Origin of the sequence: Treponema sp. Marseille-Q3903 (genome assembly GCF_014334335.1) — a bacterium.
Lineage (GTDB): Bacteria > Spirochaetota > Spirochaetia > Treponematales > Treponemataceae > Treponema_D.
Genome location: NZ_JACSEU010000001.1, coordinates 1 through 56621 on the forward strand (window position 1 = coordinate 1; position 56621 = coordinate 56621).

The window sequence follows — 56621 nt, forward strand, 5'->3', positions numbered from 1 at the left end:
GTCTATAATTGCAAAAAATAAAATATTTATTATTTTTTTTAAGAATAATCCATTGAAAAGTATAAAAATTAAAAAACAAACAAATAAAATATTATAGAAAATAACCCCAATACTATGTCTATTTCCCCAAAAGATAGCAACTATCAAAAATAATAATGATTTAATAATATAACAAGATGTATCTACAGAATAATTGAATTTTATTAAATCTATAATTAATAATATTATTTCAACAGCAAAGAAAACAAAAAATGAATATATTGTAATATTACTTATTTTTTTCATTTTTATAACCTTTATTAGGAGAATTCCCAACCTTATCCATAAATTCTTTTACGTCGTTCCCAACAATTGTTGTCCCTGCCAACACAATTGCAGTAATCTCTTTAAAATTAGACTCTTTAGGAGGCTTAAAATCAGGTCCTCCAAAATCCCCAGGGTCTCCTACATCTTCAGGACATCCATTTGCTCCTTTGCCCAATGGACTTTGCTTCTTATTTCCTAAAGGAATAGGATTTCCTTTTTTATCACGTTCTTTTTTTCCCCTTTGAAAAAAGAGTTTTCATTTTTTCTTTTGTTTTCTGTATTTTTTCATTAATTTTTTCAGAAGCTTCCCCTATTGCTTCTTGATAAGACTCATTTTGGGTAACTGCAATAATAGTGCTGTAGTCACCACTGTTGCCCCGACCACAATAACAGCAGTCAATGAAACTGCTTCATATCCTCGCAGATCCACAAAGTTCACTGAATCACCATCGCAGTACACAAACCAGTTTGCCCCGTCACGGATGGGGTCTACTGTCGTGAACCTTGAGACAGCTGGGCTGTAGTCCCTGTAACCGTAGTTGTACAATCCTGTTGCCTTGTCAAACTGCTTCCCTAGATAGCCTAAGTCTTTTGCGCCACTCAAGTCACCTTGTCGTCTATTTAGAATAATTTAAAAATTATTCCATTTAGACAAGTGTCTTTATATTTTGTGCCCAGATAAACGTCTAATATTTCTATTTTATCCTGAATCCTTTCTAGTAAATCTAGTTTTTGCGGATTTGGGGTGTCGTCAAGCTCAAAGATCATTGGACTCTTTGAGGGATCTTCCACAAAAGTAATTTTCAGTTTTTTGATTCTTGAATTATAATTATACAAATATGGTTTTTCATAAGAAACATATCCGTTAAATAAGTATATGTATCTTCCGTTAGCTTCTAGCAATAAATATTCCCCAATTCCATAATCATCTTTTGCTTCTACCCACGGCGAATCAAGAAGCAAAGATGATACATTGTAACCATAATATGTCTGTAATTTCTCTTTCAATTCTGAAGATGCAATTACACTTTGAGGATTTATATAGTCAATGAATTCAAGTTCCTTAAAAGAACAGTATCCTGTAAAAAAAGGTTTTTTACAATTATCCATATAAAGAACTAACCATTCATCATTTTGAAGAGAAAGAAGCTTTTCTTCTTTTTTATCATTTTTTATTATAATCCAATCTAATTCATTTTTTCTTTCAGATTTATATTCATAACTATTTATACCTTCATGACCGAATGGATCACAATAATTAAATGTGATATTTTTTTCTGTAATATCAATCCATTCATCAATACTATTGGCATAGCTTTTTTTATCAAGCGAAAATAATAAATATCCAATCAAAGAAATAATTATCAGTAAATAAAATCGTTTCATAGTATATTTTCCTTATTTATTTTTTATCAAAATTTTTACCTTATCACCAGAAGTCCACTCTTTTTCTGATTTTCCATTTCCAAATTTTAATCCAATTCCTTCTAGCACATCTATCATTTCCTCATGGTCTTTTAGATTTTGAATTTGGCAAGCCAAACTTAATGGACGCCCTTTTAGTTTACCTTGTCCATATTTCTCTCTACTACCTAATGCTGTCATTGCGTTTGGATGAAATAAAACACCTTCTGATTGTTTAACCCCATTTCCTGTAATACTTATTGCTTTATTGTATGAATGACTTTTATTAATCAACGTTCCAGTATATTCTCCGATATCAATTGTCAGACCTTCATGTTTAGGGGAGCCATCGTTTAGAGATGGATTATCTTAAGGAAACAAAAGAAAAAAAACTGATTATTTCTTAAACTCCATTTTATAAGGATCAAAAATAAGTTTATCCATAACTACATCATCATAACCAATTTCAAGGATAAAAGATTGCATATCTCCATTAAATACAGGAATTCCAATATCCCAATTATTTTTTTGCTTATTATTGATTATAAGCTTATTTTTCTTTGTTTTAGTATCATATATATACCAATAAGGAACATCATGATTTTCTTTTTCCGTTATTTGATAAACTTCACAATAACATATAAATTGTCCATCATTTGAAACTGTAAACAACAATGAATTTAGTACCTTTGTAATTATACCTTTTTTAGGATTATATACAAATAATTCAGATGTCAAATTAGGAAATTCTTTATTAATAAAATGATTATCAATACTAAAATAAAAATCTCCATCATCACATAATTTATGATATCCAGAATAATATGCAATTTGGCAAATTAGTCTTTTGGATTTTTCATTGGAAGCAAATAAATGTAACTCAAATCCTTTTTTAGTACTTATTTTTTCGTACATAATTTTTTCATTTTTTTCTAATGGTTGCAAAATTATTTTTTCTTTTCCACCAATACTTAGAACTTCTTGCGCATCAATTGTAAATGATATAAAACATATTTGTAATAACAAAAGAACCTTTTTCATTTCAAGTCTCCTATTTATTCTTTTTATATGTATAAATTTTATTTATATCACTTGTTTCAATCCACATATTTCCATCATTAGCTAATACCCAAGAATCTCTTGGGCGATTAATTTTTTCAGTATCATGTACTGAAGAAGGTTCTATTTTTACATATGTCTCTCCATCAGCATGAGTTTCAATATCCTCAACACCAACCCAATGAAGATGTCCATCTGCATCGTACTTTACCTGCGCAGAAACATATTCTACAGTATCTGAATTACTAATTTCAGTAATTTCCTTTCCAAGATCACCTTGAACCTTTTTTATCCAATAATCATTGGGTAAACCTGTAATATTTGAAGCTCGTGCATAATTGAAGTTTTGTTGTGAATCAAACAAATATGTGTATTGATTAAAATAATCTGGAGTATAATCTTGTCCAGTAAGTGTTATAGAGGCCTCACAATAACCATCTAAATAGCATCCGTTTTCTTTTATGAACCCTATATTTCGATTTGGATTATTGATTTTACTTTGAGTAAGTTTTCTTTCAGGATTGCATGTTACCTGTTCTCCCCATTGCTCTTCTTGCATCACTATCTGAAATTCCATTTAAGCAAGTATAATTAATTTTTATCAAAAAAATTTTCATAAATACTATGTTTTGTTAATTTATATTGTTTTGTTGATTTTTTTATGAAGTCTTTGTAAATCTCATACCACTTTCCCTCATATTCAAATACACCTAGAATACTATTATTTACAAATTCATATATTGTAACATTCGGATAATAACCATCGTATGAATAAATACAATTATTACTCAAATCTATCTTCTTTATTGTATTGTTATCAAACTCAGTAGAATAAATAATACAATCATCTAACAATATCCCATCTGCAACCCATCTTGAACAATCATAAAAGCAGAAATTGGTAATTCGTGAATTAGAATATATAAAACAATTACGATAAGGTTCTTTTATGGAAATCCTTAAGGAAATCCTTAATGCAAAGGCATCTTTTGATAATAAAATTGAGCCTCTGTAATTTGTATCAGGATAATAAATATTTATAGAATCTAAAATTTTCTCTTTATTATCTTTTAATAATAAAATTTTATTATCATCAAATTTTTTATTTGATTTCTTTTGTCCTACAATTTCTATTTTTTTATTTCCAATCTGAGCAGAAAAAAATGTACTACATTTATTTTCTGGATATAGATTAGCCGTAATAGATATAATTAAAAAAATGAAAAAATATTTCATATTAACTCCCTATTTATTCTTAAAAATAGCCGTTGAATTATTTAATGGAGTTATTGAATTTTTTCCTAATTCTCCAAACCCAAGGAATGTTCCTACATATGAATCAAGTTCTGCTTGGTTTGGAATATTAACTACTTCAGTTTGATTTCCACCAGTATGTCCTTGTATTATCTTTATATTAGTAACATTTCCATTATTATCTCTTGTAACATCAGCCACAGTCGCTGTATGCCCTATCCAGCCAGTTCCACCATTTGCCCCTGGTCCTTGCCAGACAAGAACAGTACCAATCTCCACATTGCTATTATTAAAATCTTTATTAGAATAGAAAGTTATATTATTAGTTTGTGTAGAAAAGAAATCTCTTGATTGGATATTACCTATGTCTAAACCTATAGGGTTCCCATCATGAGTTAAATTCCTTGATAAATTTCCCAAAGAAGTTGCAGACGTTCCCTGTCCATATAAATATGTCATAGTGTCAGCACAATCATAATTATCTGGGATTCCCATTTCATTAGCATTATTTACATAATCTTGATATCCTCTTATTGTGTTCATATAGGCTTCTCGATCCTCCTGTGACATATTTCTCGGAGCCAGCCCCCACAAATCCACAAAGTTCACCGAATCACCATCGCAGTACACAAACCAGTTTGCCCCATCTCTGATTGGGTCTACTGTCGTGAACCTTGAGACATCTGGCTTGTAGTCTCGGTAACCGTAGTTGTACAATCCCGTTGCCTTGTCAAACTGCTTCCCTAGATAGCCTAAGTCTTTTGTGCCACTTAGGTCTCCTTGTACAAGTGAGCCGAATGCGTCGTAGGAGTATGTATCTGTCTCAAAGGCAGAATTGTCTGTAGTCGCTCTCACACTTCCTAGTAAGTCTGTCGTGAAATATGAGACATTTCCATCAGCGTTCTGGGCGGCGGCTACTCCGTTCACATTTATAAGCGTTCTCTCTCCAACGTAACGGCTGCTCACAGTTTTGTAGTTTCCTTCATCGATGTTGTAATATCTGTTCCCATCGTTTTTGTCGTCCTCAAGATAGCGGTAGCGGTCTCCTGTCGGGCGTCCTGTGCGGCTTATTCTAAGTCCTGTCTCATTGCTGTCTGTAAACATGCCGTTTGCAAACGTCGGGCTTTGTTTTATGATATCAAAAGTAAAGCCGTCGTAGATGCTTTTCATACAAGCCTCATCTCGGTCTTGAACTAGGATTCGCCTGCCGAATGCGTCGTATGCGTAACGGCTCTCTGATTGTGTTTTTTCCCTTTTATCTATAATCTGTGAACTGCAAAGCCTGTTCCGGCTGCTGTATGAATATTTTTCAAACTTCAGACCCGATTCCCTTGCCAGCATGTTTCCGTTCCTGTCATACATGTATTTTACACAAACTCTGCCGTTACTGCCACTGGAAACAAGCCTGTTTTCTTCATCATAGTTGTAATTGATTGTCCCATTTTTAGTGACAGACTTAATCCTGTTGCCGTTTCTGTCATACTCATAGCTTTCCTTTATGAAAAGCTGCATTGTAGTTATTTTATCTCCAAAACCAAACCCTGCATAGTTGAGGACTGCGGCTAACTTTCCTTTAGTGTCAGCGTCAAGAAACTTGTTTTCTGCCATATCTTCATTTACAGAAAGCATGTTCTCATCCGCTTCTGCCTTAAACTTATCGACCATCGCTTTTGTGTATGGATAATAGACTGCGGAAAGCTTGCCTTTTTTATTGTATTCGTACAAGGTTACAGCCCCATTCAGGTCTACTGTTCCAGTTCTCTTTCCATCCTCGGCATAGACGTAGCCTTCTGCCCAAGTTGTCTTTCCAAAAACATTTTGGCTTATAAAGACAACTCTTCCGGCATTATCATAGACTTTGTTCTGTGTGACTCCGCTTGAGAACTTTCGCTGCGTCTCTCGACCGTTATCATCATACTTTAAATCTATCATGCCCCTCTGCTTGTTCTCGCGCAATTTTATAATCTCATTGTTTTTGCCATATAAATACGTTGTCTCTTTCTTGTGTAAAATCACATTTACTTCAACATCTTAATACCTTAAATATTCTATACTCTCATCAGGATTTATTATGTAACAACAACCTGTATTTTCATCATATTTTGGCAATGCAAAATTTGTTACTTTACAATCTGAATTAATAAACAACTTTACAACAACAGGAGCATCTTGATGAAGATATAATACTACTTTATCTTTTTCTAATTTTATCCTCATCCCACTACAAATTTCATTAGTATAATTTTTATAATTTATTACCTGAGATTTTCGTCGTTGATTTTCAACTATAGTAAAAATAAAATTTTGACTTTCCCTATATTTAAAGTTTGTAACATAATAAACCTTCTTCCCATCATTTGATAATAAATATTCATTTACATCTACATCTATTAGTTCTTGTATTCCCTTTACGAAATCAAATAAGTATAAAAAATTTTTATTTTCTGGTCTGAATATATCATCATATTTTAAACATAAAAATATATTTGAATTCTATTACATTGAATATTATAAATTTCCATTTTATCATTGGAAATTAATAAATTTTCATTTTGATCATAAAAATTTATACGATTAATTAAAATTTTATTTCTTTCTGAAATTCTTGGATAATCTTTTTCATTGTAAGTTTTTGCATTTTTTTCATTATTTTCAACGGTATTAATGGTTTTTATGCTAACTTTATTTGCTCTAGGAAGTCTTTGTAAATTTTCGGAGAAAATATTTTCAATACAAAAAATACATAAAAGATAAAATAAAATTCTTCTTTTCATTTTGCTATACCTCATTATCAATCATCGAAATTATTTATTTTTATTCGAAGTATTCGAAATATTATAAACGATATAATCTGTACAGAGCTCTACAGGAACAACAATTCCAACATCATCAATATTTTTCCAACCTAATCCACCTCTATTATTTCCAGTTGTATCTGTTCCCATAACACTGTCATTATCCGAAGTCGCTGAAACTATATAATATTGGGTGCCATTATCATCTGTATAAACACCATTACATCCTACCCAATGAGAAGAAGTACTTGGCTGTGTCGCGGAACCACTATATTGTACCTTTATACCTATGTTGTAATGTTCTGCACTTGAATCATAATTATTATAGTCTTGTACAGTTAAAGGTTTTCTCATTGAACCCGAAGTACTTACATTTGATGGTAATGGATTATTCCAAATTAAGTCTCCTCTTTCTGTGAAATTGTTGCTATTTTGACAAATAGTTGTTGGAGAAATATTTTGATTCCCATTCGTATATGAAACATTTGTATCTAATGTGATAGCACATCCTCCTAGATTAATCGTAGTTCCATCACTATTTGGAATTTGAGTATTATTGCCTGTCATGTGATAATGAGATTTTATTGGATCAACTTTCAGCCCCCACAAATCCACAAAGTTCACCGAATCACCATCACAGTACACAAACCAGTTTGTCCCATCTTTGATTGGGTCTACTGTCGTGAACCTTGAGACCGCTGGGCTGTAGTCTCGGTAGCCGTAGTTGTACAATCCTGTTGCCTTGTCGAACTGCTTTCCTAGGTAGCCTAAGTCTTTTGCGCCGCTTAAGTCACCTTGTACAAGTGAGCCGAATGCGTCGTAGGTGTATGTACCCGTCTCAAAGGCAGAATTGTCTGTAGCCGCTCTCACACTTCCTAGTAAGTCTGTCGTGAAATATGAGATATTCCCATCAGCGTTCTGGGCAGCGGCTACTCCGTTTACATTTATAAGCGTTCTCTCCCCAACATAACGGCTGCTCACAGTTTTGTAGTTTCCTTCATCGATGTTGTAATATCTGTTTCCGTCGTTTTTGTCGTCCTCAAGATAGCGGTAGCGGTCTCCTGTCGGGCGTCCTGTGCGGCTTATTCTAAGCCCTGTCTCGTTACTGTCCGTAAAAAGTCCGTTTGCAAACGCCGGGCTTTGTTTTATGATATCAAAAGTAAAACCGTCGTAGATGCTTTTCATGCAAGCCTCATCTCGGTCTTGAACTAGGATTCGCCTGCCGAATGCGTCGTATGCGTAACGGCTCACCGATTGTGTCTTGTTTTCGCGGTCAATCACAACGCTCTCACAGAGCCTGTTTTGACTATTGTATGAATATTTTTCAGCCTTCAGACCCGATTCCCTTGCCAGCATGTTTCCGTTCCTGTCATACATGTATTTTACACAAACTCTGCCGTTACTGCCACTGGAAACAAGCCTGTTTTCTTCATCATAGTTGTAGTCTATCGCGCCATTTTTAGTCACCGTCTTGATTCTGTTGCCATTTTTGTCATACTCATAGCTTTCTTTTATAAACAACTGCATTGTAGTTATTCTATCTCCAAAACCAAAACCTGCATAGTTGAGGACTGTGGCTAACTTTCCTTTAGTGGCAACGTCAAGAAACTTGTTTTCTGCCATATCTTCATTTACAGAAAGCTTGTTCTCCTCCGACTCCGCCTTAAACTTATCGACCATTGCTGATGATTGCTTATTTTTCCTGAATATCGCTTCGGCACAGCTTTTTACATCAGTGTAAAAAGTTTGAGCAGAATGTACGTTATGTAGCGAAGCGGCCTGCGGTTTTTCATCTTGGAAGAATTGTATTTATAAACAAAAAAGCTCCTGACAATTATTTCTTTTCTGGAAGTTTGTTCCTTCGGTGAAAGCTTTTCATTCTAGAGCTTGCGTAGCGATTCCGTAGTTTTCTTCGAAAACTACGATGTTGCAATGAAAATTTATTTTCTCCTAATTAAAATAAACATAATTATACCATAAATAACTGCACAAATAAAACAAACTACTACAAAAGTTACATTTTCATGTTTCCAAAAAAAATCTATTTTAGAAAGAAAATAAGACAAAGCAAAAGCTATAAATCCAATAATTATAAATATAATAAAAATAGAAAACCCATTGATCTTTTTCATTTATTTTCTTGGACTGATGAACTTTGCTAGCTTCTTTTCCTAAATCTATAGATGTTGGAATTACACTTTCTCTTACAGCAGATTGCACGGATATCTTTGTCCCCCTTAACGATTCCAATTTTTATCTATTTTTATCCAAATAAATAATAATAGTGCATAAATTACAAAAAAAAGAATTACTAATAGATAATCATTTACTTTCTTTTCCATAGAAAAAAACTGTGCAAGTTTTATGCTTATTAAAATAGATAGTCCTGCTGATATCAAAACAAGAAATAAGTATATTAATGCAGAAGTTATCCTTTTCATGTTAGTTGTCTCCTATAATACTATTTTTTATAAATACTATTTTTTATATCAATTATAGTGGGAACAACATTTTCTCCAACAACCCCAGTTGTGCCTGCCCATTTCGGTTGATTAACTCTAAATTCTTTCATAGTTCCTGTAAGAAGATTTCCAACTTCGCCAGTTGCTGTTGTTCCTGATGCGATTATTCCCTGAGTAATCCCACTAAATAAAGCTGCAGATAAAGCACCTTGTCCCATAGTAGAAGCTATTTCTCCAAAAGATTCTGATTCCCCTTTTATTGCATGAGTCACAAAATCTTTAGCACCGGCATCAACCGCACCTGCCACGGTATTAATTGCCACAGTCTTTACTGCAATTTCACCTATAGCTTGAACTCCAGTTTTCAACCCAGCTGACGCTGCCGTAGTCACAGCTTTTGTAGTAGCATTTACAGCCAAACTTGATACACCGGATGTAGCAGCACCAATCAATGTTGATGTTCCAATAATTGCCAAAGAAGTTTTATCTGTAAAGGTATTTTTTACAGCATCTCCAAAACTTTGACCATTAATCATTCTTCCACCAATCTCTGTTGCAGCTGAAGATACGAAACCAACTGTCGCACCAATAATAACATTTACAAACCTTCCATCAGGATCCACAAAGTTTACAGAATCTCCATCACAGTACACAAACCAGTTTGTCCCATCTCTGATTGGGTCTACTGTCGTGAACCTTGCTACAGCTGGGCTGTAGTCCCTGTAGCCGTAATTGTACAATCCTGTTGCCTTGTCAAACTGCTTCCCCAGGTAGCCTAAGTCTTTTGCGCCACTCAAGTCACCTTGTACAAGTGAGCCGAATGCGTCGTATGCGTAACGGCTCTCTGATTGTGTCTTGTTTTCGCGGTCAATCACAACGCTCTCACAGAGCCTGTTTTGACTATTGTATGAATACGTCTCAGATTTCAAAGAAATTTCCTTTTATAACATTTTTTGATTTTTTCTAGTAACTTATTTAAAGAAAAATACAAAAATGGGGCAACGAAACTAAACAAAATTGCATAGAAATGCATTAGATTTCTTGATAAATAATTTGCCCACACTTTCCACAATTGCTCATATTAAGTCTCTCATGATATCCAATTATTTTTTTAGTACAAAGTCAAATATGCTGTTATTTTCTACAACTAAGGCAATATATATCATAATAAAAAGGATAATATATGACCGCCTATTTCTTTTTATATAAAAAAACTTTCGAAATATAAAAATGAACTTATAGTAAAAATAATACAAAATATATTTGGCTCAAGGAAGTTAAATCTCCAATTATTTAATATTATCACTGGATACAAAGCATACACCAAAAAGGCTAAGAAATATAAAAAAAACTAAAATAAGAAATGTTTTTTTTTCATTTTTACTCACACACTTTTGTAAAATCAATATCTCTCTCCAACCATTTTCTTTCTCTAAATAATATGATTAATCATTTTATTGTTTTTGAAAAATACCTAATTACATTCAATATAATAAATACCAGAGATAACAACATCGGAATATTTTGACCCCTCATATACTTCTAGTATTTCAAGTTGCACACTCCCATCATAATACTCTTCTTTGTTCGATAAAACTATTGTTTGAAAATTAGGAGTATCCTGTAATTCAAATTCTTTAGTATTATTGTCCCATGAAATTCTAATTTTTTTTGCACGAGAATTTTGTTCATAAAGATAAGGCTTATCAAAGCAAATAAAGCCGTTTGCAATCACTATTGTGTTATAGGTAATTAAAGAATTTGGTTCTAAATAAATTTCCTTTTTATCAGACCCCCCTCTTGTCGCCCATGGCATATTTGAAATCCATGTATATTTCGGAAGATATTTTAATTCTGTACCATTTTTAAGTTTTTCTAATAGAAATGAATCAGCTTTTATTACTTTAAAACCATGTAAACAGGGCATTGAATTGTATTTATTATAATCATCACAATAATTATAATATATTTCCCAATTCTTAAAATAATTATTTGAGGAATCTCTTGAGCAAACAAGCGTCAAAAAATCCAAATCTTTTATTGAACATGTAAGAAGAATATATTTATCATTGAGTTTTTCTCTATTTTCGAGCCAATTAAAATATTGGTTTTCAAAAATTTTTGAATTATAGTTTTCGTTTTTTATACCTTCTTTTCCATCCAAACAATTCACTGAATAAGAATCTTTGTTTATAATTATTGAACCATATTCAGAAGGATTGTTATAAACATAACCATATTTTATATTTTGTGAAAATAAAAAATCACATATAAAATAAATTAAAATAACAAATAATACTTTTTTCATAGGTTTCCTCCAGTACAATTATTTATTACAGCCATTTTTTTTACCATTAGATTTATAGTTTCCATTTTTATCATATTTACCATCTTTATGAAGTTCTTTATCTATGATTGTCGTTTTGATAGATTCTCCATCTTGAACACCCCAGTCTTTAAGTACCTCGAAGAACAATGTATTATCTTGTCCAGGCAGAATAACACATTGCTTACTATATGGATTATTATAATCTTCATTTGTATTTGGATTCGTATTTGAATGTTGTAAACCTCGACCTTCAGATAGACCATTTTCAGTATATCCATTAGAGTTATTTTTTTTATCGTCAATAGTTGTTGCATTTGTAATTATAGCAGCTTTACCACTTGCAACATTTGTTGTTGTCCCTATTTTTAAATCAAAAGCTGAACCAGTTTTTATGGTATCATTATATACAGATTGGACTTTATTACCGCTACCATCAAATAAATATTCGGCAGCTATCAAATAATAAGTTGAGAATAACATATAAAGTAAAAAAATTAGCATTTTTCTCATGACCCAAAACGCTCATTTTAGTTATTTTAAATTATGCTCTTCACAAAATTTTTTAGATATTTCTGTCCCGAATTTTGATGCATAAAATAGTTCTTTGTATTTTAAAAAATCAGCCCCTTTTCCTTTCGATTCTTTGATTGACTCAGAAATAATGAAGACTTCTGCAATTTTATAGAGAATTTCGATATATTTTTTTGACTGAAAAAAAACATATTCTGATTCTCGTATCCCAAGAAATTCAAAAACATAGGAGAAAAAGCTCTTATACACACGTATTTGATTCTTTGTACTATATCTATCGAAAGATATTCTACTATCTATATCAATACTCGGTAAAGCTTGCTTTATGTCCCTAGTTATTTGTATTTTCAGTCTATTATTATTCATCGTATAAAACCGTCCTGCTGTAACTGAATAATTGTCTGAAGAAGAACATATTGTGTCCCTCCACCTGCAGAATCTGCCCATGCTTCTACTTCCGAACTAACAACATTGGTTATTGGTTTTACTACTGTAAATTCTTGGTAGGTCGCAGGATTTGTCCATGGTGGTAGACTTAACTCTGAGGCTGTTGAAGTTGTATCAGTAACGAATGAACTTTTTGGTCCAATATCTCCATACCTTCCAACCTTAGTACCAACTTCAAGCGTTTTGGTTACTTCTGTATGTAACGCAGCACCATTATTTGGCGGATAATTAGGTTTACCATTTTGTTGTAACCAACTTTCCGATGTCTCTGGTAAAGCTGTTGATGTAGTTACAAAGGTACTTATAATGCTTGCACTTCCGTAGGCCGCTACTACATCATATACAATTTCACAAGCCGAATCCAACATTTGGATTGTGCCTAAAACGGGATGTCCATTCTTAAAATTTTGAACAGCCATCGCAGAATAATCTCTTCCAAAATCAAGATTGAAAGCATTTTCTGCAGTCGAAAAAATAGCAGTTTTATTTCCATCGCTTACACTCAATCCCCACAAATCCACAAAGTTCACCGAATCACCATCGCAGTACACAAACCAGTTTGTCCCATCTCTGATTGGGTCTACTGTCGTGAACCTTGCTACATCTGGCTTGTAGTCTCGGTAGCCGTAATTGTACAATCCCGTTGCCTTGTCAAACTGCTTTCCTAGGTACCCGCAGTCCGCAGCTCCGGACCTTCAACAGGAGAGCCGAATGCGTCGTATGCGTAGTGGCTCACCGACTGTGTCTTTTCCCTTTTATCTATAATCTGTGAACTGCAAAGCCTGTTCCGGCTGCTGTATGAATATTTTTCAGACTTCAGACCCGATTCCCTTGCCAGCATGTTTCCATTCCTGTCATACGTATATTTTACACAAACTCTGCCGTTGCTGCCACTGGAAACAAGCCTGTTTTCTTCATCATAGTTGTAGTCTATAGCGCCATTTTTAGTCACTGTTTTGATTCTGTTTCCGTTTTTGTCATACTCATAGCTTTCTTTTATAAACAACTGCATTGTAGTTATTTTATCTCCAAAACCAAACCCTGCATAGTTGAGGATTGCGGCTAACTTTCCTTTAGTGTCAGCGTCAAGAAACTTGTTTTCTGCCATATCTTCATTTACAGAAAGCATGTTCTCATCCGCTTCTGCCTTAAACTTATTGACCATTGCTGATGATTGCTTATTTTTCCTGAATATCGCTTCGGCACAGCTTTTTACATCCGTGTAAAAAGTTTGAACAGAATGTACGTTATGTGGCGAAGCGGCCTGCGGTTTTTCATCTTGGAAGAATTGTATTTATAAACAAAAAAGCTCCTGACAATTATTTCTTTTATGGAAGATTGTTCCTTCGGTGAAAGCTTTTCATTCTAGAGCTTGCGCAGCGATTCCGTAGTTTTCTTCGAAAACTACGGTGTTGCAATGAAAATTTATTTTCTCCTAATTAAAATAAATATAATTATACCATAAATAACTGCACAAATAAAACAAACTGCTACAAAAGTTACATTTTCATGCTTCAAAAAAAAATCTATTTTAACAAGAAAATAAGCCAAAGCAAAAGCTATAAATCCAATAATTATGAATATAATAAAAATAGAAAACCCATTAATTTTTTTCATTTATAAATCCAATTTTTACGTTTTTTTCAAATGGAATTAACTTGCTTAATGCAAAACTTGAAAAGCACTCCATAATCAACAAAATTAACATCGATACCTTTTTCATTATTTACCCCACAACATAACCACAATTATCTTTTTTTAATATATTCATATATCTTTAGTAATACAAAAACAGGTAAAGCATAAAACAAAAGCATAGAAATAATAGCAGCAATATCTCTATTATGCGTAATACGTTCAAAGAAAAACATCACATTCTTTGGAAATTTAGGATAACAGCTATTTATCATCAACAACATAAAAAAAGGCAAGGCACTAATAATAACTAGAAATAAATATTTAATGATTCTTTTTGACATTTATTGCTCCATTCGAGTTTATTGAAGTTTCTTGTACAAAATCGCTTGTTTCTTCCGATCGATTTAAGAATTCTTGTACAGAACCAATTGCCATTTCTTTAGTCAATGTATTCATTAATGAATCTCCAACAGTCGTTAACCCATTATTAGATCAAATTTCGAGTTTTAGATAAATTTACAAAAAAGGCATTCTCTGTAAAATTTGAATAACGACAAACAAAAATACGGAGGAATGCCATGACCGAAAACAGCCTGATTACATTATATTGCATAGAGGATGATTTTATCCATAGATTTCTTGAAACTTCTGCAGGAAAAAAGAATCTTGCCATGTATTATGGGAAACGTGCACCAAAACGCAGAATGCCGATAGCAGATGCCGTCATATTAAATCTCATCCGTTTTTTTGACCGTACCGGCGACTTGAAGACTTTTCAGCTCGTTCTTCGGTTTTAAATTGCAGGGTATCTGCACTCTGACGGTACATTAGTCTGGCTCTGCTTCCGTCCCCGCAATGAGCATGACAGCAAGACTTTTGTAGATATTACGGAAGGGCTTGAAGACATCTTCGTTACTGACGCAGACTATCTTCTGAAAGAGGATGACTTGAAGAAAATGTATGAGTCAGGCAGAAAAACTTGTACTGCAACCAGAAAGAACATGAACCGTCCTATGGCAAAGGAACAGTTTCAGATTCTTCTAAAACGCAATAGAATCGAAAATGTTTGGTCTGTTATGAAGATGAATTACAATCTGATTTATCACAGGGAAACAAGCGTAAGCGGAATGTTCAGACACTTCTTCTACAGTATATCTGCATTTTTATTTCATTTAGTTGAAGATGCAAAGCTATGGTTCTTACCTAATCTTGCTGCCGTTGAAAAACTTGAATTTTGACCTTTTAGTTATTTTAGTTAATTTTTAACTCTATGGTTTATTTAGATGCCACTAATAAGCTTATGTATAAAAATAGAGGAAAGGCATCATCTAAAAAGTCTGTTTCATCTAGAAAAAATGGTAAACTTGGAGGTAGACCTCCAAAAGAAATCTCTGATAAAAAAAAGAATACAGTATTTAGGAGATAAATCTCTTTTTGAAAATAGAGTTTTAACTGAAGAAGAAAGATCAGAACATGTTGAGTTATTAAAGGCTATTACAGCTTGGGAACATTCAAAAAAAATTAAAATCTGATAAGATTTTGAATAATTTGCTTGAAAACTCGTTTTGAAAAGTGTAATATCTTTATATGAACTCGCTTAAAAAAGTGTGTCTTTATAATAAAAACTCCATAAAAAAAATGTCTTAGGTGATTTGTATGTTTAGAAGAAAAATAATGTTAGAGCTAGAAAATTGGAAGAACTCTAGTGGAAAAAAGAAAGCTATCGCTATAAAAGGTCTTCGGCAGATTGGAAAAACTTATAGTGTTCGTGAATTTGCAAAAAAGAATTATAAAAATAGTATTTATGTAAATTTCAAAGAAAATGAAAGTGCAAAAAAAATTTTTGATTATGATTTGAATGTTAATAGAATTATTATAGATTTATCGGCTTTATTTCCTGATTCTCGATTTGAAGAAGGAAATACTGTAATAATATTTGATGAAATACAAGAATGTGCTAATGCTCGATCTAGTATCAAACCATTTTGTGAAGATGGTAGATTCGATATTATTGCTACAGGCTCTCTTCTTGGAATAAAAGGATATAATAAAAAGAAAGGGAAAGGTGTTCCAACTGGTTTTGAACGTGTTGTTTACATGAAACCTATGGATTTTGAAGAATTTCTATGGGCAAAAGGTATTAATGAAAATGTTATTGCTTATATTCGGGAATGCTACGAAACTAAAACTCCTGTAAGCGAAGCAACTCATCAAGCGATGCTTAGATATTTTAAGGAATATATTTGTGTTGGTGGATTACCTTATATTGTTGATAGATTTATTTCTACAAATGATATGAATGTTGTTTGGCAAGAGCAACATGATATTATCGAAGAATACAAAGATGATTTTGGTAAACATCTTGATGAAAATGAAAATGAAAAAATTGACATTTCTTTGCTTGGTAGAATAAATAGAGTTTTTGATTCAATCCCAGCTCAATTAGCAAAGGAAAATAAGAAATTTGTATTTTCTGCTTTGGAGAAAAAGGGACGCTCTGAAAAATATCTTCCTGCAATACAATGGTTGTGTGATTTTGGAATTATAAATCTTTGCTACAATCTTAATAATATTTCCGAACCACTTGAAGGAAACAAAATAGATAATATTTTTAAAATCTATATTCAAGATTCAGGACTTTTTATTTCAATGCTTGATAGAGATTGTGCTGCAAAAATTCTTTCTGGAGATTTAGGATTTTACAAAGGTGCTATTTTTGAAAATATTATCGCTGATAGTTTTTCAAAACAAGATAAAAAACTTTATTATTTTCATAAAGATTCAGGTCTTGAAATAGACTTTATTTCAAAAGTAAAAGATGAAATCTCGCTTATTGAAGTAAAATCAACAACAGGAAATACAAAATCTGCTAATACTGTTTTAAAAAATCCTCAATATGATGTGAATGTTTGTTATAAACTTTCAGAAAACAACGTTGGTGTTGCTGAAAATAAAATAACAATTCCATATTATATGGCTTTTCTTTTATAAGAAATTAGGTAAAAAGGTGATGAATGGACGATTTTTATTTTAAAGATAGTGTAAAAAACGATCTTGCAGGGAATTATGTTTGTTTACTTTCTTTTTTGGCTCTACATTGTTTACCAGAAACTATTATACAGCAAAGAAAATATCCTTATGAAAAATACGAAGATTTTTATTTTTCGAATGAAAATAATTTTCATGGAATAAGTCTAAGAACTTTTGGTAGTGGAGGTATGCATTATAGACCTGTTATAGCATACAAAAATAATGGCTGGGGTCCATTTTCTTGGCCATCCTTTAAGATTCTAGATTTAATAGATTGTGATGATAAAGAAAAAGGAATGTGGGAAACTTATGTACCTGTTCATCATTTAATGAATTGGAATATTGTTAAAAAATAGGGAACAGTAATGAATAGAAAAATATTATGTTTTGTATTGATATTAATTTCTTTCATTTTTATATCTTGTCCTAGTAATATTCCAACATGGATGGTAGAAAATGGTCAAGAAATTAAAAATTATCCTAGTTGGTCAACTTCATGCAATGCTTTTTCAGAATGGATGGATTGGCAAAGTGAAGATGGAAAAAGACTTCATAATTTGGTAGATGATTCAATTATTTCCGATGAATATGCAGGTAAGTTTAGAATAGGTCTCAGAGGACAAGAAATTATTATAGGATTTAACAATCAGAAAGGTAATTGTATCAAATTATATAATTGGTATGGAGAAGTTACTAGTTGGAATGATTCTGTCGTATTTGTAGACCAAGAGGAGCCTGACAATAAATTTGTTTATGACTGTTATTGTAGAAAACAAAAGGCAGAAAAAAATACAGAAAAAAACAAAGCAAAAGTAGAGATAACAAAAATTGATGAACAAACATTTAATTTTAAACAGACTGTTATTGATGATGTTATAATTGATTGTGAGTTCAAAAATTTAATATATTTTTGTGTTGATTTGGAACAAAATTTTCATACGAAACCAATAGAAATTCCTATAAAGTTTTGTGATTTTTTCCCTGTTGAATTTTTCTCAAAAGAAGAATCTTTTTTATATTTTTATCCTGTAGATGGTTCTAGTAATTATAAAAAAATTGCGTTTCATCCAAATACTCTATTTAAATATATTTATTGTCCAGAAGGTATATCCTTTAGAGAAATAAATGAAGATAAAACAAAAATTTCATTTAATTTATTAGATTCAGCTCAGAGTGATTATATAAATTATTTTGAAATTCAAGTTAATTCACAGGAAGATGTAAAAATTCTTTTTTATAAGGAAGAAAACGGAACTCCAATTCTTATTAATAAATTAGAAAAACCAGAAATTAAATTTGAATGGTTGTTAAATCCTGAGACAGGAGAAACAAAAATATATTAGGTCAAATTTCGAGTTTTAGATAAATTTACAAAAAAGGCATTCTCTGTAAAATTTGAATAACGACAAACAAAAATACGGAGGAATGCCATGACCGAAAACAGCCTGATTACATTATATTGCATAGTGGATGATTTTATCCATAGATTTCTTGAAACTTCTGCAGGAAAAAAGAATCTTGCCATGTAGTATGGGAAAGGTGCACCAAAACGCAGAATGCCGATAACAGATGCCGTCATATTAAATCTTATCAGGATTTTTGACCGTACCGGCGACTTGAAGACTTTTCATAAAAATGCAGAGAATCATTACAAGGTATATTTTCCGTCGCTTACAAACTATGAGAACTTTATGAAAGCGTCGAACAAATCGGCAGGATTTATAATTGCATTCGTGCAGTATCAGCTTTACCTCAACAGGATTCGCTGCACGGACAGTGTTTTCTATGTTGATTCAACCCCTGTTTCTCTGTATGTAAAAACCGCTATATTTCGTCCCATAAAGTTTCAAAAGGTGTCGCAAGCAGGGGAAAATCTACAAAAAGCTCGTTCTTCGGTTTTAAATTGCAGGGTATCTGCACTCTGACGGTACATTAGTCTGGCTCTGCTTCCGTCCCCGCAATGAGCATGACAGCAAGGCTTTTGTAGATATTACGGAAGGGTTTGAAGGCATCTTCGTTACAGACGCAGGCTATCTTCTGAAAGAGGATGACTTGAAGAAAATGTATGAGTCAGGCAGAAAAACTTGTACTGCAACCAGAAAGAACATGAACCGTCCTATGGCAAAGGAACAGTTTCAGCTTCTTCTAAAACGCAATAGAATCGAAAATGTTTGGTCTGTTATGAAGATGAATTACAATCTGATTTATCACAAGGCAAGAAGCGTAAGCGGAATGTTCAGACACTTCTTCTACAGTATATCTGCATTTTTATTTCATTTAGTTGAAGATGCAAAGCTATGGTTCTTACCTAATCTTGCTGCCGAAGCCTGTTTTACTTCATTATTCTCTGAACTTTCAAACTGAACTGCCATATCATAAATATCAAGGTACATGTCACATGGATACTGTGAGTAACTATAAGATTTGCTTTTAAAAAGTTTATTAAAAACAAAATCTCTGCCCGAAGATTCTGTTACTGTGCCTGAAAGGCTTTTTGAAAAACTTTCGAGAAAAATTTTATATTTATAATGGATTAATATACCATGGGATATTGGTAATACTTACCTGCGATGCCAGAATCCAGCCGGCATTCCAATTACCATCTGTTTTATAGTAACACCGGTAATACAGATTATCAGTTGATTTGAATAAAATTAATACTTCCTGTGCCTCTTTTAAGATATTTTTCTTTTCTGATGTATCTGGTCGTAAATAAATTTCCGCCGTTTCTTTTACAAATCCCCGGTTTTGGAACCATATGCATTCATCTAACCTTCCTTTATTAAAAATCGTATCAGGTGCATATACTAAACGAATCTCATTTCCATAAATCGAATTAAAAAATATATGATTATGGAAATATAATCCAAATCTGTCGCTAAAGTCCCTCTGATTATAATTTATATCTCCGCTTCTTATTGTTGAGCAGCTGGTATCTTCAAATATCAAAGGATTTTCATGTAATTTATCAATTTTTTCATACATTTCGTCAGAGAAATTATCCAGTACTATTTCAGAACCTCCCAGAACCCCTTTCATTCCAAAGCCGGAACAATCACTTTCCGGTATGAAAACCGGGATTTCATAGCGCCAGGTTTCAACATAAAAGTCTTTAAATATACCGGTCGGATTACCATAAGGAAGCTTTGCTTTATTGTTATGAATGGCAGCATATTCCCATTCGGCATTGGAAGGCAGTCTGTATTCTTTCCCTTTTTTTAGTGAATACCATTGAATAAACATTAATGATTCATACAAATTAAGAAGTGCACAGCTGTTATTCTCATTTAACTTATTATTGATAAATTCCGTCCAATAATTGTCTCTGTAAAATGAAAAAGGATAATCTGTCTGATGTATAAAGTTCTTTACTTCCTTTACGGTAATCTCATATTCAGAAATAAAGAATTCTGATAGCTTAATATCCTGTTCTTTGCAATAATATTTTTTTATTGTCGGGTTGTTTTTATAATAATCTTCATAATATATGAATTTATTATTTCCAATATTATATTTTTCTGTACTCGGAATTTTTATAAAATCAATTGCAAAAAATAAATATGAGAAATTCATAAGAAAAAGAATTTGTATAAGTTTTTTCATTTATTTTCCCTTTTTTGTCATTTCAGGCTTTGTTCAGGCTGTCTGTTCTCCGCCGGCTTGTCCGCTGCCATCTCTGCGGGGGGCGGAATTTATCCTGCAGATGCCCCCGTAACGCATCCAAGATAATTTACAATCCAAGTTCATATTCATTTGTATTATTTAAGCCAAATGCCCATAATGAATCATCATTTTTTATAACCATACTATGATAATTTGAAATATCAAAATCTTTTACATCATCCATTATCAAAACAGGAGTATCTCTTTTTTGTCTTGTGCCATCTCCTAGGCAGCCAAAATTACACCAACCACCTCCACATGAAAATAATTTATTATCATGTGTTAAAATTAACGAATGAAATTCCGTCCCTTTTGCTTTTTTTACATTATCCATTACATATCTTGGCTGGACTAGATACCCTTCTGTATCACCAATACCCAAAGCTCCATAACTGGAAAATCCAAAAGCAAATAACTGCCCGTTATTCTTAATATAAAAAAAATCGCTTATTTCTTTTATATCACTATCAATAAATGAAGCTTCCCCATTTTCAATTTTAACTAAATCATTTTTATTAGTAATTAAGAAAACGTAATCATTGACATAAATTTTAGAAATAGACTCTGCAATTTTTATAGGTTTTGGAATTACTTTTTCTTGAGATTTGCTTAACCGGCCCTGATAATTTGAGCCCATGCCCCACACTGTCCCGTCTTCTTTTAGATATATCAGGATATTGTTTTTTGAAATAACATCTAAAACATTATCATCTACTTTTTTAATTTTTTCAGAAAATGGATAGTATATATAATCCATACTATATTCTGAAATTTCAATATCTCTTAATTCAGCTCCATACATCCACAATGATTTATCTTTTGAAATAAAGGCGCAGACATAATCTTTTTCATAAAAGTAAGTTACATTTTTTGCGGTCTCTGCAAAAAATATATCTGAAAAATACATTGATTTTGAATCAGGATGTAATAATGTATCATTTTCCAACAGGATATTAATATTTGAAAATATTTTCTTTACGGAATCCTTTATTTTTATAAAAGAATTACATTCCGAACATTCACTCTTCATATATGGAAATGGCTGTGCATAAAGCCCTGTTGCCCATACTGATAAATCTTTTTTTAAAACTACAGAATAAACATCTGTCGCATAAACACTTTCAACATCGGTCAGTACACATTTTGGAAATAATTGATTTTCAGTTGTTCCATCTCCAAGTTGTAATGCAAATGAATTGAAAAAAAATAAATAAATGACAAAAAAAATAAAATTTCTTTTATCTTGTAATGATGACAACATTTGTACCTCCTATCGTTTGTTTTACGTCGTTATAATTCTGCTCAACAGCATTTGTGTGATTTCCTGCTTTTTGCTTATTAGTCTGTTGGTCTTTTGTTTGCGTTACAGCTATACAGCCGGGGAAATTCTTTGTTCAGGAGACTCGGCAGCAATCTTGAAGTTTTACAAAAACTTCAAGGCCTAAGAAGAACATTTTTTAATAAAACTTATTATACATTTTTCTAAATCATTCAAAAATAAAATATTTGCCTTATTTATTCCTTCTGAAACTTGTATAGTAATTGCAAACCTGCTTGGGATATGTTCTACATCAAATTTTGAATCATCCTCATTGTAATACCAAATTTTTATAATTGATTCTTTATAAACATTTCTTACAATATCTCGGATTTCTTCTTCGAAAACAGATATCTGTTCCTTTTTAAATTTAAGAATAGAATCTTTAAATAAGATTATTCCATGAATTTGAGCTAAAGTTGTATCTTTTTCATTCTGAAATATTAAATCAGACAAACAATACGAATAATCCGAGATATTTTTTTTCTGCCAGTAATCACAATAATATAGTTTTTTATCCATATCTTTAATCCACTTACTGAATAAACTGAATAGATGTTACGGCAGGAGCTGCAAATATATTCATTGGATTAACTACAATATACATCTTCTACTAAATATTCCTTTTTTAGCGTATCCAAAAGTCTGTCACCCATATTTGAAAGATCGGCTTTTCCTGCCCCGAGTAATAATCATGGTATGACATCTTTTACAGTATGTGTAAGTTTATTATTTCCGTAATTATAAGTACCTCTGACTTTTGGCTCTGTGACTAATTCATTCTTGCTATTATTCCAAATAATTTCAGCTTTACCCCCATTTAATTTATCTGTTTTTTTTCGACACATATTTACTTATCTCTGAACCAGCATCTAATTGATGAAAAGCAGCTTCAGAATCCGGTAAACGAACGTAGTTTTCATTATCTTTTGGATTAGCTACATTTTGTCCTATAATTGCAGAATTTGCAACATCTCGCTGCGGACCATTGTAATTTTCAAGTTGTTTTGCTTTTAAATAACCATTAACCAACAGCGACACAAATACCTCCCGTGAATTTAATTTTGTACACTAAGCTGTCTTATTGCTTAGTAATTAAAAAGCTTCCTATATGTCCATATTAATAAACCTTCCGGCAATGCTAAAATAAGTAGAAATAATATAAATCTTGAGAATTGAATGTTTTTTACCATTTTCAAGGTAATGCTATACAAATCAAATATAAAAGTATATCTTTTTGCTACATATAAAACAAAAACTCCATAACTAAGAATTAATAAATAGAATCCAATCTTTTTTATGATCTTAATCATTATCTCCTCATTTGTTTTTATTCTGTAATTGTAAATCGGATAAGATTTCTTGCCATACCCCAATAAATATACCTTTTGTCGCTTCATTCTTAGTAATATCCGTTAATCCTTTCTTTGATAGATACATTACTTTCGAAGCCTCGCTATCAGTCACATAAGCTTTATAAGTCACTTTTGCTCCGGTTGTTACCGTTGCCCCTGTTATAATTCCAGCAATGCCTGCGATAGCGGTATTCAGACCGACGCTTTCAGTCAATTTATTACCATGCATTGCATTATCCGCTACTGTGCCAACAGAGACTCCTGCCATATTAGCAGCTGCATTTAAAGCCGTATTTGCTACCTCATAAACTTTTATTACATCTCCTACAGCTTTTATTGAACTCATTCCACAAGTTATAGCTCCAGTAACTGCACCCCCCAAAAATGCAGCTCCGACGGATTTAACATCAACACTTCTAACGGCATCCCCAAAACTTTGATCATTAATCATATTGGAGGCCGTCTGTACTGCAAGATTAATCGCTGCTCCGGTAATACCACCGACAATCGCTCCTATTACAGCTTTACAAAGAACATAAGATAATTGTTCATTTTATAAAATCTTCCTCACACCACCGCATGTAACTATCTCATGACCTTAGTCCAAAGGAACAAAATAGTAAATGCCGGATATAACAATATCGGAATATCTTGAGCCTTCATAACTTGATAAGATTCTTATAGATATATCAGCATCATTTATTGTGTCTGGAAGTTTTATTAATTGAAAATTTCCAGTATCCTCCAGTTCTGCTTCGAAAGAAAAAGACTTTGTCTTAATTAAAATCTTTTTTGCCCTCGCATTCTGGGAGTACAGATATGGTTTTTCAGCATTAACAAATCCATTTACTATAACAAGATGATTTATTGGAAATATCTTATTATTATATTTTTTTACTCTTCCATTGATAATTTTTTTATCAGATTTTGAAGATATTGCCCATGGGGTCTGACTTAAATCAAAAAAACTGTTCGGCTTGTATTCAATTTTATTATTACCAGAATCAGTTTCAATTACATAATCATCAGGAGATTTTACTTCTATTCCACTCAGCGCTGGAGTTTCTTTGTATCCGTAAAGAAAAGTTTTATAAAATTGTTCAGCATCATTACTATATTTGTACTTATTGGAAGCAGATTTTTTTAAGAGTGTTAGAAAATATGTATTATAAAATTGTGTAAAAAGAACTGTATACTTTTGGGTATCTGTCTCAAAAAAGTACTGGCCGTTTTCCTTAAAAAAAATCCCTCTCTGCTGGTTATTGTCAACTTCCATGCTATATGGTTTTATAACAATTATCTTTTTATTTGTATTTGTAAATTCCTTTCCAAAAGGAACATCTTTAAAATCTGCCCAGAATTCATCGTTTGTTTTCCTGCTTAACACTTTATAAGAATTTTTCACCAGGTCAACATAGTAATCTTCATAACCTTCAATGCCGCTTATCACAAAACGAATATTATCATCTCCAATTTTTAAATACTCGGCTATATCGGGATCTACGTCAAGTTGTAAACAAATATTACGAGTAACTGCATTTTCCTTTAATCCAATTATTCTTAAATAACGTTGTTTATTTTTATATTCATTATAGCAATAAAATATTTCATTAGTTTCTTTATTCGTTTCAGAAAAAATTAATCTTTCACAATCTTTAAAATCAGACGGATATAATTCTTTTGGAGTTTGAGCAAATACACAATTGAATTAAATAATATTAAAACTATCGATATAACATGTCTTTTCATTTTTGCATCCATATTTTATTTATTTTTTACTATTAGTTTTGCATTACCATGATCGCTTTCTTCATTTTTACAATAAAAATCAATTAGTTGATTCATTAACAGTTCATCATGTATTCCTAGACAGCCGTCAGTATTTGTAGTTGAGGTTAAGTGAATTTGATAGCCTCCACCTTCTTTTGATGTACCATCAGGATACGGCTCTTGTTGATGAGCATTTGTTGTTATCCAAGTTTCACCATAACTTCCTTTGTTTGTAGGGTTCTTTTTTATTCCAGTTATTTTCCATTCTCCATCAGGCATTCTTTTAGGAGTATTCCCATAACTAGTGGTTCGGCTCGTATCGACATCAACAGAATTATCCCATGGTTTTACAGCTGTTGTAATTTTAGATTTTAATAAGTTATTATTATCACCTTTTATAAACATTACATCTTGAATTTTTCCATCAATCTTATAAACAACTTCTAGAGTTAAGCTATTTTTATTGAGAATTAATGTTAATTCCAGCCCCCACAAATCCACAAAGTTCACTGAATCTCCATCGCAGTACACAAACCAGTTTGCTCCATCTCTGATTGGGTCTACTGTCGTGAACCTTGAGACAGCTGGCTTGTAGTCTCGGTAACCGTAGTTGTACAATCCTGTTGCCTTGTCAAACTGCTTCCCTAGATAGCCGCAGTCCGCAGCTCCGGACAGGTCTCCCTGAACTGGTGAGCCGAATGCGTCGTAGGCGTAACGGCTCACCGACTGTATCTTGTTTTCGCGGTCAATCACAACGCTCTCACAGAGCCTGTTTTGACTATTGTATAAATACATCTCAGATTTCAAACTGGATTCTTTTGCCAGCATATTTCCATTCCTGTCATACGTGTATTTTACACAAACTCTGCCGTTACTGCCACTGGAAAAGGAGGGAGAAGTCTCTCCCCCCGCCTTTTACGACATTGATATATTCAAAGTCTATAAGCTGGCGCACTGCGTACTTTACTGCAGTCTGACTCTGGCCGGTTATTCCCTTATCTGACGCTGAGTCATGCTGATTTCAGTTACGGAAAGTTCCTGTTTTTCCGCCTCGCTTCTTGCAAGAGCTCTCATCTGCTCGTAAAGAATCTGCACTCCGGCCGGCAGTTCCCTCATCGTGCTTGAAAGGACTCCTTCGACCATGATTTTGTATGCAATGCTGTAATCTTCAAGGTCGCACCTTATAAAACTTATGCCGTCTTCAGTTTCTTCCTTTTTCTGATGCTGGCGGAGAAAGCACACGCGGGCGATTAAATCCATAAAGCGGTCGTGGTCACGTCTTGTACGCATGAGCTTTACCGGAAAGTTTAAGTATGGAGCAAAATCGTTTACGATGTTCACTTTACGAAGTAGTTTTTGAGCAGCCCTGTGGGTCTTTATGATTTTTCCTTTTCTTCATTTCCGGTTTTAAGTTTTGCCAGGGAATACTTGTACCTCTGATTTTCCTGAATTCGCCTTGTCTGCTCGGCACTTTCGTCCGTATTCACAACAAAACAGCGGCTTGCGTTTTCAGGGGTTATTGCATTGTTCGTTCCGCTCATTACGCTTGAAACAACAACAGGAGTTCGCACAACCTCGCTCTGCATTTTTCCGGTTTCCGGATCCTTTACCGTTACAAGACGGCTCAACTCTTTTCCCGAAAGCATTTCCCTTATCTGATATTCAATCGTATCTGAATGAACTGCTTCACCCAGAATCATGAACTTGTGCATAAGGTCATCTATGTAGTTCAAGGCCTGATCTGAAAGGCTTGTTACTGCAACTACTTCTTCAGGAGGCATCAGGCGGCGGACTATATCTACAAGGTAGCTTTTTCCGCTTGCAGACTGCGAGATAATAAGCACGATTATCGGGTCATCAAGCTTATGGCTTGATGCGCAGAGATATAGAAGAATATTGTTCAGTTCTTCTCCAACATAGCCCATCTTCTCATGTCGTCTGTAATCCTTCGGAAAAGATTTCTGTCGCGGAGAAGGCTTAAGCCATCGCTTTTTCCTATTCGGTAAGCTCCGTATTCTGCGAGTGGCTCTTAGCTAAAAGGCGTTCATCACGTTCTTTTTCTAAAAGCTCAAGGATTTTTATAAGGTCCATTTCAACGCGCTCGGGGCTTATTCCCCAGGTTCTGTAAAGCCCCTGTGCAAAGCCTGCGCGGCCGCGGCTTGCGTAAAGGTCTATTGAATCATAGTAGCTTACTTTGCCGTTTCCCGCCAGAATGTTCACGCGAAGACTTGTAACAAAAAGCGGCTTTACGCCTCCGATTCTGTAGCTTGTCCCGCCTGTTTCAAAGACTCTAAAAAGACCTTCTTTTCTTACAGTGATTTTTGCCCTTTTATCAGGAGTTTTTTCTTCTGCAGAACTTTCTTCTGAAACTGCAGAATCCTTTTTCTGACTGCCTGACGGCGGTTCTGTTTCTTTTTCTTCTGTTTTTGAAACGACCGGAAAGTTTTCTTCCTCAACATTGTCTATGATATCTTTCCCGATTTTGTAATCTTTCAAAAATGATTTTGCCATAACTTATGCCTCCATTATTGAAAGGATTTCTTCACATAAAGCTTCGTACTGCACGGCTCCGTTGTCTGTGCTTTTGTAGTCAAAGATTGTCATTCTTGCAGTCTGTGCTTCTTCAATTCTGACGTTCTGGTTTACAACGCTTTTTAAGACGTAATCCTTATATTCTTCAGAGGCCTTTGAAACTACTTCTTTTGAAAGACTTGCACGCGCGTCATATATTACAAACGCAATTCCAAGAATTTTAAGATCCGGGCTGAGCCGTTTCTTCACCTTTGAAATGCTTTCCAGAGACTGGCCGAGTCCCTGTAGGGAAAAGTATTTTGATGAAAGCGGAATGAATGCAAAATCAGCTGCACAGAGTGCATTTACTACAAGAATGTTTAAGGATGGAGAAGTGTCTACAAGGCAGAAATCAAAATCAACTTTTACTTCATCAAGCTTTTCTTTAAGTACAAGATGACTTCCGACTTCGCCGTCAAGTTCCCTTATAACGCCGCTAAAGTTCGAGCTTCCGGCAATTACCTTTACTCCTTCCCAGTCTGTAGCGGTAAAAGCATCCTTTACGAAAAGCTCGTCATTGACTAAAACTTCATCTACAGTGTGTACGATTTTATTTTCAAACAGAATTGACTGTGTTGAATTTTTCTGGTCATCAAGATCTACGATAAGAACTTTCTTCCCTTTTAGTGAAAGGCATCTTGCAAGGTTCAGGCAGGAAGTGCTTTTTCTATTGCCGCCTTTTCTCTGTACTACGGCTATTGTCTTCATGCTTCTTCCCCCGTCCTTGCTTTCCTCATTTCGCGTTCATAGCTTTTCTTTGCTTCGTGAACGAAACTGTTCTAAAAGCTCTGCGACATTCTCGCCGAAAAAATCAAACCGGCAGGAAAGTGTTCTGGAAATGGGAATACATGAAACTCTTTCAAGGCTGCAGCCTGAAAGAACAAGATAAGCTGCTTCATACAGGTCTGTAACCTAAAAGGCAGGAGTGTTCTGTGCAGACATGGCAAGTCCTCCTTTATTTTTGCGAAACGGACTGCCTCTTTTAAAATAAACGTTTTTATGTTAATATAATAAATATGACGGTTCATTCCGTTGTGTTTTGGGCTCTGTTTCTGAAAGGATCTGCCAGGATTGCATTCAGATTCAGGGCTTTTTGTTTTTACGGTCGGTAACACAAACTGTGTCAAGCCATATTCTTAAGTTTTGTTTTATTTTATTATAACATACTTGTCAATCATTGATATATAATATTGTTATGCCGCATCCAAGAAAAGAAAAACTTCCAGAGCTTAATCTTTCAATCGGTGAAAACATTTCCCGCATCAGAAAATCCCGCGGACTTACGCAGATTGAACTTGGCGAATTAATCGGAATTAATCAGTATCAGATTTCAGATTATGAAATAGGCCGCCTGCATCTTTCAGATGAAATGATCATCAGGTTTGCAAAAGCATTGAAAACTTCTTCTGATGAGATTCTTGGATTAAAAGACTCAGAAATAGAAAAACCTTCTCTCAGACTTACAAAAAGACTTGTAAAAATTGAAACTCTTTCTGAAGCAGACCAGAAATCTCTTCTTAAAACAATTGATATGTTCCTGAAAGCTGCAGAAAAATAATTGCCTCTCTTTCTTCTCCGGATTTTCTGCCCGGTTTTACTAAATCCTTGTATTTACTGCATTTAAAACAAAAAAACTGGTCAGAACCAGTTTTGCCCAGTTAGACCAGTTTTCATTTTAATCATAGATTTCGCTTCTGTGCCCTATGCGAAGGACTGATATCAAAAGCTTATCATCCTTTATTTCACATATAAGCCGCCAGTCGCCGACACGGTAACGCCACAAGCCTGCTAGATTACTCGAAAGGCCTTTACCTCGATCCCGTGGATTTTTCAATTCCGAAACCTCATGTACATATTTTAAAATCTGCTTTTGTACACTTCCGTCAAGCTTCTTAAGGGTTTTAAATGCTGTTTCTGTAAATTCTACTTTCATAAACCAAGCTCGCTTTCAACTTCGGCAAGTGAGTAGGTTCTTTCTTTTCCGCTTCTTACATTCTTTATTACTTCTTCTGCAAGAAAAAGGTCCTCAAGGTCATCAAGGTATTCGTCCAGAAGGTAGTTGTAATAAAATGATGCCGGTCTTTTAGTTAATTTTGCGAGACGTTCAACTCTGATTTTACTCTGAGGATTTGACCTGAAATTAATTACTGCTGAATTAGTCATATTCGCCTCCTTATGTAATACATTGTATTACATCCATTGTTCTATCGTCAAGTATTTTCTTAAACTTTTGTATTTTCCGCCAGGAAAATGCAAAAGTCGCTCCCGCAGGGCATAGTACAAAATGATTGCTTATCTTTCCAGAATATCGCTTCGGCACAGCTTTTTACATCCGTGTAAAAAGCTTAAACAGAACACGCATTATTGTCATCTGTGCGTCCTGCTTGCTGAGCAATAATGCGTGTTCTGTTCACCTTCGCTTGCATCACCGTGAAAATGGCGGGAGCACCGGCCGGCGGATGGCATTTTCCGTGTTTTTTTAAGTTGTATACAGTGAGGGGGTGCGTTTGCAGCTAATTCCTTATATAACCATGAGTTTTCTTCGCTTGTATACATTTCTTTATCTTGCGGAGTCTGGACAGGCTCAGAACCTAAAGCTTTTAACGTAAGGAAAAATAATCCGCCAGCCGGCAGTTTTTGTAAGTCATGATTTTCAGTTGGACGATTAGCAGGTGAACAGAATGTACGTTATATGGCGGAGCGGACTGCAGCCAGGATGGCTGCTGCATATAACGCACATTCTGTTTAGTGGAGCTGCCACGGACGGCAGCGGAACGGCCTGCGGTTTTCATTTTGGAAGGTCTGTTTTTATGAACAAAAAAAAAGCTCCCGACGTGCTTTCTTTGACGGAAGATTGTTTCTCCGGGGAAAGCCTTTTGTTCGGGAGCCTGCGGCAGCAACCTTGAAGTTTTTTGTCAAAAAACTTCAAGGTCTAAGAAAAATTGTATTGTTTAATAAGATTTATTACACATTTTTCTAAATCATTTAAAAATAAAACATTTGTCTTACTTATTCCTTCTGAAACCTGAATAGTAATAGCAAATCTGCTTGGAATATGTTCTACATCAAATTTAGAATCATCCTCATTATAATACCAGATTTTTATAATTGCTTCTTTATAGACATTTCTTATAACACCTCTGATTTCTTCTTCAAAAACTGACAGCGTTTCTTTTGTATATTTAAGAACAGAATCCTTAAATAATATTATTCCATGAATTTGAGCTAAAGAAGTATCTTTTTCATTCTGAAATATTAAATCAGACAAACAATATGTATAATCAGAAATACTTTTTTTTTGCCAGTAATCACAGTAATATAGTTTTTTATCCATCAAGTTTTTCTAAAGAGCCTCCAATTCCATGATATGTTTCCACTGATAGTAAATATTTATTGTTGTCTATCAAATCCTGAAAATAATATCTGATAAAATCTGGATTTTTTTTCTTATCTAAAATTTCACTTATACTAATTTTAGTACAAAATAAATCATTTTCATTTATTATTTGAGTAATCTTACCTTCTTTTTCTTTCTGAGCTATCAAAAGAAATATTTTTTTTAATTCATCTGGAGAACTTATTTGTATATTTTCAAAACCGTTCATTATTTTACCACCCAACTAGGATCTACATTTGGAATTACAACCTGACTTCCACCACCAAGAAGAAAACCTCCTTGACTTTCTGCAAAGCCCTCAAATATAGTAGTTCCAGCAGGGACATTTATTTTTACAACATTTTCTGCTGTATTACCCCATTCTGGCTTTAATGCTAAATCTATTGTAGATTGTAGAGGACCTTTAGGAGCAGTTTTAGTCCAATAGCTACCTAATTGTTCTGCTGTTCCGCCATAAACTCTATATAAAGTTAAATCAGATTGTAATGTTACTTGGCTATAAGATCCACCCCTAAAAGTATTTGCCATTCCATCAGGTAATGGTCCTTTGTTCATAGGACCATAATTTTTTATAGTCTCTATACCAGAATTTACAGAACCTGTAGATACTAACGCTGTTACACCTTCAATGGCAGCACCTATACCTTGAGCACATTCATATGCTGCAGCCAAGTCATATACAATTTCGCAAGCTGAATCCAACATTTGAATTGTACCAAGAATTGGATGCCCATTCTTAAAATTTTGAACTGCCATGTTAGAATAATCTCGACCAAAATCAAGATTAAAAGCATTGCCTGCAGTTGGATAAATAGCAGGCTTCTTCTTATCTGTGGCTTCTAATCCATTTTCGTCTATGTAATTTATCGGATCTCCACCACAATAAGCATACCAGTTCATTCCATCACGGATTGGGTCCTGGGTCGTAAACCTTGCGACATCTGGCTTGTAGTCTCGGTAACCGTAGTTGTACAATCCTGTTGCCTTGTCAAACTGCTTCCCTAGATAGCCTAAGTCTTTTGCGCCACTCAAGTCACCTTGTACAAGTGAGCCGAATGCGTCGTATGCGTATGTATCTGTCTCAAAGGCAGAATTGTCTGTAGTCGCTCTCACACTTCCTAGTAAGTCTGTCGTAAAGTATGAGATATTCCCGTCAGCGTTTTGGGCAGCGGCTACTCCGTTTACATTTATAAGCGTTCTCTCTCCAACATAACGGCTGCTCACAGTTTTGTAGTTTCCTTCATCGATGTTATAATATCTGTTTCCGTCGTTTTTGTCGTCCTCAAGATAGCGGTAGCGGTCTCCTGTCGGGCGTCCTGTACGGCTTATCCTAAGTCCTGTCTCATTGCTGTCTGTGAACATGCCGTTTGCAAACGTCGGGCTTTGTTTTATGATATCAAAAGTAAACCCGTCGTAAATGCTTTTCATACAAGCCTCATCTCGGTCTTGAACTAGGATTCGCCTGCCGAATGCGTCGTATGCGTAACGGCTCTCTGATTGTGTTTTTTCCCTTTTATCTATAATCTGTGAACTGCAAAGCCTGTTCCGGCTGCTGTATGAATATTTTTCAAACTTCAGACCCGATTCCCTTGCCAGCATATTTCCATTCCTGTCATACGTGTATTTTATACAAACTCTGCCGTTGCTGCCACTGGAAACAAGCCTGTTTAAAATTTGCCTTTAGTCAATACCAAATTTAAAAAGTTTAAAGAGGATAAATTATGTCCTCTTCCGTTCCCAGTTTTTAGACAATTTCATTTGACGAATTTGTATTTATATTAAAAAACAAAAATTTATTTACTTCCTTAAGAACTGCCAATAAATTGAAACTCCTAACAAAGGAATTATATACATCATAGGAAAAAAAAGTATTGGATTATTAACAATATTGATAGCACAAACAAGTAATGCTAATACTGAAAAGATAATTGCAACTATACTAATACTGTTTTTTTTGTTCCTGATTTTCTCTTCTACAAAATAAAAACAAAAAAAGAACCAATACGTAATAAGAGAAAATAAATATAATATAAGCAGTTTCATAAAATCTTTCGTTTGAAAATTTTGAGCATTATATTTATATAAAAAAAAATCTAACATGCCATTTATTATGGAAATCAGAAAAAATACTATTAAGTTTTTCATTTACCTTTTTTGCTCCAATTAATTTCTAAACGTGGTTTTAATATTGCTCCAAAATCAAGAACGACACCGCTTGAAATGTCAAATTTTCCTTCAATACCTGCCGTCAACCCTGCTGCTCCTCCAATATTTACATTTATATCATATCCAAATAAATTAAATTGAACTCCCATTTTTCCACTAATGGAGGCGCCATTTACTCCAGCGCCAAATCCTAAGCCTCCATCAATCACTGAAGAATTAAACGATGCACTTAATATATCTAATGATACATTTGCATATACAAAACTTGAAGTTTTATTCAGTTCAGATGAAATGCTATATACTCCAACTTCAAGTAAGCATGAATTTTCTCCTAGCCCATCAACAAAAGTGGCCTTTCCCCAGAGAGCTTTCTGTTCCTTATTTTGATTTGCAGTATATTGTGCATAATTGAATGAAGAAAGCAAACTGCCAGAGACAGAATCCACCTGTCACTTCGGTTCAGACGGTTCGTATGCCTTTATAACAACACTATCAGAATTAAATGTATTTCCAGCTCCGTCGGTTTCTCTAAGTATTAATACTAAAGTTTTTTTACTACCTCCATCACTTGCGCTTAACCCCCACAAATCCACAAAGTTCACAGAATCACCATCGCAGTACACAAACCAGTTTGTCCCATCTTTGATTGGGTCTACTGTCGTGAACCTTGAGACATCTGGCTTGTAGTCTCGGTAACCGTAGTTGTACAATCCCGTTGCCTTGTCAAACTGTTTGCCTAAGTAGCCTAAGTCTTTTGCGCCACTCAAGTCACCTTGTACAAGTGAGCCGAATGCGTCGTAGGTGTATGTGTCTGTCTCAAAGGCAGAATTGTCTGTAGTCGCTCTCACACTTCCTAGTAAGTCTGTCGTGAAATATGAGACATCTCCATCAGCGTTCTGCGCTGCAATGCTTCCGTTTACATAAACTGCACTCCTGCTGCCCTTGAACCTGTCGGATACAGTCCTGTAACTGCCATCGTCAATATTATAATATCTGTTTCCGTCGTTTTTGTCGTCCTCAAGATAGCGGTAGCGGTCGCCTGTCGGGCGTCCTGTGCGGCTTATTCTAAGTCCTGTCTCATTGCTGTCTGTAAACATGCCGTTTGCAAACGTCGGGCTTTGTTTTATGATATCAAAAGTAAAGCCGTCGTAGATGCTTTTCATACAAGCCTCATCTCGGTCTTGAACTAGGATTCGCCTGCCGAATGCGTCGTATGCGTAACGGCTCTCTGATTGTGTTTTTTCCCTTTTATCTATAATCTGTGAACTGCAAAGCCTGTTCCGGCTGCTGTATGAATATTTTTCAAACTTCAGACCCGATTCCCTTGCCAGCATATTTCCATTCCTGTCATACGTGTATTTTATACAAACTCTGCCGTTACTGCCACTGGAAACAAGCCTGTTTTCTTCATCATAGTTGTAATTGATTGTCCCATTTTTAGTGACAGACTTAATCCTGTTGCCGTTTCTGTCATACTCATAGCTTTCTTTTATAAACAACTGCATTGTAGTTATTCTATCTCCAAAACCAAACCCTGCATAGTTGAGGACTGCGGCTAACTTTCCTTTAGTGACAGCGTCAAGAAACTTGTTTTCTGCCATATCTTCATTTACAGAAAGCTTGTTCTCATCCGCTTCCGCCTTAAACTTATCGACCATCGCTAATGATTGCTTATTTTTCCTGAATATCGCTTCGGCACAGCTTTTTACATCAGTGTAAAAAGTTTGAACAGAATGTACGTTATGTGGCGAAGCGGCCTGCGGTTTTTCATCTTGGAAGAATTGTATTTATAAACAAAAAAGCTCCTGACAATTATTTCTTTTATGGAAGTTTGTTCCTTCGATGAAAGCTTTTCATTCTAGAGCTTGCGTAGCGATTCCGTAGTTTTCTTCGAAAACTACGGGGTTTTTAATTCTCATTTGATAAACTGAAAATAAAAAAATGCATTTTTCAAGTTTTTGAAAACTAAAAGAACTTGGGCATAGTATCAGAGTTCTTGTCTTTTTTGTTTTTTTTTCTTAAAATTTTAACAAATATAAAATAAATCAATGTTGTCAAAAGGCTATAAAATACTGCAAATAAATACATTAAATTTCTTGATAAATCATTTGCCCATATACTCCACAATTGTTCATATTGATATGATTCTATCATGTTAATATTTTCATAATGTTTGATTAATTTTTTTACTACAAAATCAAATATATTATTATTCCCAAGAACTAAAGTGATGTACGTCATAAAAAAAAGAATTATGTATGGAAATTTCATCCTTTTTGATAACTGTAATCTCCCAAACAAAAAGAAAAATGAAAACATAGTAAAAATACAACAAAATATATTTGGATCAAACAATACGGTATTCGAGTTTCTCACAATTAAAAATGGAGTTACAACATACATCAAGAGTGCTGCACAATAGAAAAGTAATGAAATAATAAGTAAAAATATTTTTTTATATAACACAGGCTTATCCTTATTTATCGTATATTTATATCGTAATAACCGTTTGAATAATTTATATCGCAGATTCTTTCTTCATCAGTTTGAATTTCTTTATAATTATTTGCTTTCCTTTTTGTTATTTGAAATCCAGAGGCTGTCTCTGTTACAACATATTCTGAATATGGTTGCAGGATAAGTTTTACTGCATCAAAATAATCAACATCCTGAATATGCAACGAAATTTTGTGTGTTGGCAAAACTTCGTATGTAATTGATTTTGATATTTTTTCTGATATTTTTTCCAGAATCGTAGAGATTGAACTCTCATAACTATTTACAGTAATTTTATTATTATTTGTAACGTCAATTTTTACTTTTGAAACAATCCATAAAGATGTTGTTTTTGTAACAAACAGTTTGTTTGCATAAAGAAAAGCGTCAAAAATTTCATCAAAACTTTTCTCTTCATTATTTTGGGCAACATACAAAAAATTCCCCATCCCAACAACAGTATCATCACAGACAATCGATTTGCCACTGCGTATTGAAAGAACATAAACAATATCTTTCAAGTCTTGATTATAAAATTCAAATGATTGCAAATCTTTCGCATGCAAAATCGAATTGAACAAAAGAAATAAAATAAAAAAACATGATTTTAGACTGCGGACACAGCCATTCGAGAACTGATCAATTATACTTTTTGACATAGTCGTATGCTAATTTAATTCCTAAAAAATATCAATATTTATTGAAGTTTCTCGCAATTATTTTTGAGTTTTATGATTTGAATTAAAATAAAAAAAAGACTCCTGAAATCAATCAGAAGTCTTAAGCGGCTGATGCAGGTTTTGAACCTGCGACACATGGATTAACAGTCGTCACCAAGATTATATCAAAAGTATCCAGTGCTACTTCTTTCCCTATTTGATATCTTTATTTTATATCAGTATAAGGAATTATGCAACTGACAGTTTTTGAATTACTTTGAGATGTTTTTATTTTACTACAATCTTTACTACAATCGTGTGTAAATCCATTACTACAAGAAAAAAAGGGGCCGTTAATTGCCGTTCGTTCCAGCCGTACTACGTACCGCTTCCACTCACTACACTTAGCGAAGTCTCAACGTTCCGTCTTCCAGAAAGGTAGCAAACAGAGTGCTCCTCATTCGCATAATTCCGCTACACTTCGTTCCGCTCCATTCTGCTCATTCGTTCACACACTGTTTGCATTTACTAGCAAGCTCGCATGTGGGCCTTTGTTCGGGCCAAGCAAGGAGCAATGCAAGCACAGTCAGCCCAGTCGCTTCGTGCATCTGCTTCGCAGTAGCACTACGCTTTGTGGTCTGCCTGTTTCCGCAGGCGGGCCCATAGTTGCAGTAAGCACTCTTTTTGCAGAAGCCGCCAAAAGTCAGCCTCGCGCTGTAAACTGGTCGTGAAAAAAATAATGTGTCTCCCGCGAGTGTCGCAACTTAAAACGGTGGGCACGCAAAAGGTTTCCCCCTTCCCCCCTGCCGCGGGGCACTGAACTGACCCCAAAAAGTTAGACACTTTTTGGAGGTTAGAAAATGGGAGTTACAATTCCTTATCCAATTGACTTGAGAGTAAAGGTTTTGGCAGAATACAAGGCAGGAGTTGTCGGTTACAGAACTCTAGCAGCCAAATATGGACTGCAGCGAGATACCGTAAGGTATTGGGTTTTGCAACAAAGAACCGGCAGAGGATTGCCTGTGGAAACCAGAAACGAGATAATCATCGATGATGAACAGAAGGATATTGAATACTACAAAACAGAAGCTGAATACTGGAAAGCTTATGCAAAGAAACTCGAAGCAATAAGGTTTCCAGAAAGTAAAAAAAAACAGCAATCGAAACAATCAAAGAATTACATAAAAAAGGATACAAAATAAGCGTTCTTTGTAAGATTACAGGCATAAGCCGAGCAACATTTTATTATCAGAAAGATAACACAAGGAAAACTGACAAAGACCTTGAAACACTAGAGATAATAAAAATGCTGCCTGAAAAACAATTACGCTACGCTGGCGCTAAGGTAAAAGCTCATTACCTGAAACTCCAGTTTGGCATAAAAATGAATCACAAAAGGATTTTGAGGGTATCAAATCTGTATGGGATTCATGTAGAGAACCGTGTAAGACGGTTTCCTAAGGGATATTATCAGACTTTGAAGGAGAATGATGCCAATCTGCCTAAGAATATCCTTAACAGGGAGTTTTCTGCAGATAAACCGTTGCAGAAGCTTGTGACAGATATCTCATACTTCAAAATAAAAAATGGATGGTTATTCCTTAGCGCAGTAATGGATTTATTCAACAATGAGATTCTGGCGTTCAGAATGTCTAATCATGCTGATACAGAACTTGCTGTTGATACAATAAACAGTCTGTGTGACAAATGTAATATTTCTAATACTCTGATTCACTCGGATCAGGGAAATACTTATAAAGCGTCAGAATACAGAAAACTGTTGAACGAGAAAGGTTTTATTCAGAGCATGAGTCGGGTCGGTAACTGCTGGGATAATGCCTGTATGGAACACTTTTTCGGTACACTGAAAGCAGAGTCTGGATATTATAATGTTAGTAGACATGGCTTGCTTTCATATCAAATGATGGAAGAACTAATAACTGATTTTATTCAGTTCTATAACAAGGACCGCATACAAAAAAAATTAGGCTGGAAATCACCAAAGACTTTCAGCCTAAAATGTGCGTAACAACTGTCTAAAAAAATGGGGTCAGTTCAATATAACAATCTTTATTTTTGTATTCCTCTCCACTCAATTTTCACTGCCAGTCCCAGCCAGTACCTCTGCCCATTAGAACTCAGCCTCTTAAAACCTTTCTCACTCATCCTAAGCCCCAGCCACTTCTGTGACATAACCCGTTCATTATTTTTCGCACACCACTTAATGTAAGTCTCGTATAAAATCTTAGTATGCAGTCTCCACTGCAAAGCTGCATCCAACTCAAGACAGTCATTCACAAAAGTTCCAACCGCATCCATATCCATTCGATATTCCTCATTTGCTTGGCGAACCGCATCCGGATCTTCAAGGTCTTCCTTTTTCCACATCGCATATCCCTGAATCAGCCAGTTCAAAATCCCGCTATTCTCGGCAATCAGTTTTTCCGTAAGCTTCTTATCTCTTTGTTCCGGTAGTATAGTTACAGTAAAAGGAATCATCTTAATACGTCTCCAAATCCCGTTATCAGCACCACGGATTTTCGGCTTATGGTTTGTCGCCATAAAAATCTTAAAAGTTGGCTTAAAAGAAAAATACTCCCCATAAAGAAATCGAGCTGTCAATTCATCCTCACCAGTAACAGTTTTAATCAAGCTTTCGCTCAAAGGTTTTCCTTGTTCAATCTCACTCGTGGTAACAAGACGCGCACCTTTAAGACGTGCCAGGTCATTACTCTGTTCGCTGTTCTTCTTCATAAAAGTTTCAATCATCGTGCTTCTTGCATAGTCACCAAAAAGATGATGAAGCACATTCAAGAATGTAGATTTACCATTAGCTCCAGTTCCCCACAAAATAAATAGACACTGTTCGCTTACATCGCCACTTAATGCATATCCCATTGCTTTTTGAACAAAGTGAATTAAATCATTATCCTTATTAAAAATCTGCTGCAGAAAAAGATTCCAGGTCGGGCATTTAGCATCCTTCTGAAAAACAAAATTACTTTTATTTGTAATCAAATCTTTGTTGCTTGGGTCTCTTATTTTTTCAGTTCGTAAATTAATTGTCTGAGTCGGAGTATTAAAGAGGAGATGATCCTTATCCAACTCAAAATCTTCAACCTTCAAATCCTTACTCATTTTCAAAAGTCCAACCATTCCCTGAATGCGTCTGTAATTTTCACTTCTTACAAGATGCTTCTCAAAAAGAATCTTCAACTGTAAATCATCAATACTTCGCAAAGCCCTGTACATCTTGTGAATAAAGTCAATGCACATTTCTTCAACCCGTCCACGAGTATCAATCTGCCAGCAGGTTCCATTCCAGATTAAAAACTTATTCCAGGAAATACAGTAACGGATTTTTTGAGAATATGCCTTAATAAAAAAATCTCTGTTAGTGATATCAGAAAACTGCATCTCACCGGCAATATAAAGATTTGTCTTTATAGTCCTAGCCAGCGAGTCAATTGATTTCTTTTCCATCTCTTCAAATTTTGAGCTCATACACGTTTCCTTATAAAGTTGTTTTCAACAGCAAGCCTGTACATGCTGATCATTTTCTTTTGAGAATCTTCAAAAGTTCCAAGCAGTCCTCCGTCTCCTTCGCAAAGTTCATCCCAATGGTCATAAAACAAAGTCAGAACATCAGGGCAAAGATAGAATCTCCCGATGTTCCACCAGGAAGCAAATTCATCTGCCTCAAAATTTGGCGGTAATCCATTTATCATTCTGATTTTTTTATATACATTTACATCGTCACTGATTTTCTGAATAAAATCTTTTGAAACATCTCTCACCGATTCAGATAAAAACTCTTTAAGCTCTTTTTTCTTTTTCTTCTTCTTTTTTTCTTTCTCATCGTTCATAAACAAATACCCTCACAGAAATCCCACGTGCAGTCCTGTCATCATCAAAAATAACTTCCGGCCAGAAGCTCCACCAGCCGCTCTGGTCAATATCTTCCTCAGACTGCACATCATAAAAAATCACTCCACCTTCTTCATCTTTTACAACTGCAGGAAAAGTCACTTCTGATTCATCCGGTTTACGAGCTGCAATCGTTACAGTCTGATAGCCCGATAAATCACATTTTGTATCAATCAAAATCCTGAGCTTTGTTTTATTCTTATAAATACGTTTCATATTCTGCACTCCAAAGTTATTTCATCTGCAATCGGACAGAACAAAGTCACAACATTATTAGCTTCCCGAATCTTTCCGCGCAGCCAATCCCAAACGCTTATTACAGTCTGTACAGTTCTGAAGAATAAACGTGATGCAAACGGCAAAGCCTCAAAATCAACTTCATCAATAAAGCTACGGAAATTATCTCCAGAGCGAATAATCAATTCTTTATCATCCACAACAGATTCTGGCAGTCTCTTGTAGTCCGCAACATGACTTGAAGAATCCAAAGCGTCGCCATTAGAGAATACAGAACGGATAATCAAAAGAAGCTGCTGTAGAGAATCAGAAAATGAACAACCATCAGAATATTCCTTCTTCATTCTATTAGAACGAGAGTTCCTGGCAGTAATTCCTTCCTGGTCCTCATGCCTTCTGAAAAAGAAACTTCTTTTATCAAAATCATCAGAAAAATTCTTGCTGTCGCTGGCAGTTCTGAAAATGTGATTAGAACTGAATCCAGCTGATGTTATAAGTCCATTTGAAGCCGTATTTCTTTTCCAGTTTGATTTTCTGGTATACAAAGCCGTAAGATTCCCCGAAGTAAGCATAGTCCTTTTCCAAACAAGCTTTCTACTGTTACCAGTCGCAACTCTAACATTTCCAAGCACAGTTCTAGTATATGCAACAGATTCAATTTCATTTTCATATTGCATATAGATGCACATTTCCCAATCAGAAAAAATATTTCTCTGCTGGCTGATAAAATCTGGTGAACTTATATAAGCAATCTGCGAAGCATAACAGAACGTCGCGCACGGCTCCAGTAGAAATAAGACATTGTAGTTTGTGCATCTTCAATTTCTCCGGTTGCAGTATAACCAAGTAAATCTGAATAAAGTCCAAATACAATCCTTTCCCCTGCAATTAGTTTACGAGTCAAAGCTACGTTAAAACTTTTCCAGCCATTACTTTGACCTCTAAGTGATATTTCATTAAAAGATACATTAAGACATTGAGTCAGTTCCCTATTTTCATTTGCTGCAAATACAACAGGAATAACCGGCTGATAATCTATTCCATAGTTATAGTCCCAATACCATTCAGAAGTTGGAGCATAGTAATAATAGAAAATAGTTACAGAAGTTGAATTAGAGTTCTTTGGGCAAACAGCTCTGTAACCAAAAATATCATCTTCATCAACAATTTCACCTTCAATATCCTCATATTCATCATCATCAATTTCAACTTCATGCCAGGTAAGAAAGTCAGTAGGATTTCTGTCGTTTCCAACAATAGAGTAACTCATATCAAGAACCGCTTACAGTAATCTGCCAGTCAATCTGAAGGCTATCTGCAGAAGTCACATTTACTGCCGGAGTAATCTGAGCATAAGCCAGACATTTAGCAGCACTTGTGTTTCCATTCATAAGTGCAACTTCATTGATACCGTTGGCATTCAAATCACCTGCAGCAAAGCTTGTTCTATAAAGAACAACATTCTGTCCGGAAGAACCAAAGGCTGCCTGAGTTTTTGGAAATGTAGAATCCAGCTTTTTGAAAGAACCTGTCGGAGTATTTACTCCTGTGTTGTTCTTAGGAGTAGAGCCGGTCCAGCCAGTACCAACTCTCATATAACCATTTGTAGAATCAACCTTATTCTGAGTAGGATTACTTACAAGTAAATCTGCAATCAAACCATCACCCTGACTTGTGATAGTATTGTGATGTTTGAAAATCATAGGTCGTTCTTTCATTCGGAGAAGGGAACGCCAGAACCCATTTTTAAAATATTTCACATTACCATTACAGTCACGAACAGTAACCGTAACCAAGCCACGAACTTTTCCTTTACTTGAAATCATTTTATTAGTCCTCCAATAATTCCAAACACCAGCGACGTAATAACAACACCACCAGTACCACCAATCAAAGCTCCATAAAAGAATTGATTCTTTTTCTTTTCAGCAGCTTCTTTTAACTTCTTGTTTTCCAATTCCAAGGCCAAGGCCAGCTTCTGTTTTTCCAACTGGTCAGCTCTCTCTTTTTCAAAAGCAAGCTCGCCACCAGTTTCCAGTAAAGCAGACTTAACTGCCTCTTGAGCCGTTCTCTCAATTTCTTCTTCTGCAATTTGCATAACTTCCTCAATCGTCAGTTCTCTGGCAGCGTTTTCGGAATCTTTCTTTTCCGTCGGCAATTGCATCGAGACTGAGCCATAAGATTCTGCAAGCTCACGAGCATCAGCACGCTCAATACGAGCAATCGCTTGGTCCCGTTTAGCCGCAGCTTTCGTGTTAATCTCATCCGTATCATCCTCCACATCGTCATGCCGAACTTGTTTCGGCATCTCCTTTACAAAGAGAACCGTGAATATTGCCACAAACACAGCTCCCAGCCAAACAAAGATTTTTTTAATCACTTCCCAAACTTTCTTCATCCGTTTCCTTCTTTGTAAACTTAAAGTCCTTAAACTTCTGAACCTCACGACCAGCAATCACAGCCATAGTAACCGTAAGCCATTCAGCTCCACCGATTATCCCAAAACATTTAAGCACAGTCGGAACAATGAAGATGACAAACTTCACGCTGAGCAGCTTTTCAATCAATCGTTGAAATCGAAAACTAATCATCCTCTAGCTCCGTCAATTGCATTTCGAATCTGCTCAAACTGATAGTCAGCTCCAAACAAATCCACGTTATCATCACTGGCTTTCTGCAAAGCCTCTCTATCCAAGCCACGAACAATCACCCGGTAATCATTTGCCTGGTAATAAGGCTTCATATCAGAAAGAGAACGAAGCTCCGAATAAGGTTCCACACAGTTCAGAACAACATCACGGCCACAAACTCCAGCCACATGACAAACTTCATTTTCCTTGTAGATCCTGGATCCAAGTTTTCTGTCATAAAGTGTTATGAAGAAAGCTGCTTGAATATCATCCTTTTCAGGATTCTTCTTTGTGAAGTATTTTCTGAACAAGGCATCTGCAGTTACACGAATTGCACAGCCAGTTGCAAGCAACACTGCCAGGCATACTGAACCTGAACAATCTGAACTAATCAAATTTTCCTTTCCGCTTTCATAACGAAGAAACTGCATCCGCCCAAGAAAGTAGCGGTAGCGTTCAGCTTCAGTCAGTCCTTCAACAATTTCTTTTTCAGCTTCAAGCATAAGCCTCATTTTTAAATTCGTAGTATCCATCTCATATTCCTTTCACAATCAAAGTGATAATCGTAACGGCCACATTAAAGCAGGAAATAACACAGGCAATCACAGCCATGTTTCTTCCTGCTTTTCCATTATCAGCCTTGATATGTTCTTCAAGACGACGAGCAGTTGCACATACATTCGGATTAAACTGGCAGGCAGTACTTCTCGAATCAAGACAGTCCATTCTTTTTTCCACAGCTTTCTTAAATTCTTTCATTTCAGATCTGAATCCAGAAAGCTCAACCTGTAAGCCATTCATCGACTTAACCAACAATTCAATGTTTTCGATTTCTATCCCCCTTAAACTCTTGTTACCCATATTTCAGAAGATAAAGCATCTTCCTTTTTATATCTAAAAGTGAGTTCATCAATTCTCACTTTCTTAAATCCACTTTGAGCATTAAGCCGAATATCCATAAAAGCTCCCACACGGGCATGAATCAGCGGAAGATAAGTTGTCAGGTAATAGCCGCCTTTACAGTTGATACAGTCCTGAAGAAGATCTTTCGCACGACGCTGGCAGAAAGGTTCATCTTCAAACAAATCATCAGACAGATATTTCGATGTTATGTTTTTTACAATCTGACCTTTAGCTGCAATCTCGTTATCGTCTTTTACAAAAATGCTATAGTTAGTTTCAGAAATAATTGCATGACCATAAATCGCAGCCTTATACAAACCAATCAGATCTCCATTTCGAGAAAGCTGCACAATCGCTCTGTCTTTGTAAGTCGTAGTATCGTACTGCACAATTTCAAACGATGGTGTCATCGTCGGGCTTGACCCGGCGATCTGCATATCACGGACAAATTCTTCTTCACTGGTAATCTCATCCGCATACACAACATTCCTAGTTTTACCTTCATCATTCTTCGCCGTATAAATTGCCTGGTAATCGTTATCAGAAATGATTTTTCGAGAATCATCCGTAAACGGATAATAAGGCCTCATATCCTCGTCATACCAAACCGGCGCATCGCTATAACTCCAGAGCTCCTGGCGTTCAGTCTGTACATAGCGTGTATATTTCAAACGAATATTATTCGCATACTTATCATTGTTATTAAAAAATCTGTAATGAGTAATTTGAGTTTCGTCCAAAGTAAAATCAGAATCTTCACTGTAATCATTTTCTGTATCATAAGGACTTTCTATAAAACTCAGAGTCAAATCCTTACCGCATTCCACAACAGCGTCATAAGCCTTAGCAAGAGCACAAAGCTCCTTCCATGCAGAACCAGCCACAACAACATAAGGAATGTCAAAAGGTAAAGAGCCGCAGTTAATCTCATTAGCACGAATCCCCCACGAGCCGCAATAATATGAACAAGAGATTTCTCCGGTTGCAGTCTGTCACAAACAACAGAGTGAACAACTGTTTGAGCATCTGTCCAGTTTCGCTGCAGCTTTGTGTCATCAAGCTTTGTACTCAAATCAATCAGATGTACCTTGGTAGTCTTATCAAGAAATCCAGTCTCCTGACTCTGAAATCCGCTATCATCCACAAACATATGAAAGCGGAAAAATGTATTAGTTCTGTCTCCAAAGCAATACCAGATCTGAACGCCTAGCCCTGGAACATATTCCGGATTCTTTTCGTTGTCATAAATGCCTTTCAAAAGAAGCTCGCCGCAGTTTACAATTCCACCAGCTTCCGTGTTATAAGAAGTTGCAACGCATTCAAGAATATCAGAGTCCGGAATATAAACATCGCCGCCACTAAGTTCCAGAACAATACGAACAAAAGGCCGAGCATCAGTATCGCAAATCTTTTTTTCAACTTCAGGCGGTAACTCGTAAAATCTCATAGCACCACCTGTGTGTTCTGTTCGCTGTTACGGATATTAAAAACAACAATGCCTGTTACTTCAAACTTCTGATAACAAAGCACTGTGTCAGCGCAGTTGATGTCTGCCATATCATCAAGAGGCTTCAGGTCATAAAGGTCTAACCAGATTCCAAATTGCTGGTCCAGTGTAATAGTAAGCTTTTCTATTTTATTCTGAGTCGGATAATGTTCTGTGTTTAATGGAAAGTACAGAGTAATCTGATACTTTGCTTTTTCAGTAAACTTTCCTGTAAGCTCAAAGCGGTAAACAAGAGGAAACTTTTTTAAGTCTGCAATTACACTGTGGCCGTCATAATAAAAAGTACGGCACTCGTTCCATGGCAAAGAGGGTGTAGTAATATCCCAGCCAGTAGTAAAAGAATCATCGTTATCTTTTACATCAAGCCTGAAATAAAGAGGTTCATTATTTTCTGCGCGAAGCTCAAAATCTTTTACAGATACATTTTTATAAATCAGCTTTTCACAAACACGGTCTACAAGAATATCAAACTTTTCATTCGAATAAAAAAGCAAAAGGAACAGAGCAAGAATATTATTATATTCAAGTCTCGTAACCACGCAGCCAGTGATTGCCTTGCCGGTTTCAACAAGCTTCTCTCTGTTCCTTAAGCCAATCACTCCAGGCAGAGCGTAGCCTTTGGACGCAGTGCGTACAGTTTCCTCGCTGTAAGGTAATGGATAATATTCTCCGTCTTTTGCTATCGTCAGTGTGCAGTCTCTACCTTGAACTTTCATAGCTCAAGTGTAAGCCCAAAGCCGTGTGCAAAAAGGTTCAGTTTTCTTAACCTTTTAGGTCAAATCGTTCGATGCTCAGATTTTTTAATGTCCTTACTTTTTGTTTAGTGGATTCTTTATTTACTGTAACATTGACATTAATAGGAATAGGATCTTGCTTTTCTAATTCAATAGGTTCTTCTATTTTTATAGGCAATGCTTTCTTTTGTTCAATGTTTTTGACTTCAATTTCAATAGGCTCTTTTTCAATATCAGATATTTTGATATCAACGTTTCCTTTTTTTATAGAAATTGGAACAAAAAAAGTTATCAATGATATAATAAATGAAGCTACTGCAATAATAGTAGTAGTCCAATATTGGACTTTTTGTATATTTTCACTTTTCTTTTGTCTAATTTCTAATTTATATTGTTTTATTTTATCATCTTCTTCTTTCTTTTGTTGTTTGATTTCTTCTTTTCTAATTTTTTGAGCTTCTAAATCTAAATAATCATTCTCAACCATATTATATAGTTTACTTGTAGGATAGTAATATGAAGAAAAATATGGCTTTAACTTCTTTGAAAGTGAAGGTTTTATAAAATCTGTTGTTGTATCACATATATCATCTTGTTTTACACATAAATCAGCTTCTGCTAAAAAAATATATTCATTTTCTTCCAAATATTTCATTAAGAGATAATATTCATATAATTTTGCAATTTTATCATAAAATAAATTTTTAAAATCTTCTTGCGTATTAAATCTTTGTGAGTTATAGACTAATTCTAATTCATCATTTCTATTAATAACATGAAAGCCACAGGTTATACTAAGACCAAATATACCTTCTAAATCAAACAAAATATTTTCAGCACAAACTGTTTGATTATTATTAAAAAGTTTGATTATTAAATCTAATACTTTTTTTTCAAAATCACTAAATTTTCTCATTTTATTTATTCCTTTTTTTAATTCTATTATTCTTTGAATGTTAAAGTCCTTTAATTTTTTATCAACTATCTAACAGACTATTTATACAAATCGCATTTTCAGAATTCAGAAAAGCTGTATGGTAATTCTTTTCTTTCCTGAATATGAAAGCAATAACATCATCATTACTTGATTTCCAATACGGTCTATAAAATTCCCACGTCATTAATGGATTATCTGAATATGCCTGAATTATTTTATTTGCAGTTTCAGCTTTAATAATAAAGCCAAGATATTTTTCTAGAAATTCTTTTTTTGCATCCTCGTTGAGTGAATACTTTGTAATATCAAAATAATAAGAATCATTTCTATTATCAAGCTCATTCATTTTACACATTAATGCAAATCTATGGCTTTTATTACTGGTATCTGCATAAATCTTATTAGACCAGGTAAGTATTATTGCGCCTTTTAATGGATTGCTATCAACAGGACTTACTGTATTAAAAACTTCATATTTAACGGTTTCGTAATCTGAATATTTTTTTTCATCTTTATTTCGTTCATATTGTTCTTGCATAAAACTTTCAAAAGAACAGAATTCATTTGCCCTTGTACAGTGTACACCATTAAAGTCAAAGAAGTATATTTCTTTTTTTTCTGCTGATGTTTCTTTTATAAATAAATTATTAAGACAATTAATAAGAGTTGTATCTGTTCTGTAATTCTCATCTAAGAAACAGACGCATTGTTTATCTAAAGTACGAAAAACAGAATATAAAGGTTCATAATCAACTGTTAGATATTCCTTAGGAAACTTATTGGAAATGTCCGAAAACTCAATAGCATTCAGTTTTTCCTTAAACTTTTTTTCATTTAACATTTTAATTATTCTTTTAATCAATTACTTCGTATTCCATTGTGCAATTTGAAATTGCATAAATTGTGCCAACAGAATCGGCACAATTAATTTATGATTTTCCAATAGCCGTTTCTGTCGCTTCCAACTCGTTCTATTATATTAAGATCTTTTAGAATCTTTATATGCTTTCGTATAGCTCTATCTGTAATTCCAAGAGTTTTTTCTAAATCGTTTGTAGTAGCATTAGGATTATTTCTAATTGCTTCAAATACAGCAACGGAACTTCTCGGAACTTTCTCGGAACTTTCTCGGAACTTACTAGGAACTTTCTCGGAACTTCCAGGCATTTTCTGTGCACTTTCAGCGAATCCGTCAATGCCATATTCTGCTGCAAGTTTTTTATAAGTTTCAGAAGCATTACAAATAGCAGAAAAACCGCCACTTACAACCTTTGGTTCTGGAAGAGTTGCATTTTGCTCGTCACAAATTGTTTTAATCTTGAAATATCCGCGACCCCAGGATTCAATAAATCCACACTTAAAGAAAATATCAGCAATCTTAGGATTTCTTGGAGCAGAATGATGTAATTTATAAAGGTCTTCAATCTTTACGGTTTCCGGCATTTCTCCAATATTCCAGATATCAATCTTGTCCTTGTAAATCAGAATCTGAATAGGATATGGCTTTGTGTAATCCTTATGAATAAGTGCATTCAGTAACAATTCTCGAAATGCTCCACGAGGGAAGAAGTAAGTTTCTGCTCTATGAATCTCATCTGGATATGAAATAAGGGCTTTCATATATTTTGTGTAGATAATATCAAGGGCATCTTCAACCTGTGTCATAAGAGAACCGTGAATTTCATCCTGGAAAAGAATGTCGGCATCATTTGCGAAATAACCGATTTTGGTATATGCACCAATTACCCATTTCTCAGGATCTGGATGAAAAGCCATAACTGCAGCACGTGTAAGCCGTTCTTTATCAAAGGCTCTGAAATTTTGCAAAAGAGCTTCATTTGATATTTCGAGTTCTTCTTCCTTAAAGCGGTTAGTTCTTATAGCCCATGTCTTAAATACCTTAAATGCTCGTTCATCTAAGTCCTTTAAAGAAACTTCAGGAATGGAAACAGCATCCCACGAAAGTCCATAAGCATTTAGAATCAAATCATTTAATTCAAAGCCGGTAACTTCCTGTGTGGTTGAACCAACTCTTTTGTAGTATTTTCCATGATAACTTACTGGATTTTCATACTTATTAACTTTGATAATCAGATATTTCAAATTATTGTCAGAATCATCAGCAACAGATACATCACATAAAAGGCCCATGCTCTTTGTAATCTTAAGAGGAATTGTTTCGCTTAATTTATGAAAATCTTGAACACCTGTTACAGTTCCTTTGTCGTTTACACCAATATAAAGGATTCCGCCTTTTGTATTAGCAAAAGCACAAATCCATTTGAGGTATTCATCCTGCCAGCTTTGCTTAAATTCTATATCCTGATTTTCTGATTTCTGTATTATCATATTTGAAAATATTATATCATAATCTTTGCTGTTTTTTCTATGTTTCAAAATAATATCACACCGTAATCCTCATAACTATTTTGTTTCCCTTAGAGTTTGTTATTTTACGGTCAATCCACATATCATTCTTCTGAATAATTAATGCTATGGCTTCAGAATAACGTGAGAATATAATTGGTCTTAGTTCTATGTTTGGTTGTAGTTTTAATTCAATGCTAACTGTATAAATTGTATTTTCAATAATCCTGTCTTTCTCAGAATACTCAGTTTCTTCTATACTAAATGTAAATAAAGGCAGTTTGATACAGTTCTCTGCGAGAGTCGTGTTTTCAAAAGGTTTAAGAATAATCCCGTCATTATGCTCCTTATTGATTTTCTCAATGTAGTCAGGCAGCTTCTGAATTAAGAGATATTCCAGTTCTTTATAAACAGGCTCAAAACTTTTCATAAACATTTTCTTCTATATAAATTGATTACAGACTGAATATCCTGTGGTAATTCAAATCCTGTTTCATCATCAAGATTTGTCTGCTTAATAAAGTCTTTCTTCTTTAGAAGGAAAAGTTTTACTATAACTTCTTTTAAGTCTGCCGGTAATGTTTCTTCTGTAAAACCAGCATTATAATTCAGAAAGACAACATGACCTTCAAGTTTTGGATCTATGAATAAAATACGATGTCCATCAATTACACAATTTGGAACACGCAGCTTTGTTGTCATATCAATGATGTTTATCATTTCAGATATGTTTTCGTGTTCTGTAAAAACCATACAGTCTTTTACTGTGTGTAATTCATTGTAATTCTTATCATCAAGAGTGTAACCTAAAAGCTTTTCAATGTAAGAAATTGTTGCTGCAAATATTAAAGAGTCTGTTTCTAATTCCTCAGCTTTAAGCTCTAATATTTTCTGTAGTTCTTCAAATGTGAAAGGTTTCATATTTCTCCGTCATCGGAAAAAGCGGGGCAAAGGCTAGTATAACCTCCATTCAGTCAAATACAAGGCCAAGCCCTTCGGGTGCTACGCAGCCTTGCATTTGCCTTCACTTCGGTTAGGGAATTTTCGCCTCCGCTTTCCAAAGCTATGCTATAGCAAAGCGTTAAGAAAAATTGCGAAAGCAATTTTTTAGCTTTACCACCTCTATCTTTGGACTGTTGTTTGTTATTCTGTTGCTGTTTTGAGCAAGACCATATTCTTTTTAGGACGAGTCACAAGGAATCCATCACGCTTGCGGAATCGCATAAAGAGCTCTCCATATTCGAGGCCTTCTGTTGTTTCGTCGAAACGTTTGATTTCAATTCCTTTGCGGTTGCCGTGAATGATTCTTTTTGGATTCATAAAGATGGCAATCACGCTGTCAGCTTCAATGTCTGCAAGCTGCGGCATCAGGCGACTTTCAACAACATCATATCCATCGATTTTTCCTGGCATTCCGTCGCCTGGCTTTCTCCAGATTGGATTGTGATTGTCGTCCTGAATGTTTGCGATATGACTGAGGAAGGTTTCATGAAGGAACCATTTGCAATATTTTCTTTCTTCCGGCTCAACCTGAAGCTCTGCCTTGCGGAAGTCGAGGTATGTGAGCTTTGATTCGTCTGTGCTCTGGATGCGGCAGACTTCTGCGTGTTCCATATTCATTGCACCTGTGAACGGGTCATCGTCTGCAATAAGACACTGACGGTCAAACTCCTGTCCGTAGGCTTCTGTAAAATCTTCGAGGAACAGCTTACCGAGGTCTACAAAAACATCTTCGCCAAACTCATCGAAGAATGGAACGTAACCAGCCAAGGTATAAGCCTTGAGCTCTGTTCTTGTCGGCATGTTTGATTTTGTTGCGTCGATTTTCTGACCGTAAGAAGTCAGCCACTTCAATTCGATTCCGCCGCGGTCTCTTTCCGGGATAAAAATGGATGGTCCGCTCATAGGGCGGGGGTAACAAGGTTCATCATCTGAGACTGTTTTGCAGCTTCCTGCATGATTGTCTCTTCATAAATCGGATTGATAAGATACTGGTCATTATTTGCCAAGTTTCCGATTGGCTCCCCGAGAACAGCTTTAGATGGCACAAAGCCTTTTCCGGTTTCCCAGGAGAAGTCTTTCGGGTTGTTCCATTTTTCAGCTCTTATGTTCGGACAGAACTTAAGCTGGCCGAGTGTTTCTGCATCCTTGTTCCAGGCTGCGTACAAAGCTTTACCAAGATTGTAACAAACATCTCTGTAAGAGAGTGGTTTCATTTCGGCATCAGCTTTACGCATAAGGTTACGAAGCTCTTTTACAGCTTCCTTAATTCCTTCAAGCTCACTTGTTGTTGCAGTTGTCTGACTGTCGGCAGCCTTCAAAATACCAGCAATGATTTCTTCATTCTCATTTAAATACTTCGAAATCTGTTCTGGTGTTGCAGCTTCTGTAGGAACAAGAGTTTTCATATTCTCTAATTTCTGCTGCAGTGATACAATTACTTCGTTCAAGTTTTCCTCCTTAGGTAACTTGGATAACAGAGCTGCCAGCAGGTTCCAATTGTCAGCAGCTCTGTTTTTATTTGCACTTCTAAGCCCGTGCCAGGCCTTTACTCAATTTGTCATAAAACGTAAGCTCCTCAGGTTCCTGAATTACTTCCGTAATCTCCAGTTTTTTCTCTCCGTTTCGGGCAAATGGATTTGCCGGAACACAGCAGATAGAGAATTCCAAAAGCTCCTGCTTTCGGAAAATCAGATCGCATTCGCGGTCTTTGGCTTCAAGAAACTCAATTTCCTCCGCAATGAATCCAACAGAGCCGCAGCGTAAAGCGCCGGCCTTAACTCTCTCCCCAATACTCCATCCGAACTCGTCAAACTCTTTTGAGTTGAATACAATATCTCCCTCGAGCACTGTATCAGCCTTCACATTCTCCGCATATCCTATCGCTGGAATAGAGTAATCATGACTCCAGAGAATTACAGGATTCGCAAGATAGTTCTTTAAGTTCCATCCGGCAGGGTCGACTTTTTCAAAGTCACGGTCTACATCAAAAGTACTCATTACCCAATGGAATGAATCTTTCTGTACATCAATGCTTTTGAAAACTTCAACCTGAGGCGAAAGTTTTCCAGAATGTGTATTGTCCTTTAAGAAAGACAAAAACAGATTCTTGTTTCTGGAAAACTCATTGTTTTCCACTCCGTCAATTTTTACTAACAACTCCAGCTCCTTAAGTTTATTTTTTCCAGCTGTTTATTCAGAACACTAAAATCTTTCATGCTCTCAAAACCGATTTTCTTTTTAAGTCTGCTGATATGAATGCCAACAGCACCTTCGGATGCACTAACCAGTCCACTGATTTGTTTGATTGATTTTCCTTCTCCAAGATACATACCAATCTCAAGCTCCATTTCGGTAATCTCAGAACAATACTTGCGAAAACGCAAATGTCCATTTGAATCCAGACTGTCTAAAACCTCTTCCGGAAAAATCTTCTCGCCAGAAAAGATATTACGCAGCTTATTCACAAATTCTTTTTTGTTACGAATATTACAAATAAAGCCATCAGCTTTAAGATCGTAAACTCGAAGACCAAAGAATCTTGAACAGTCTCCCTGCTCAACAAAAATAATCCGAAGCCTGTTGTTATAAACACGCAAAGCTGTCATTTTGAATCGAAGAACATAACTCAGAAAATACTTATCAAAAATGACAATATCATCCTCAGCACTCTTCAAATGATAAATGATGTCAGTATCATTTGAACCATCTACAATCTGCAGCGAAGGCATTGCTGCCTTTGCACAATGAGTAATAATTTCTTTTGTAAAATCATCACATACTGCAATTATGATTTTTTTCATTTTTGTACCTCTTTCTGTTATTGAGATTGTTCAACAGGAACCAATGAAGAAGCTCTGAACCAGGTATCACCCCATGGTTTTGTATTCTCACCACGTTTACGCAGAACATCATTAATGGTTTTCAAGCCGGCATTGATTTCTGCAATATCCCTGTTACTCTGGGCATCTTCTGATTCCTGTAACTCAGGTATAGAATCAAGATTAAATACACCAGTTTCAGGCAGATTAAATCTTCTGAACAACAGCACCTCAAGAACCTCTTCAAAATTCTTAAGGAGGGGAATTAATGTATAGTTCCAAAAAGCTCTGTGCTGACTGTCTGTATCAGTACCACTTAAGGAGCTCTTGGAATCCTGTATGTTAGCCACTCGTGGAGGTATTCCATATTTCGCGAGCAGTGTATACAAGTTCCACTTTTTCATATCATAAAGTTTCAGAACATCAGGGCTAAAAGTAAGCGGCTGGTACTCTGTACCTTTACCCAAAACAGCAACAAGATTCTTCATACCGCGGCCATATTTCCTGTCCCAGGTTCTCGCTAAAAGCTCTGCTTCAGCTTCTGTTAATACCTGGTCCGTCTTCAGTAAACCTTTCGGAACTCCTCCTTCTTTAAGCAAGCCTGTGTTTTGCTTTGCCGCAAGTAAATCCTGTTCAACCTCAAGCCCCAAACTTACCAGCGGACTTACGCCCCTGTAGACATTCCATGGGTTCCAGTCCTTAAAATGAATTACCTCATCAGGAAGAATAATCAGCGGCCATCCGCTGCCTTCTTCCGTGTAAACCCATTTGGTAATTTTTCCGCCGTCAACGACATGCTGCATATATCGCGGATTAAGAATGTAAATCTCAGTTGGAATCCCACAGACATAATTTTCTCCGAACCACCAGAATGCTTCACCATCCAGACTCCACCAGGCACAAGTCTGTTTCCATAAATCAAAGCGGCTCAGATTTTTATTTGGAAAACGAAAAAGATTTGCAAGAGCAGTGTCACGTTCTACTGTTCCATTTTTACGTACTTCAAATTCAGCTCTCGCTACGTTACGAGTTAAAATATCAATGCACACAGAAACCCAGGCATGTTGAAGATAAGGATCTGTGCAGGCCTTTTTCTCATGCACAGAAAAATCCTCAGCAACTGTCTCTCCATTGAGTTGTTCAAAACTTTGTAATTGCTTCTGCTGATTTCTTCTGAATAAACTCACTTTCTATTTCCTAGATTATCGGTAAACCAAAAAACTTATGCCATTACCACGCCGCTGGTCACCGCGCTGAAAATCGCATAACGCATAGCATCCATGTAATGGTCATTTACTTTTACAATCTGATTATTCTCGTCACGAGAGTAATCCCAAATCTCACCAAGAACGCCGGTACAGTCCTTGCAAACAAAAAACTTTCCGCGTTCAATCAATGCGATAATGTAATCAATTCCTGCATCCACAGAGTTATTAGCCTTAACACCTCCAGGTACTTCCTGAATTCTCTCTCCACCTGCCGGGTCGCAGTAGGTGACAAAGCATTCGTCATACCATCCGTTTGCAGTCTGGTTTTCAACGCTGGTTTTAGTTGTTATGTTGAATCCGCCATAGTCACCTATAACGTAAACACAGTCACCAATCCAACCAATCTTTACAGCTGCAATATGTAAGCCAAAATCCTGACCTCCAGTATATTTGTCAAACTCAGAAGGAAGCTTGTCGCGAGGAAGAATCATAGATTCTTCAAACTTCTCGTAAACACTTCCTTCTGGTTTTACCCAAAGACCGTCGCGGAATCGGGCCCGCTGCTTTTCCGGCATGTTGTCCAGAATGTCGCTGATATAATCCTCATCCAGATTCTCAGCGTTATCCATTGGGTTCAAAACAGCAGAAGCATAAAGTTCCGGCTTGTTTAATTTTTCATCCGTCCGAGGTTCAATTTTCCGGATGAAAACTTTATAAGCCCAATGCATTGGCGAACACGGGTTACAGTCATAAAAGAACTTGTTCTTACAACCTTCCACCTTCATTGCAAGACGAGAGTAGGCAGTTGTAATTGCAGAGTAAGAAATCTGACTCACTTCGTTAAAGTAAATCGTCACATACTCGTGACCCAGAATCCTGTCTACCTGTTCCTTATCACCAAGCCCACCAATCCAAATCTCACTACCGTTCCACAAGGTAATCAATCCGTCGTGTACGTTAGCTTTGTAATTGTTCGCACCAATCGTTTTGTTAAGCCAGGGAAGCAGAGTCTCATGGAGTACAGAGCTTCTGGCATCCTTTGCTCGAAAGCGGCAAATCAAATGTCTGCTTCCAGGATATCTGCAGGCACGAAATATAATCGCCATTACAAGAACCGTAGTCTTTCCAGAACGTGAACCACCAAAAAGCAGAACATGTTTCGCAGAAGAACTAAGCAGCTCTAAAGCTTTTTTCTGTACAGCTGTCGGCTTGAACAATTCACGCAATTACAAATCCTTAAATGAATCTGCAAATGTTATTGCAAGCTCGCCTTGTACTGGCTTATTGTTTTCTTTGTCTGCACCCGTAATAAACGAATCCAGCTTTGCAGAACGTTCAAGCAAATCCATTGCACCGTCTGCATTCAAATCATCAGGCTTCAGCGTTTTAATACGCTGAGCCACAAGTTCGTCAAAGCCGTTCAGCATTTCCATCTGGCGTTTACGGCGTTCAACTCGCTCAGCTAAAATCTCCCTTTCAGTTTCTTTTGCAATATACGCATCGTATTCTGCTGCACGTTCATTCCAACGGAAGATCCGTGCATAACGAGCCCAAGAGCCGTACTTATTCGGCTCAATTCCGTTCAGCTCAAGGCAGGCTTTAATGCTGCGTTTGTAGCCCATAGAACGGAAAAGACAGAAGGCCTTGAATGCCTTGGGAGATTCGCCTTCCAATTTTTTCTCCCAGGACTTCAAAGCTTC

Annotated in this window: 74 protein-coding genes and 1 pseudogene (1 of these 75 running past the window's edge); 11 read left to right on the forward strand and 64 right to left on the reverse strand. The window is 35.4% G+C overall.

Features of this window, described 5'->3' with window-relative positions; all coding sequences use genetic code 11:
• The 20 genes and pseudogenes from H9I37_RS11360 to H9I37_RS11410 form a co-directional block, all read right to left on the reverse strand.
• The coding region (locus H9I37_RS11360; protein ID WP_222864156.1) for a hypothetical protein at positions 1 to 285 on the reverse strand (285 nt) is incomplete at its 3' end.
• Positions 269 to 481 (reverse strand): hypothetical protein, encoded by a 213-nt coding sequence (locus H9I37_RS00005; protein WP_187380446.1) that lies wholly within the window; start codon positions 479 to 481, stop codon positions 269 to 271. The genes H9I37_RS00005 and H9I37_RS11360, both read right to left, overlap by 17 nt.
• A 135-nt stretch (positions 482 to 616) precedes the next feature.
• Positions 617 to 910 (reverse strand): RHS repeat-associated core domain-containing protein, encoded by a 294-nt coding sequence (locus tag H9I37_RS11570; protein ID WP_187380447.1) that lies wholly within the window; start codon positions 908 to 910, stop codon positions 617 to 619.
• Between the two features lie 17 nt (positions 911 to 927).
• The gene (locus tag H9I37_RS00015; protein ID WP_187380448.1) at positions 928 to 1692 is read right to left on the reverse strand and encodes an NADase-type glycan-binding domain-containing protein; all 765 of its coding nucleotides are present in this window, start codon (positions 1690 to 1692) and stop codon (positions 928 to 930) included.
• A 12-nt stretch (positions 1693 to 1704) separates the two neighbouring features.
• Complete coding sequence (locus H9I37_RS00020) at positions 1705 to 2004, reverse strand: hypothetical protein (RefSeq protein WP_187380449.1); 300 nt, start codon at positions 2002 to 2004, stop codon at positions 1705 to 1707.
• A 102-nt stretch (positions 2005 to 2106) separates the two neighbouring features.
• Positions 2107 to 2751 (reverse strand): hypothetical protein, encoded by a 645-nt coding sequence (locus H9I37_RS00025; protein ID WP_187380450.1) that lies wholly within the window; start codon positions 2749 to 2751, stop codon positions 2107 to 2109.
• A gap of 10 nt (positions 2752 to 2761) precedes the next feature.
• Positions 2762 to 3346, reverse strand: a complete 585-nt coding sequence (locus tag H9I37_RS00030) for a hypothetical protein (RefSeq protein ID WP_187380451.1) — start codon at positions 3344 to 3346, stop codon at positions 2762 to 2764.
• Positions 3347 to 3360: 14 nt separating this feature from the next.
• The gene (locus H9I37_RS00035) at positions 3361 to 4005 is read right to left on the reverse strand and encodes a hypothetical protein (RefSeq protein ID WP_187380452.1); all 645 of its coding nucleotides are present in this window, start codon (positions 4003 to 4005) and stop codon (positions 3361 to 3363) included.
• A gap of 9 nt (positions 4006 to 4014) precedes the next feature.
• Positions 4015 to 5955 carry an RHS repeat-associated core domain-containing protein gene (locus H9I37_RS00040; protein WP_187380453.1) on the reverse strand — a complete coding sequence of 647 codons (1941 nt, stop codon included), beginning with the start codon at positions 5953 to 5955 and terminating at the stop codon, positions 4015 to 4017.
• 536 nt (positions 5956 to 6491) lie between these two features.
• Positions 6492 to 6797 (reverse strand): hypothetical protein, encoded by a 306-nt coding sequence (locus tag H9I37_RS00045; protein WP_187380454.1) that lies wholly within the window; start codon positions 6795 to 6797, stop codon positions 6492 to 6494.
• 30 nt (positions 6798 to 6827) lie between these two features.
• The gene (locus tag H9I37_RS00050) at positions 6828 to 8498 is read right to left on the reverse strand and encodes an RHS repeat-associated core domain-containing protein (protein ID WP_187380455.1); all 1671 of its coding nucleotides are present in this window, start codon (positions 8496 to 8498) and stop codon (positions 6828 to 6830) included.
• A 781-nt stretch (positions 8499 to 9279) separates the two neighbouring features.
• Positions 9280 to 10209, reverse strand: a complete 930-nt coding sequence (locus H9I37_RS00055) for an RHS repeat-associated core domain-containing protein (RefSeq protein WP_187380456.1) — start codon at positions 10207 to 10209, stop codon at positions 9280 to 9282.
• 545 nt (positions 10210 to 10754) lie between these two features.
• Positions 10755 to 11588 carry an NADase-type glycan-binding domain-containing protein gene (locus H9I37_RS00060; RefSeq protein ID WP_187380457.1) on the reverse strand — a complete coding sequence of 278 codons (834 nt, stop codon included), beginning with the start codon at positions 11586 to 11588 and terminating at the stop codon, positions 10755 to 10757.
• An 18-nt stretch (positions 11589 to 11606) separates the two neighbouring features.
• The gene (locus H9I37_RS00065; protein WP_187380458.1) at positions 11607 to 12119 is read right to left on the reverse strand and encodes a hypothetical protein; all 513 of its coding nucleotides are present in this window, start codon (positions 12117 to 12119) and stop codon (positions 11607 to 11609) included.
• Positions 12120 to 12140: 21 nt separating this feature from the next.
• Entirely contained in the window at positions 12141 to 12506 is a 366-nt protein-coding gene (locus tag H9I37_RS00070; RefSeq protein ID WP_187380459.1) for a hypothetical protein, read from the reverse strand.
• Positions 12503 to 13117 (reverse strand): TNT domain-containing protein, encoded by a 615-nt coding sequence (locus tag H9I37_RS00075; RefSeq protein WP_187380460.1) that lies wholly within the window; start codon positions 13115 to 13117, stop codon positions 12503 to 12505. The genes H9I37_RS00070 and H9I37_RS00075 overlap by 4 nt, the downstream gene beginning before the upstream one ends.
• Before the next feature lie 33 nt (positions 13118 to 13150).
• Positions 13151 to 13225: pseudogene (locus tag H9I37_RS11575) on the reverse strand (hypothetical protein); the annotation flags it as partial.
• A gap of 26 nt (positions 13226 to 13251) precedes the next feature.
• The gene (locus tag H9I37_RS00085; protein ID WP_187380461.1) at positions 13252 to 13752 is read right to left on the reverse strand and encodes an RHS repeat domain-containing protein; all 501 of its coding nucleotides are present in this window, start codon (positions 13750 to 13752) and stop codon (positions 13252 to 13254) included.
• A gap of 583 nt (positions 13753 to 14335) precedes the next feature.
• On the reverse strand, positions 14336 to 14566 hold the full coding sequence (locus tag H9I37_RS00090) for a hypothetical protein (RefSeq protein ID WP_187380462.1): 231 nt from the start codon (positions 14564 to 14566) through the stop codon (positions 14336 to 14338).
• Positions 14547 to 14681 (reverse strand): hypothetical protein, encoded by a 135-nt coding sequence (locus H9I37_RS11410; protein ID WP_255422442.1) that lies wholly within the window; start codon positions 14679 to 14681, stop codon positions 14547 to 14549. The genes H9I37_RS00090 and H9I37_RS11410 overlap by 20 nt, the downstream gene beginning before the upstream one ends.
• Positions 14682 to 14803: 122 nt before the next feature.
• Here H9I37_RS11410 and H9I37_RS00095 point away from each other — a divergent pair, with 122 nt between their 5' ends.
• The 8 genes from H9I37_RS00095 (at position 14804) to H9I37_RS00130 (ending at position 19619) form a co-directional block, all read left to right on the forward strand.
• Positions 14804 to 15022 (forward strand): hypothetical protein, encoded by a 219-nt coding sequence (locus tag H9I37_RS00095; RefSeq protein ID WP_187380463.1) that lies wholly within the window; start codon positions 14804 to 14806, stop codon positions 15020 to 15022.
• Between the two features lie 12 nt (positions 15023 to 15034).
• Complete coding sequence (locus H9I37_RS00100) at positions 15035 to 15463, forward strand: transposase (protein ID WP_222864208.1); 429 nt, start codon at positions 15035 to 15037, stop codon at positions 15461 to 15463.
• Between the two features lie 32 nt (positions 15464 to 15495).
• Positions 15496 to 15651 carry a hypothetical protein gene (locus H9I37_RS00105; protein ID WP_187380464.1) on the forward strand — a complete coding sequence of 52 codons (156 nt, stop codon included), beginning with the start codon at positions 15496 to 15498 and terminating at the stop codon, positions 15649 to 15651.
• A 230-nt stretch (positions 15652 to 15881) separates the two neighbouring features.
• Positions 15882 to 17216, forward strand: a complete 1335-nt coding sequence (locus H9I37_RS00110; RefSeq protein WP_187380465.1) for an ATP-binding protein — start codon at positions 15882 to 15884, stop codon at positions 17214 to 17216.
• Positions 17217 to 17239: 23 nt separating this feature from the next.
• Complete coding sequence (locus H9I37_RS00115) at positions 17240 to 17611, forward strand: hypothetical protein (protein ID WP_187380466.1); 372 nt, start codon at positions 17240 to 17242, stop codon at positions 17609 to 17611.
• A 9-nt stretch (positions 17612 to 17620) separates the two neighbouring features.
• Positions 17621 to 18598: a hypothetical protein gene (locus tag H9I37_RS00120; RefSeq protein ID WP_187380467.1), complete on the forward strand. Its 978-nt coding sequence runs from the start codon at positions 17621 to 17623 to the stop codon at positions 18596 to 18598.
• 485 nt (positions 18599 to 19083) lie between these two features.
• Positions 19084 to 19191, forward strand: coding sequence for a hypothetical protein (locus H9I37_RS11580; RefSeq protein WP_187382482.1), 108 nt, complete (start codon positions 19084 to 19086; stop codon positions 19189 to 19191).
• Complete coding sequence (locus tag H9I37_RS00130; RefSeq protein WP_222864209.1) at positions 19170 to 19619, forward strand: transposase; 450 nt, start codon at positions 19170 to 19172, stop codon at positions 19617 to 19619. Before H9I37_RS11580 ends, H9I37_RS00130 begins: the two co-directional genes overlap by 22 nt.
• Positions 19620 to 19778: 159 nt before the next feature.
• Here the strand turns inward: H9I37_RS00130 and H9I37_RS00135 are convergent, their stop codons facing one another.
• From H9I37_RS00135 to H9I37_RS00185, 11 genes are all read right to left on the reverse strand, one after another.
• A complete protein-coding gene (locus H9I37_RS00135) occupies positions 19779 to 20858 on the reverse strand; it encodes a formylglycine-generating enzyme family protein (RefSeq protein ID WP_187380468.1) in 1080 nt (359 codons plus the stop codon).
• A 127-nt stretch (positions 20859 to 20985) separates the two neighbouring features.
• The gene (locus tag H9I37_RS00140; protein ID WP_187380469.1) at positions 20986 to 22179 is read right to left on the reverse strand and encodes an RCC1 domain-containing protein; all 1194 of its coding nucleotides are present in this window, start codon (positions 22177 to 22179) and stop codon (positions 20986 to 20988) included.
• A gap of 180 nt (positions 22180 to 22359) precedes the next feature.
• Complete coding sequence (locus tag H9I37_RS00145; RefSeq protein WP_187380470.1) at positions 22360 to 22758, reverse strand: hypothetical protein; 399 nt, start codon at positions 22756 to 22758, stop codon at positions 22360 to 22362.
• A 303-nt stretch (positions 22759 to 23061) separates the two neighbouring features.
• Positions 23062 to 23277 (reverse strand): hypothetical protein, encoded by a 216-nt coding sequence (locus H9I37_RS00150; protein WP_187380471.1) that lies wholly within the window; start codon positions 23275 to 23277, stop codon positions 23062 to 23064.
• Between the two features lie 279 nt (positions 23278 to 23556).
• Positions 23557 to 24042, reverse strand: coding sequence for a hypothetical protein (locus H9I37_RS00155; protein ID WP_187380472.1), 486 nt, complete (start codon positions 24040 to 24042; stop codon positions 23557 to 23559).
• Positions 24043 to 24189: 147 nt separating this feature from the next.
• The gene (locus H9I37_RS00160) at positions 24190 to 25041 is read right to left on the reverse strand and encodes an NADase-type glycan-binding domain-containing protein (RefSeq protein ID WP_187380473.1); all 852 of its coding nucleotides are present in this window, start codon (positions 25039 to 25041) and stop codon (positions 24190 to 24192) included.
• A gap of 314 nt (positions 25042 to 25355) precedes the next feature.
• Positions 25356 to 26189, reverse strand: coding sequence for an RHS repeat-associated core domain-containing protein (locus H9I37_RS00165; protein WP_187380474.1), 834 nt, complete (start codon positions 26187 to 26189; stop codon positions 25356 to 25358).
• A 159-nt stretch (positions 26190 to 26348) separates the two neighbouring features.
• Positions 26349 to 26651: a hypothetical protein gene (locus H9I37_RS00170; protein ID WP_187380475.1), complete on the reverse strand. Its 303-nt coding sequence runs from the start codon at positions 26649 to 26651 to the stop codon at positions 26349 to 26351.
• Between the two features lie 86 nt (positions 26652 to 26737).
• Positions 26738 to 27286, reverse strand: a complete 549-nt coding sequence (locus H9I37_RS00175) for a hypothetical protein (RefSeq protein ID WP_187380476.1) — start codon at positions 27284 to 27286, stop codon at positions 26738 to 26740.
• Positions 27287 to 27356: 70 nt separating this feature from the next.
• Positions 27357 to 27872 carry a hypothetical protein gene (locus H9I37_RS00180; RefSeq protein ID WP_187380477.1) on the reverse strand — a complete coding sequence of 172 codons (516 nt, stop codon included), beginning with the start codon at positions 27870 to 27872 and terminating at the stop codon, positions 27357 to 27359.
• A 3-nt stretch (positions 27873 to 27875) separates the two neighbouring features.
• On the reverse strand, positions 27876 to 28640 hold the full coding sequence (locus H9I37_RS00185; RefSeq protein ID WP_187380478.1) for a ParA family protein: 765 nt from the start codon (positions 28638 to 28640) through the stop codon (positions 27876 to 27878).
• 487 nt (positions 28641 to 29127) lie between these two features.
• Here H9I37_RS00185 and H9I37_RS00190 point away from each other — a divergent pair, with 487 nt between their 5' ends.
• Entirely contained in the window at positions 29128 to 29490 is a 363-nt protein-coding gene (locus tag H9I37_RS00190; protein ID WP_187380479.1) for a helix-turn-helix domain-containing protein, read from the forward strand.
• A gap of 117 nt (positions 29491 to 29607) precedes the next feature.
• Here H9I37_RS00190 and H9I37_RS00195 read toward each other — a convergent pair whose 3' ends face one another.
• The 8 genes from H9I37_RS00195 to H9I37_RS00230 all read right to left on the reverse strand — a co-directional run bounded on the left by H9I37_RS00195 (position 29608) and on the right by H9I37_RS00230 (position 36650).
• Complete coding sequence (locus H9I37_RS00195) at positions 29608 to 29865, reverse strand: type II toxin-antitoxin system RelE family toxin (RefSeq protein WP_187380480.1); 258 nt, start codon at positions 29863 to 29865, stop codon at positions 29608 to 29610.
• The gene (gene relB / locus H9I37_RS00200) at positions 29862 to 30095 is read right to left on the reverse strand and encodes a type II toxin-antitoxin system RelB family antitoxin (RefSeq protein WP_187380481.1); all 234 of its coding nucleotides are present in this window, start codon (positions 30093 to 30095) and stop codon (positions 29862 to 29864) included. Before relB ends, H9I37_RS00195 begins: the two co-directional genes overlap by 4 nt.
• Positions 30096 to 30864: 769 nt before the next feature.
• A complete protein-coding gene (locus tag H9I37_RS00205; protein WP_187380482.1) occupies positions 30865 to 31266 on the reverse strand; it encodes a hypothetical protein in 402 nt (133 codons plus the stop codon).
• Positions 31259 to 31537, reverse strand: a complete 279-nt coding sequence (locus H9I37_RS00210; protein WP_187380483.1) for a hypothetical protein — start codon at positions 31535 to 31537, stop codon at positions 31259 to 31261. The genes H9I37_RS00205 and H9I37_RS00210 overlap by 8 nt, the downstream gene beginning before the upstream one ends.
• Complete coding sequence (locus tag H9I37_RS00215) at positions 31537 to 32928, reverse strand: RHS repeat-associated core domain-containing protein (protein WP_187380484.1); 1392 nt, start codon at positions 32926 to 32928, stop codon at positions 31537 to 31539. The genes H9I37_RS00210 and H9I37_RS00215 overlap by 1 nt, the downstream gene beginning before the upstream one ends.
• Positions 32929 to 33470: 542 nt before the next feature.
• Positions 33471 to 33941: a hypothetical protein gene (locus H9I37_RS00220; protein ID WP_187380485.1), complete on the reverse strand. Its 471-nt coding sequence runs from the start codon at positions 33939 to 33941 to the stop codon at positions 33471 to 33473.
• Positions 33942 to 33944: 3 nt separating this feature from the next.
• Positions 33945 to 35153, reverse strand: a complete 1209-nt coding sequence (locus H9I37_RS00225; RefSeq protein WP_187380486.1) for an RHS repeat-associated core domain-containing protein — start codon at positions 35151 to 35153, stop codon at positions 33945 to 33947.
• An 822-nt stretch (positions 35154 to 35975) separates the two neighbouring features.
• A complete protein-coding gene (locus H9I37_RS00230; protein WP_187380487.1) occupies positions 35976 to 36650 on the reverse strand; it encodes a hypothetical protein in 675 nt (224 codons plus the stop codon).
• Positions 36651 to 37510: 860 nt separating this feature from the next.
• Between H9I37_RS00230 and H9I37_RS00235 the strand changes: the two genes are divergently transcribed.
• Both H9I37_RS00235 and H9I37_RS00240 read left to right on the forward strand, forming a co-directional pair.
• The gene (locus H9I37_RS00235; RefSeq protein WP_187380488.1) at positions 37511 to 37852 is read left to right on the forward strand and encodes a hypothetical protein; all 342 of its coding nucleotides are present in this window, start codon (positions 37511 to 37513) and stop codon (positions 37850 to 37852) included.
• A complete protein-coding gene (locus tag H9I37_RS00240; RefSeq protein ID WP_370586908.1) occupies positions 37849 to 38679 on the forward strand; it encodes an IS3 family transposase in 831 nt (276 codons plus the stop codon). Before H9I37_RS00235 ends, H9I37_RS00240 begins: the two co-directional genes overlap by 4 nt.
• A gap of 41 nt (positions 38680 to 38720) precedes the next feature.
• Here H9I37_RS00240 and H9I37_RS00245 read toward each other — a convergent pair whose 3' ends face one another.
• From H9I37_RS00245 to H9I37_RS00360, 25 genes are all read right to left on the reverse strand, one after another.
• Positions 38721 to 40133, reverse strand: coding sequence for a DNA primase family protein (locus H9I37_RS00245; RefSeq protein ID WP_187380489.1), 1413 nt, complete (start codon positions 40131 to 40133; stop codon positions 38721 to 38723).
• A gap of 17 nt (positions 40134 to 40150) precedes the next feature.
• Complete coding sequence (locus H9I37_RS00250) at positions 40151 to 40516, reverse strand: hypothetical protein (protein ID WP_187380490.1); 366 nt, start codon at positions 40514 to 40516, stop codon at positions 40151 to 40153.
• Complete coding sequence (locus H9I37_RS00255; protein ID WP_187380491.1) at positions 40506 to 40793, reverse strand: hypothetical protein; 288 nt, start codon at positions 40791 to 40793, stop codon at positions 40506 to 40508. Before H9I37_RS00255 ends, H9I37_RS00250 begins: the two co-directional genes overlap by 11 nt.
• Entirely contained in the window at positions 40790 to 41491 is a 702-nt protein-coding gene (locus tag H9I37_RS00260; protein ID WP_222864157.1) for a hypothetical protein, read from the reverse strand. The genes H9I37_RS00255 and H9I37_RS00260 overlap by 4 nt, the downstream gene beginning before the upstream one ends.
• Before the next feature lie 62 nt (positions 41492 to 41553).
• Positions 41554 to 42084: a hypothetical protein gene (locus H9I37_RS00265; protein ID WP_187380493.1), complete on the reverse strand. Its 531-nt coding sequence runs from the start codon at positions 42082 to 42084 to the stop codon at positions 41554 to 41556.
• Position 42085: 1 nt separating this feature from the next.
• A complete protein-coding gene (locus H9I37_RS00270; RefSeq protein WP_187380494.1) occupies positions 42086 to 42640 on the reverse strand; it encodes a hypothetical protein in 555 nt (184 codons plus the stop codon).
• Entirely contained in the window at positions 42637 to 43212 is a 576-nt protein-coding gene (locus tag H9I37_RS00275; protein WP_187380495.1) for a hypothetical protein, read from the reverse strand. Before H9I37_RS00275 ends, H9I37_RS00270 begins: the two co-directional genes overlap by 4 nt.
• Positions 43187 to 43405, reverse strand: coding sequence for a hypothetical protein (locus H9I37_RS00280; RefSeq protein WP_187380496.1), 219 nt, complete (start codon positions 43403 to 43405; stop codon positions 43187 to 43189). The genes H9I37_RS00275 and H9I37_RS00280 overlap by 26 nt, the downstream gene beginning before the upstream one ends.
• Positions 43402 to 43977 carry a peptidoglycan endopeptidase gene (locus H9I37_RS00285; RefSeq protein ID WP_187380497.1) on the reverse strand — a complete coding sequence of 192 codons (576 nt, stop codon included), beginning with the start codon at positions 43975 to 43977 and terminating at the stop codon, positions 43402 to 43404. The genes H9I37_RS00280 and H9I37_RS00285 overlap by 4 nt, the downstream gene beginning before the upstream one ends.
• 1 nt (position 43978) lies before the next feature.
• Entirely contained in the window at positions 43979 to 44305 is a 327-nt protein-coding gene (locus tag H9I37_RS00290) for a hypothetical protein (protein WP_187380498.1), read from the reverse strand.
• On the reverse strand, positions 44287 to 45231 hold the full coding sequence (locus tag H9I37_RS00295) for a hypothetical protein (protein ID WP_187380499.1): 945 nt from the start codon (positions 45229 to 45231) through the stop codon (positions 44287 to 44289). Before H9I37_RS00295 ends, H9I37_RS00290 begins: the two co-directional genes overlap by 19 nt.
• Positions 45153 to 45794 (reverse strand): hypothetical protein, encoded by a 642-nt coding sequence (locus H9I37_RS00300; RefSeq protein WP_187380500.1) that lies wholly within the window; start codon positions 45792 to 45794, stop codon positions 45153 to 45155. The genes H9I37_RS00295 and H9I37_RS00300 overlap by 79 nt, the downstream gene beginning before the upstream one ends.
• The gene (locus H9I37_RS00305; RefSeq protein ID WP_187380501.1) at positions 45791 to 46570 is read right to left on the reverse strand and encodes a hypothetical protein; all 780 of its coding nucleotides are present in this window, start codon (positions 46568 to 46570) and stop codon (positions 45791 to 45793) included. Before H9I37_RS00305 ends, H9I37_RS00300 begins: the two co-directional genes overlap by 4 nt.
• A 46-nt stretch (positions 46571 to 46616) precedes the next feature.
• Positions 46617 to 47504 carry a hypothetical protein gene (locus H9I37_RS00310; protein ID WP_187380502.1) on the reverse strand — a complete coding sequence of 296 codons (888 nt, stop codon included), beginning with the start codon at positions 47502 to 47504 and terminating at the stop codon, positions 46617 to 46619.
• Between the two features lie 61 nt (positions 47505 to 47565).
• Positions 47566 to 48366 (reverse strand): hypothetical protein, encoded by an 801-nt coding sequence (locus H9I37_RS00315; RefSeq protein ID WP_187380503.1) that lies wholly within the window; start codon positions 48364 to 48366, stop codon positions 47566 to 47568.
• Positions 48367 to 48449: 83 nt separating this feature from the next.
• Entirely contained in the window at positions 48450 to 49874 is a 1425-nt protein-coding gene (locus tag H9I37_RS00320) for an RNA-binding domain-containing protein (protein ID WP_187380504.1), read from the reverse strand.
• 55 nt (positions 49875 to 49929) lie between these two features.
• Complete coding sequence (locus H9I37_RS00325) at positions 49930 to 50322, reverse strand: hypothetical protein (protein ID WP_187380505.1); 393 nt, start codon at positions 50320 to 50322, stop codon at positions 49930 to 49932.
• Entirely contained in the window at positions 50319 to 50813 is a 495-nt protein-coding gene (locus H9I37_RS00330) for a hypothetical protein (protein WP_187380506.1), read from the reverse strand. Before H9I37_RS00330 ends, H9I37_RS00325 begins: the two co-directional genes overlap by 4 nt.
• Before the next feature lie 222 nt (positions 50814 to 51035).
• Positions 51036 to 51797, reverse strand: a complete 762-nt coding sequence (locus tag H9I37_RS11420) for a phage major capsid protein (protein ID WP_255422444.1) — start codon at positions 51795 to 51797, stop codon at positions 51036 to 51038.
• On the reverse strand, positions 51794 to 52342 hold the full coding sequence (locus tag H9I37_RS11425) for a hypothetical protein (protein WP_255422445.1): 549 nt from the start codon (positions 52340 to 52342) through the stop codon (positions 51794 to 51796). Before H9I37_RS11425 ends, H9I37_RS11420 begins: the two co-directional genes overlap by 4 nt.
• A 79-nt stretch (positions 52343 to 52421) precedes the next feature.
• A complete protein-coding gene (locus tag H9I37_RS00340) occupies positions 52422 to 53051 on the reverse strand; it encodes an HK97 family phage prohead protease (protein ID WP_187380507.1) in 630 nt (209 codons plus the stop codon).
• Positions 53045 to 53695 (reverse strand): response regulator transcription factor, encoded by a 651-nt coding sequence (locus H9I37_RS00345; protein ID WP_187380508.1) that lies wholly within the window; start codon positions 53693 to 53695, stop codon positions 53045 to 53047. The genes H9I37_RS00340 and H9I37_RS00345 overlap by 7 nt, the downstream gene beginning before the upstream one ends.
• 17 nt (positions 53696 to 53712) lie before the next feature.
• Entirely contained in the window at positions 53713 to 54900 is a 1188-nt protein-coding gene (locus H9I37_RS00350) for a phage portal protein (protein ID WP_187380509.1), read from the reverse strand.
• A 35-nt stretch (positions 54901 to 54935) separates the two neighbouring features.
• Positions 54936 to 56147 carry a phage terminase large subunit gene (locus tag H9I37_RS00355; RefSeq protein ID WP_255422446.1) on the reverse strand — a complete coding sequence of 404 codons (1212 nt, stop codon included), beginning with the start codon at positions 56145 to 56147 and terminating at the stop codon, positions 54936 to 54938.
• Positions 56148 to 56621, reverse strand: partial view of a hypothetical protein gene (locus H9I37_RS00360; RefSeq protein WP_187380510.1) — the 3' portion only. It continues 54 nt past the right edge of the window; only the last 474 of its 528 coding nucleotides appear in the window; its start codon lies beyond the right edge, outside the window; its stop codon occupies positions 56148 to 56150.

Coding starts and splice junctions, on each gene's coding strand:
- H9I37_RS00165 (WP_187380474.1), bottom strand. CDS start 26,189: ATGCTGGCAAAAGAATCCAGTTTGAAATCTGAGATGTATTTATACAAT.
- H9I37_RS00180 (WP_187380477.1), bottom strand. CDS start 27,872: ATGGCAAAATCATTTTTGAAAGATTACAAAATCGGGAAAGATATCATA.
- H9I37_RS00315 (WP_187380503.1), bottom strand. CDS start 48,366: ATGTTAAATGAAAAAAAGTTTAAGGAAAAACTGAATGCTATTGAGTTT.
- H9I37_RS00110 (WP_187380465.1), top strand. CDS start 15,882: ATGTTTAGAAGAAAAATAATGTTAGAGCTAGAAAATTGGAAGAACTCT.
- H9I37_RS00040 (WP_187380453.1), bottom strand. CDS start 5,955: ATGATAGATTTAAAGTATGATGATAACGGTCGAGAGACGCAGCGAAAG.
- H9I37_RS00260 (WP_222864157.1), bottom strand. CDS start 41,491: ATGCAATATGAAAATGAAATTGAATCTGTTGCATATACTAGAACTGTG.
- H9I37_RS00105 (WP_187380464.1), top strand. CDS start 15,496: ATGGTTTATTTAGATGCCACTAATAAGCTTATGTATAAAAATAGAGGA.
- H9I37_RS00155 (WP_187380472.1), bottom strand. CDS start 24,042: ATGATTAATGATCAAAGTTTTGGGGATGCCGTTAGAAGTGTTGATGTT.
- H9I37_RS00285 (WP_187380497.1), bottom strand. CDS start 43,977: ATGGATACTACGAATTTAAAAATGAGGCTTATGCTTGAAGCTGAAAAA.
- H9I37_RS00025 (WP_187380450.1), bottom strand. CDS start 2,751: ATGAAAAAGGTTCTTTTGTTATTACAAATATGTTTTATATCATTTACA.
- H9I37_RS11420 (WP_255422444.1), bottom strand. CDS start 51,797: ATGAGCGGACCATCCATTTTTATCCCGGAAAGAGACCGCGGCGGAATC.
- H9I37_RS00175 (WP_187380476.1), bottom strand. CDS start 27,286: ATGGGCTATGTTGGAGAAGAACTGAACAATATTCTTCTATATCTCTGC.
- H9I37_RS00325 (WP_187380505.1), bottom strand. CDS start 50,322: ATGAAAAGTTTTGAGCCTGTTTATAAAGAACTGGAATATCTCTTAATT.
- H9I37_RS00235 (WP_187380488.1), top strand. CDS start 37,511: ATGGGAGTTACAATTCCTTATCCAATTGACTTGAGAGTAAAGGTTTTG.
- H9I37_RS00230 (WP_187380487.1), bottom strand. CDS start 36,650: ATGTCAAAAAGTATAATTGATCAGTTCTCGAATGGCTGTGTCCGCAGT.
- H9I37_RS00085 (WP_187380461.1), bottom strand. CDS start 13,752: ATGGTCAATAAGTTTAAGGCAGAAGCGGATGAGAACATGCTTTCTGTA.
- H9I37_RS00190 (WP_187380479.1), top strand. CDS start 29,128: ATGCCGCATCCAAGAAAAGAAAAACTTCCAGAGCTTAATCTTTCAATC.
- H9I37_RS00050 (WP_187380455.1), bottom strand. CDS start 8,498: ATGGTCGATAAGTTTAAGGCGGAGTCGGAGGAGAACAAGCTTTCTGTA.
- H9I37_RS00140 (WP_187380469.1), bottom strand. CDS start 22,179: ATGTTGTCATCATTACAAGATAAAAGAAATTTTATTTTTTTTGTCATT.
- H9I37_RS00330 (WP_187380506.1), bottom strand. CDS start 50,813: ATGAAACCTTTCACATTTGAAGAACTACAGAAAATATTAGAGCTTAAA.
- H9I37_RS00275 (WP_187380495.1), bottom strand. CDS start 43,212: ATGAAGAAAGTTTGGGAAGTGATTAAAAAAATCTTTGTTTGGCTGGGA.
- H9I37_RS00205 (WP_187380482.1), bottom strand. CDS start 31,266: ATGGATAAAAAACTATATTACTGTGATTACTGGCAAAAAAAAAGTATT.
- H9I37_RS00135 (WP_187380468.1), bottom strand. CDS start 20,858: ATGAAAAAACTTATACAAATTCTTTTTCTTATGAATTTCTCATATTTA.
- H9I37_RS00245 (WP_187380489.1), bottom strand. CDS start 40,133: ATGGAAAAGAAATCAATTGACTCGCTGGCTAGGACTATAAAGACAAAT.
- H9I37_RS00265 (WP_187380493.1), bottom strand. CDS start 42,084: ATGAGTTACTCTATTGTTGGAAACGACAGAAATCCTACTGACTTTCTT.
- H9I37_RS00255 (WP_187380491.1), bottom strand. CDS start 40,793: ATGAAACGTATTTATAAGAATAAAACAAAGCTCAGGATTTTGATTGAT.
- H9I37_RS00195 (WP_187380480.1), bottom strand. CDS start 29,865: ATGAAAGTAGAATTTACAGAAACAGCATTTAAAACCCTTAAGAAGCTT.
- H9I37_RS11410 (WP_255422442.1), bottom strand. CDS start 14,681: ATGAATACATTGACTAAAGAAATGGCAATTGGTTCTGTACAAGAATTC.
- H9I37_RS00090 (WP_187380462.1), bottom strand. CDS start 14,566: ATGTCAAAAAGAATCATTAAATATTTATTTCTAGTTATTATTAGTGCC.
- H9I37_RS00045 (WP_187380454.1), bottom strand. CDS start 6,797: ATGAAAAGAAGAATTTTATTTTATCTTTTATGTATTTTTTGTATTGAA.
- H9I37_RS00290 (WP_187380498.1), bottom strand. CDS start 44,305: ATGGGTAACAAGAGTTTAAGGGGGATAGAAATCGAAAACATTGAATTG.
- H9I37_RS00145 (WP_187380470.1), bottom strand. CDS start 22,758: ATGGATAAAAAACTATATTATTGTGATTACTGGCAGAAAAAAAATATC.
- H9I37_RS00065 (WP_187380458.1), bottom strand. CDS start 12,119: ATGAGAAAAATGCTAATTTTTTTACTTTATATGTTATTCTCAACTTAT.
- H9I37_RS00115 (WP_187380466.1), top strand. CDS start 17,240: ATGGACGATTTTTATTTTAAAGATAGTGTAAAAAACGATCTTGCAGGG.
- H9I37_RS00270 (WP_187380494.1), bottom strand. CDS start 42,640: ATGATTTCAAGTAAAGGAAAAGTTCGTGGCTTGGTTACGGTTACTGTT.
- H9I37_RS00300 (WP_187380500.1), bottom strand. CDS start 45,794: ATGAGATTTTACGAGTTACCGCCTGAAGTTGAAAAAAAGATTTGCGAT.
- H9I37_RS00095 (WP_187380463.1), top strand. CDS start 14,804: ATGACCGAAAACAGCCTGATTACATTATATTGCATAGAGGATGATTTT.
- H9I37_RS00305 (WP_187380501.1), bottom strand. CDS start 46,570: ATGAAAGTTCAAGGTAGAGACTGCACACTGACGATAGCAAAAGACGGA.
- H9I37_RS00015 (WP_187380448.1), bottom strand. CDS start 1,692: ATGAAACGATTTTATTTACTGATAATTATTTCTTTGATTGGATATTTA.
- H9I37_RS00170 (WP_187380475.1), bottom strand. CDS start 26,651: ATGCGTACAAGACGTGACCACGACCGCTTTATGGATTTAATCGCCCGC.
- H9I37_RS00185 (WP_187380478.1), bottom strand. CDS start 28,640: ATGAAGACAATAGCCGTAGTACAGAGAAAAGGCGGCAATAGAAAAAGC.
- H9I37_RS00070 (WP_187380459.1), bottom strand. CDS start 12,506: ATGAATAATAATAGACTGAAAATACAAATAACTAGGGACATAAAGCAA.
- relB (WP_187380481.1), bottom strand. CDS start 30,095: ATGACTAATTCAGCAGTAATTAATTTCAGGTCAAATCCTCAGAGTAAA.
- H9I37_RS00060 (WP_187380457.1), bottom strand. CDS start 11,588: ATGAAAAAAGTATTATTTGTTATTTTAATTTATTTTATATGTGATTTT.
- H9I37_RS00215 (WP_187380484.1), bottom strand. CDS start 32,928: ATGCTGGCAAGGGAATCGGGTCTGAAGTTTGAAAAATATTCATACAGC.
- H9I37_RS00120 (WP_187380467.1), top strand. CDS start 17,621: ATGAATAGAAAAATATTATGTTTTGTATTGATATTAATTTCTTTCATT.
- H9I37_RS00280 (WP_187380496.1), bottom strand. CDS start 43,405: ATGATTAGTTTTCGATTTCAACGATTGATTGAAAAGCTGCTCAGCGTG.
- H9I37_RS00210 (WP_187380483.1), bottom strand. CDS start 31,537: ATGAACGGTTTTGAAAATATACAAATAAGTTCTCCAGATGAATTAAAA.
- H9I37_RS00035 (WP_187380452.1), bottom strand. CDS start 4,005: ATGAAATATTTTTTCATTTTTTTAATTATATCTATTACGGCTAATCTA.
- H9I37_RS00030 (WP_187380451.1), bottom strand. CDS start 3,346: ATGGAATTTCAGATAGTGATGCAAGAAGAGCAATGGGGAGAACAGGTA.
- H9I37_RS00250 (WP_187380490.1), bottom strand. CDS start 40,516: ATGAACGATGAGAAAGAAAAAAAGAAGAAGAAAAAGAAAAAAGAGCTT.
- H9I37_RS00310 (WP_187380502.1), bottom strand. CDS start 47,504: ATGAGAAAATTTAGTGATTTTGAAAAAAAAGTATTAGATTTAATAATC.
- H9I37_RS00345 (WP_187380508.1), bottom strand. CDS start 53,695: ATGAAAAAAATCATAATTGCAGTATGTGATGATTTTACAAAAGAAATT.
- H9I37_RS00320 (WP_187380504.1), bottom strand. CDS start 49,874: ATGATAATACAGAAATCAGAAAATCAGGATATAGAATTTAAGCAAAGC.
- H9I37_RS00225 (WP_187380486.1), bottom strand. CDS start 35,153: ATGGTCGATAAGTTTAAGGCGGAAGCGGATGAGAACAAGCTTTCTGTA.